Raw genomic sequence first — 57,671 nt, forward strand, 5'->3', positions numbered from 1 at the left:
CGGCGGCGCAGCTGACCTCACCCATGGAGACCAGCCATGTCTGAACCGACGCTGTGGCTCAACCAGACAAGCGTTGCCTGCCCGCCCGGGCTCACGCTCAGCGATCTGCTGCACCGCGAAGGCCTGCCGTCGGAGCGGGTGGCGACCGCCGTCAACGCGCGCCATGTGCCGCGCGAGGCGCGCGAGACCACCTTGCTGAACCCGGGTGACACCGTGCTTACGTTCGAAGCCATTGTGGGAGGCTGATCCATGCAGACACCCGACACACCCCATCGCTGGCAGGTCTACGGCCGATGCCTCGACAGCCGCTTGATGCTGGGCACCGCCGGCTACCCCTCGCCCGCCGTGCTGCGCAGCGCCATCGACGCCAGCGGCGCCGGCGTCGTCACCGTGGGATTGCGACGCACCCTGGCGGCCGCGGGGGACAACGGCTTTCTGAGCGAGCTGCTGGCCGACCTGCGCGCGCGCGGCACGCAACTCCTACCCAACACCGCCGGCTGTCGCAGTGCGCGCGAAGCGATCGCGCTGGCCCACATGGCGCGTGAGCTCTATGGCACGCACTGGATCAAGCTGGAGGTGGTGGGCGACGAGCACACCTTGCAACCCGACCCCTGGGGCACGGTCGAGGCTGCCGCCGAACTCATGCGCGAGGGCTTTGCCGTGTTTCCCTACTGCACCGACGACCTCGTGACCTGCCAGCGTTTGCTCGACGTCGGCTGTGAGGTGCTGATGCCCTGGGGTGCGCCCATCGGCTCGGGACAGGGCCTGCTCAACCCCTGGGCCTTGCGCACGCTGCGCGCGCGCCTGCCCGAGGTGCCGCTGGTGGTGGACGCCGGCATCGGCGCGCCATCGCACGCGGCACAGGCGCTGGAGCTCGGCTTCGACGCCGTGCTGCTCAACTCGGCGGTGGCGCACGCGCGCGAGCCAATCGCCATGGCACGCGCCTTTGGCGACGCGGTGCGCGCCGGCCGCCTGGCCTGGACCGCTGGCGTGATGGCACCGCAGGACATGGCCGTGGCCAGCACGCCGGTAGCCGGGCGCCCCATGCTGATCGGGTGAGCACCATGGCCATCGACACCCTTCGCCTGGACGCCACCGAAGCCGCGCGCCGCCTGCACGTCGCCCCCGGGCACACACCCATCCCCATGCTGGCGCGCGTGCTGCGCGAACGGGGCGTGGGCGCGGTGGTGATCACCGGCGCCCAGCACGACTGGCTGGACACCCCACACGCCCGCGGCTGGCTCACGCGACCGCGCAGCGGACCAACCGATCACGCGCAACGCTTTCAGCAGGCGTTGCGGCAGGGCTGGGTCGCCGCCGACGCTGCCGTGCTGGCGCGACTGCCGGACCGCGCCGATGCCAGCGACCTGCCGGTGCTGTCTTGCGACGAAGTGCCGCTGGAATGGGTGCCGCCTCGCGAGGCCAATGAAGATCTGGGCGTCTATGCCATCGTCGACAGCGTGGCGCGCGTGCAGGCCTGCGCGCAGGCGGGCGCGAGGTTGATCCAGCTGCGCGTCAAACGCCCGACCGACGACCCCACCCTGCGCGACGACATCGCCGAGGCCATTCAAAGTACGCGGGCACAGGGCGCCACTTTGGTGGTCAACGACCACTGGCGCACCGCCCTCGCCCTGGGTGCGCCCGCCCTGCACCTGGGGCAGGAAGACTGGCTCGGGCTCGCCCGCGAGGATCGCGACCGCCTGGCGGTGGCCCAGCAACAAGGGCTGCGGCTGGGCATGAGCTCGCACAGCCTATGGGAGCTGTGCCGCGCCCGCGGCGCCCACGCCGACCTGATTGCCTGTGGTCCGGTGTGGCCCACGCTGACCAAGGCCATGCCCTGGCGAGCGCAAGGTCTCGACAACCTGGCCTGGTGGGTGAAGATGGCCGGACGCCCGGTGGTGGCGATCGGCGGCATCCTTGCGCCTGAGCAGCTCACACAGGCCGCCGCGACGGGAGCGGCAGCGGGTTGTGTCGTGCGCGGCCTGGGCAGCAACCCCGGCCAGACCCTGCCAGCCTGGCAACAGGCGTGGACAACGGGCCGCCTGCTGCCGCGACCTGGCGCCGGACCCGCGCCACACCCCACCCTGGGGTCGACACCCACCTGAGGGCAAGCGGGTTCCTACAATCCGGCGGCCGCGCCAGAGCGGCGCCTCCGTCCTTGCCCTCATGACCGACAACGACCTGCCCGCGTTCGTGCCGACCCCACCCGGGCTGTACCGCCACTACAAAGGCGGCTGGTACGAGGTGCTCGACACCGTGCGCTGCAGCGAGACCTTGCAGGCCATGGTGGTCTACCGCGCGCTGTACGGCGCGTTCGGCACCTGGGTGCGTCCGGCCGCGATGTTCAACGAGCGCGGAACCTTCGAAGGCCAGGACCAGCCGCGCTTTCAGCGCGTGAGCGTGGCCAACGTGACCCCGCGCGATCAGGCCAGCGCACAGGCCCTCATTGCCCATCTGCGCACACGGGCCCGTCAGGTGGGCGTCGACCTCGACAGCGCGTTGCGCGCACCGCCTCCTGAGCCCACCACCTGCTGCGGCCGCGGCTGCAACGGCTGCGTCTGGGAGGGCTACCACCATGCGGTGCGTTACTGGGCCGACGACGCATTGGCCGTCCTGGCGCCCCCATCCGCGCGTCCCTGAGCCATCGGGTGCGCGCAGGTGTGACATTTGGCCGGTGAAGGCACACGTCGCGTCCTTATACTGCTTCCGCATTAGAGGCCAGGGCCGACAACGGCCCATCGTGCCCGGACAAGCCTGGAGGGAACCGGTTTGAGTCAGTCAAGCATTGGCGGATTTCGCATCGCAGGTGTGAGCACCTGCATGCCGCCCACCACCGTGGACAACCTGGATCCCGCCTTGGGATTTGCACCCGAAGACGTGCGCAAGGTGGTCGCCATGGCGGGCGTGCGCGAACGCCGCGTGGTCTCGGACGGCCTGACCTCGGGGGATCTGTGCGAACGCGCTGCTTCGCGGCTCATGCAGGCACTGGGCTGGGCGCCCGACACCATCACCGCCCTGATCTTTGTCACCCAGACGCCGGACCATTTCCTGCCCTCCACCAGTTGCCTGCTGCAGCAACGCCTGGGCCTGAGCGATCAGTGCGCCGCCTTCGACGTGGGACTGGGCTGCTCCGGCTACCCCTACGGCCTGTACCTGGCCGCGACGATGCTGCGCGCCGGTGGGCACCAACGCATCCTGATGCTGCACGGCGAAACCCCCAGCCGCTTTGTCAGCCCGCAAGACCAGGCCACCGTGCTCTTGTTCGGCGACGCCGGCTCGGCCACCGCGCTGGAGCTCGATGACGATCCCGCGGCAGGTGGCCATTTCGTGCTGCACACCGATGGCAGCGGGGCCGACGGCCTGATTCTTCGAGGCGGCGCCTTTCGCGACCGCGAACCCGCCGACCCCCGTCACCGCTACCTTGAGATGGATGGCGCGGCCATCTTCAACTTCACCATCAAGCGCGTGCCGCCGCTCATTGCCGACACGCTGGCACTGGCCGGCAAGGCGGTCGCCGACGTCGACGCCTACGTGCTTCACCAATCGAACCGTTTCATCATGAAGCACCTCATGAAGAAATGCGGCCTGCCGGAAGACCGTGTGCCCATCTGCATCGAAGACAGCGGCAATTGTGGTGGCCCGTCGGTGGCGGTGGCCATGACGCAGCGCCTTGCAACCCCCGCCAAGGGCCAGCGCATGCACTGGATGCTGCTCGGCTACGGCGTCGGCCTGTCCTGGGGATCGGCCCTGGTGCAGATCGACGATCGCACGCTGCTGCTGCACGACAACGGCGACGGACTGTGACCTTCGATGGACCCCCACATGAGCAACCCGCCCAAGACGACCATTTCGACCGACGACGCGATGGCCATGATGGCCCAGTGTTTCAACGTGGCAACGTCGACACTGCACCCGGCGCTGGAACGCGAGGCGATCCCGGACTGGGATTCCATGGGTGCGCTGATGTTGATTGCCGAACTGGACGAGCGCTTCGGCATCGAGCTCACCGCAGACGTTTCGCGCGAGATGAAGCGCATCGGCGATGTGCTGGATTTCCTGCGAGCGCATGGGGCGCTGCGTGACACAGCCTGAGACCGACCCGGCCCCACCCGCGCGAGTACCCGGGTTGGCGGCGCTGGGTCGCCTTGTTGCGCGCAGTCTGGGCATCGACGTATCGACGCTCGAAGCAAGTCTTCAGCCCGTGACCCTGGATGAGCTGCCCGACGTCACCGAGTTTCGGCGCACCCACCTGAGCCTGAGCGACGCCTGGGACGACCCAGGCTATCTGCAATGGCGCTATCGCCTCGGCCGCGACCAGGGCGGCTTTGGTGAGTTGTGGCGCGTTCGAAGCCAGGGGCGCCTGCTCGCCATCCTCGGCCTGGAACAGATGGAGATCATGTTGCAGGGCGAGGTCACGCAGGGCGCGCAGGTGATGGACCTGCTGGTGCATCCCGATGCGCAGGAGTCCGGCCTCGGCGTCTGGATCAATCAGGCCCTGCTCGCGCGCCAGGCGTTCACCCTGGCCGTGGGCGCCAACCAGAATTCGGCCGGAATTGTGCGTCGGCTGTTTCTCCCGTTGGCGCCGCGGCTCACGCTCACCCACCTGCTGGACCTGCGCCCGTTCGTGGAGCGTCGCTGGCCCCGACTGGCGCGGCTGCCTCTGGCGACGAGGCTCGCCAACGTGGGACTGGCGTGTTGGCGGTGGACCCTGCTGCGTCAGGGCGACCGCAACATTGCGCTGCACACGGTGACGCGGCTCGATTCACTGCCTGCAGAGGGCGGACACGGGCCGAACACTGTGCAGCGCCGCCATTCGGCTGACTACCTGCAACGACGCCTGTTCAACAATCCGCGCCGGGCGCTCTCGGTGCGCCTGGCCTCACGTGGCGAAGCCGTGATCGGTCTGATCGCCTGGGCGGTGGAGCACGACGACCTGGGTCGCCCCGAACTGCACATCGTCCACTGGCAACACGACCAGCCCGACACCTTCATCGCGCTGTTGCAGGACGCAGTGCGGCAGGCCAACGCACTTCGCTGCACCTGCGTGCGCGTGCTCCTGCAAGACCAGGCGACACAGGACGCCGCCCTGCGCGTGGGCTTTCTGCACGCAAGACACGACCCGGGCCGCCCGTGCGGGGTTCAAGCCAGCGATGCCGATCTGGCGCAACGCCTGGCCCGCGCAACCTGGTCACTGACCGATCTGACCGATGACAGCGATGGCTACTGAGACCCGCCACAGTGGCGCTGACTGACCATGTGTGGCATTGCCGGTCTCTTCAACCCCGACCAGACGCCCGACACAGGTGATCTGCGCGCCATGATCCGGGCCATCGCCCACCGCGGGCCCGATGGACAGGGCGTGTTCGTGTCGGGACCGGTAGGGCTTGCCCACGCCAGGCTTGCCATCATCGATCCGCAAGGGGGTGCACAGCCCATGGCCAGCGCCGATGGCCAGGTACACCTCGTTTTCAACGGCGAGATCTTCAACTACCTGGAACTGCGCGAGACCTTGCGGGGGATGGGCCACCGCTTCGTCACCGAATCCGACACAGAGGTCTTGCTGCACGCCTACCTGGCCTGGGGAGACGCGTTCCTCACCCGACTCAATGGCCAGTTCGCGATCGGCTTGTGGGACGCGCGCCGACAACGGCTGCTGCTGGCACGCGACGGTGTCGGCATCCGGCCACTGTTCTGGACGCGCATGGGGCGCCGACTGGCCTTCGCATCGGAAGCCAAAGCCCTGTTCGCCCTGCCAGAGGTGCCCCGCCGGCTCGATGCGGCCGGCCTGGCGGGCACCTTTGGATGGTGGGCACCGGTGGCCCCGACCTCTGCCTTTGAGGGCATCCAGGTGCTCCCTCCCGGCCATTGCCTGGTCGTCGACGCGCAGGGCGAATCGCTGCAACGCTGGTGGGACTGGTCGTTTCCGGACGTCGACCCCTTTGCCCCGGTCGATGAAGACGCGCTGGCCGACGAGTTGCACGCCTTGCTGGTCGATGCCGTTCGACTGCAACTGCGCGCCGATGTGCCGGTTGGCGCCTACCTGAGCGGCGGCCTGGACTCCTCGATCATCACGACGGTCATTCGCCGCCACACCCAGACCCCGCTGCGCAGCTTCTCGCTGCGCTTCGACGATGCCGAATTCGACGAGGGCAGCGAGCAGCAGGCCATGGTGGACCACCTAGGCACCACCCATTCCTCGATTGGTTGCAGCCGTCAGGACATCGCCGACGCCTTCGCGCGCACGGTCTGGCACGCCGAAACACCCCTGGTGCGCACCGCGCCGGCGCCCATGCTGCGGCTGGCCGACAGCGTGAGGGCCGCCGGCTACAAGGTCGTGCTCACCGGCGAAGGCGCCGACGAGGTGTTTGGCGGCTACGACCTGTTCAAGGAAGCACACATCCGGCGCTTTGTGGCGCGACAGCCCACATCGTCGCGACGCCGTCGTGCGGTTGAGCGGCTGTACCCCTGGATGAGCACATCGCCCACCGGGGCCAATGCCCTGTCGCAACACGTCTTCACGCACAGCAGCGTGCCCGCCGACGACCCCTGCTTTGCGCACCAGACGAGGCTGACCAGCACCCGCCGCGTTCAAGGCTTCTTCACGCGCGAATGGCAGGCCGCAATGGCACAGCACGACCCGGCCGCGCAGTGGCGACAGCAGGTGCCAGCCGGCTTCGGGCAATGGCAAGCCTTGCAGCGCGACCAGTACGTCGAAGCGCACACCCTGATGAGCGGGTATTTGCTGGCTGCCCAAGGCGACCGGATGGCCATGGCGGCCTCGATCGAAGGGCGCTACCCCTACCTCGACCCACGCGTGCTGGCATTTGCCGCCCGGCTGCCCGTGCGTCTGAAGTTGCGCGGCCTGCGCGAAAAGCTGTTGCTGCGCAAAGCCTTCGCGCACGAATTGCCGGCGCACATCGGCCAACGCGTCAAACAACCCTACCGCTCGCCCGACAGCGCCAGCTTCTTTGCAGAGGGCAAGGCGCTGCCATGGGTGGCCGATCTGCTGAGCGAGGGCAGCCTGCGCGAGGCCTCGCTGTTCGATCCGGTCGCTGTGTCACGTCTGTCCGCCAAATGTGCCGCGGGCCGCGCCATCGGTTTCGCCGACAACATGGCCTTCGTTGGCGTGCTGTCCACCATGCTGCTGCACCGGCAGTTCGTGAGCGCAGATCTGCCGGCACCGGAGTTGGCATGAACGGCACGCAAACCAACGGCCCCCTGATGCACAGCGCGTTCGAGGCCCTCGCCCTGACGCAGCCTGACAAGACCGCGCTGGTAGCGGGCGAGCGCCAGGTGAGCTACGGTGCCTTGGCCCGCCTGGCGCAGGGCATGGCCGACAGCCTGCGCGAAGCCGGTATTGCCCCGGGCGACAGGGTGGTGGTGTTGCTCGACGGTGGCATCGACTACGTGGCCGCTCTCTACGGCGTGCTCGCCCTGGGCGCGGTGGCCGTGCCGTTGGGTCCGCAGACGCGCGCGGCGAAGCTCTCGCATGTCTTGAGCGACACGGGCGCGCGCGCGCTGCTCACCCAGGCCACGCTGGCCAACGTCTGGGCAGGGGCGCTGCCCGAGCAGGGAACGCCACCCATGGTCTGGTGCCTGGGCGAGACTCCCGCACCGGCAAGACCCTGGCCCGCACCGGCCCACACGTTCCAGGGTTTTGACTCGCCGCGCAGCCCCGATGAACTGGCGGTGCTCATCTACACCTCCGGCACCACCGGCAACCCCAAAGGCGTGATGCTGACCCACGCCAACATGCTCGCAGCGTGGCGCGTTGCCCAGTCTTACCTGCAGTTTCGCGACGACGACGTGATCGGCTTGGCCTTGCCGCCCAGCTTCAGCTACGGGCTCTATCACATCGTCATGGGCCTGGGCCTGGGCGCCACAGTGGTGCTGGAAAACACGGCCGCCTTTCCCGTGCGACTGCTGCAGCGACTGGCATCCCAGCGCGTGACCGTGTTCCCCGCGGTACCCATGCTCTGGGCCAGTCTGCTGGCGCAGGACATGGCAGCCCACGACCTGTCGGCGCTGCGCCTGATCACCAATGCCGGCGCCGCCTTGCCACCGGCCCACGCACTAATGCTTCAGCAACGACTGCCGGGCGCACGCCTGTTGCTGATGTACGGCCTGACCGAATGCATGCGCGCGAGCTACCTGCCCCACGATGAGTTGGCGCGCCGCCCCGACAGCGTCGGTCGGGGCCTGCCCTTTCAAGAACACTGGCTGCAGGACGAGCACGGCCAGCGACTGCCACCCGGCAGCACGGGCGAGCTGGTGGTGCAAGGGGCGCACGTGAGCGTGGGCTACTGGAACGCACCGGCCGCGACCGCCGGGCGCATCGGCGCCGGCCCCGACGGCACACGCATCCTGCGCACGGGCGACGTTTTTCGCAGCGACGAAGAGGGCTGGCTGTATTGCGTGGGGCGGGTCGACGACATCTTCAAGTCCCGCGGCGAAAAGGTCAGTCCCCAGGAGGTCGAGCACGCCATCTGCGAGTTGCCGGCCGTGCTCGAAGCCGCCGTCACCAGCATGCCCGACGAGCGTCTGGGCCTGGCCGTGCGCGCCTTCGTGCAATTGCGCCCTGGCGCTGCACTCAGCGAGCGCGAGGTCATCCGCCATTGCCAGGCACGACTGGAGAGCTGGCTGGTTCCCAGGCTGGTCAGCTTCGTGACCGAGCTGCCCCGTACCGAGTCGGGCAAGCTGCGCCGCCGGGACCTGGCCTGACCTTCACCGTCTTCCTCTCACCACTTTCTCACCACTTGTTCACCACAGGCCGACCATGAACACCATCCGACAAGACGTCCGACGCTACATCGAAGAGAACCTGCTGCTTGGCGCGGGCGCCCGTCTGCCAGAAGACGCCGACTCCTTTCTCGAATACCAGATCCTCGACTCCACCGGCTTCCTGGAGCTGGTGGCTCACCTCGAGGAGACCTACGGCATCAAGGTCGGCGACGACGAAATGGTGCCCGAGAACCTCGACTCGCTCGCCGCCATCGAGGCCTTCGTGCTGCGCAAGCAAGAGGCCGCGCAATGAGCCATCAAGCCCTGGGGCCAGCGTGCCTGAGCATCGACTACGAGACCGAACTGCAACGCATCGCGGCCTGGATGCCACAGGTGTTGACGCAGAAGCTGCGCCGCCGTGGGCTCGTGGTGGCCATCAGCGGCGGCATCGACAGCTCGGTGTGCGCCGCACTGGCCGTGCACGCCCTGGGCCCGAAGCGCGTGTTCGGCCTGCTCATGCCCGAGCGCGACTCCAGCGGCACCAGCACGGCGCGCGGGCGGCTGCTGGCGCAGCACCTGGGCATCGAGCACACGGTGCACGACATTGCACCGGCGCTGGAGGCCCTGGGTTGCTACACCCAGCGCGACGAGGCCATTCGGCGTGTGGTGCCCGCGTATGGCGAAGGCTGGAAGAACAAGATCGTGATCGCCGGCGGCGTTGATGGCGGCATCAACTACTTCAAGCTGGTGGTGCGCTCACCCGACGGTGAACAGCAAAGCGTTCGCCTGCCGCTGCGCGAGTACCTGCAGATCGTCGCCGCCACCAACTTCAAGCAGCGCGTGCGCAAGACCCTGGACTATTTCCACGCCGACCGTTTGAACTACGCCGTGGTGGGCACGCCCAACCGGCTCGAGTACGACCAGGGTTTCTTCGTGAAGAACGGTGACGGCGCCGCCGACATCAAGCCGATCGCCCACCTCTACAAGACACAGGTCTATGCGATGGCGCGTCACATGGCATTGCCCGACGAGATCTGCAACGCCGTGCCGACCACCGACACCTACTCGCTTCCACAGGGTCAGGACGAGTTCTACTTTGCGCTGCCCTACGCACAGATGGACCTCGCGCTGTGGGCACTGAACCACCAGCGCAGCGCCGACGAACTGGCAACGGCGCTGGGCATCACCGCGGCGCAGGCAGCACGGGTCTTCGACGACATCCGTGCCAAGCGCCGCGCCACCGAGTACCTGGCCGGTGCGGCCGAGCTGATGCCCGACGCCTGAGGGCGCGCCCCGAGCCAAAACACGGTCAGAGCGCGCGCACTGTCCAGGTGTCGTTGAGCACAGGCAAGTCGCGCAGCTTGGCCACCGCCATGTCGACGAACAGGCGCACCTTGGCAGCGGCTTTGCGGCCTGCCGGGTAGACCAGTTGCACCGGGATGGGCGGCGGCTCGTGATCGACCATCACCAGCCGCAAGCGGCCCGCCATCACGTCGTCGGCAACCTGGTAGGACAGGGCCCGGGTGAGGCCACGTCCGGCCACCGCGGCGGCGATGGCCATTTCGCCGGTGTTGGCCACCAACGGTGTCTGCACCTCGACCGCCGCACGCTCGCCATCCGGAAACAGCGCCCAGGGCGCGCTGGCCGCGCCCATGGGCGTGAACCCGATGCCCACGTGTCCGGCCAGATCAGCCAGGCTACGCGGCTCGCCGTTCGCGGCCAGGTACTCGGGCGAGGCCACCATCACGCGCCGCACCGTGCCCACGCGCACCGCCGTCAGGCCGGAGTCGGGCAGGTGCGCAATGCGCACCGCCACGTCGTAACCCTCGTCAACGAGGTGCACGATGCGATCGACGAACAGGGTGCGCACCTGCACCTTGGCGTGGCTGGCCAGAAAGGCCAGCACCAGCGGCGTGATGTGCAAGCGCCCGAACATCGACGAGGCGGTGACCGACAGCAGCCCCTGGGGTTCGCGAAAGGAGCCGCCGGCCACGGCCTCGGCCTCGTCGAGCTCGGCGAGCAGGCGACGGCAATCGGCCAGAAAGCGCTCGCCCACGTCGGTGAATCGCACCCGGCGCGTGGTGCGCACCAGCAGTTGCGCGCCGATGCGCGCCTCGAGCTGGTCCACCGCCCGCGTGACGGCCGGCGCCGAGTGGCCCAGGCGGCGGGCCGCGCCGGCCAGGTTGCCGGCGTCGGCGACAGCCACCAGCACGCGCATGTGATCGATTCGGTCCATGGTTCTTGCATTCTGTGGAATGCACAAATGTGAATGGCGGGGATTCTGTTCGTGCCGCGGAATTTCTACAGTGCACCCCACCCATGAACCACCCCGACGATGGGGTTTCGCACCGGAGCCGACATGCCACCTCTCGCCACACCCCGCCCCGCACAGCCTCTGCGTCTGCACCGTTTTGCCCTGTCGGGCCACGCCCACCGTGTTGAACTGATGCTCAACCTGCTCGACCTGCCGTACGAATGCGTGGACGTGGACCTGACGCAGGGCGCACACCTGCAGCCCGCATTCCTGCAGCTCAACCCCTTCGCCCAGGTGCCGGTGCTCGAAGACGGCGAGACCGTGCTGCCCGACAGCAACGCCATCCTGCTCTACTTGGTCGAGCGCTACGACCCCGAGGGCCCGTGGTGGCCGAGCGACGTGCAGCAACGCGCGCAGGTGCAGCGTTGGTTCAGCGTCGCCGCCGGCCCCCTGGCCAGCGGCCCCGCGGCCGCCCGCATTGCCCGCCTGTTCGGTCGCCCCGACGACCCGCGCGCCCACGAGATCGCCGCGCTGCTGCTGCAACGCATGCAGGCCCATCTGAGCCAGCGCGACTGGCTGGTGGGCGACGGTCCGACGCTGGCCGATGTGTCGCTGTACACCTACACCGCACACGCGCCCGAAGGGGGCGTGTCGCTCGCGCCTTACCCGGCGGTGCGCGACTGGCTGGCCCGCGTCGAGCGGCTGCCCCGCTTCGTACCCATGGCGCGCAAAGCGGCGTCGGCCTGACAGCGGCGGCAGCATGGCCATCCCCACCTTTCACAGCGGCGAGCGCAGCCTGCAACAGCGCGTGGGTGTCGAAGAGCGGCTGGCCGCCATCGGGCCACAGGTGGTGCGCGACCACATGCCCGATCAGCACCGCGAGCTGTTCGGCAAGCTGCCCACCCTGATCGTGGGCAGCCTGGACGAACGCGGTCAGGCCTGGGCGTCGATGCTGGTCGGCGCGCCGGGGTTTCTGCAGACGCCCGATGCCTGGCACATGCGCGTGCAAGCCAGCGTGTCCGCCGACGACCCCCTGGCGGGCGCGCTGCGGGTCGGCGCGCCGCTCGGCCTGCTGGGCATCGAGCCACACACGCGCCGACGCAACCGCATGAACGGGCAGGTGAGCGCCGTCGAAGACCACGGTTTCAGCCTGCGCGTGGTGCAGAGCTTCGGCAATTGCCCAAAGTACATCCAGGCGCGCTCACCAGACTGGGTGGACCGCACGCCACTGCCCGCACACACACTGGGCAGCACCCTCGCGGGTGAAGCGCGTGAGCTGTTGGCGCGCGCCGACACGGTGTTCATCGCCAGCGCGGCACCGGGCGCCGGCATGGCAGGCACCACGCCCGACCAGGGTGTGGACGTGTCGCACCGGGGTGGTCCACCCGGCTTTTTGCGCCTGCGCGACGACGCAGAGGGCACCACGATCACCCTGCCGGACTACCGGGGCAACTTCTTCTTCAACACGCTGGGCAATCTGCTGGAGCGGCCCGAGGCGGGCCTGCTGTGTGTGGACCCGGACAGCGGCGACGTGCTGCAGATCGCTGTCAGCGCGCGGCTCGACTGGGACGCCGACCTGAGCGACTGGCCTGGCGCAGAGCGCTTGATCCACCTGCGTGTGCGCCAGCACCTGTGGCGCCCTCAGGCGGTGCCGCTGCGCTGGTCGGCGCCCGAGCCGGCGCCGCAGTTCGCCGGCTTCAAAACAGCTGTGCCTGGGCCGACAGTGCCTGCGGGTTGAAGCGGCTGTTGTCCATGGTGCGTCGGGTGGTTTCGTAGCCCAGGCGGGCGCAGGCCTTGGTGAATCGCTGTCGCAGCAGGTCGGCCCAGGGGCCGGTGCCTTTCATGCGGGTACCGAAGTCGCTGTCGTAGTCGCGCCCACCGCGCATGTCCTGGATGCGGGCCATCACCCGGCCGGCGCGGTCCGGGCAATGCTGCATGAGCCACTGCCGGAACATTGGCGCCAGCTCCCAGGGCAGGCGGATCACCTGGTAGAAGGCGCGCGTGGCGCCGGCTTCGCGCGCGGCCTCGAGCACCTGCTCCATGTCTTCATTCAGAAATGGGATCTGCGGCGACACACTCACGCCCACGGGCACACCCGCCTCGGCCAGCGCGCGGATGGTGCGCAGGCGCCGGTGGGGTGCCGCCGCCCGGGGTTCGAGCACGCGCGCCAGCCTGGCGTCCAGCGTGGTGACCGTGACGTACACCGCCGCCAGCCCTTGGGCGCCCATGGGCGCCAGCAGATCGATGTCGCGCTCCACACCACTGCCTTTGGTGACGATGGCCAGCGGGTGCTGGGCGCGGGCCAGCACCGCGATGCAGTCGCGCGTGAGTTTGAGCTCGCGCTCGATGGGTTGGTAGGCGTCGGTCACGGTGCCGATGGCGATGTGCTCGGGCACATAGCCCGGGCGCTGCAGCTCGCGGGCCAGCACCTCCGCCAGACCACGTTTGGCCACCAGGCGGGTCTCGAAATCGAGCCCGGGTGAGAGGTTGAGGTAGCTGTGGCTGGGCCGCGCATAGCAGTAAACGCAGCCGTGCTCGCACCCTCGGTACGGGTTGAGCCCGTGCAGAAAGCCGATGTCGGGTGAGGCGTTGGTGGTGATGGCGCTTCTGGGGTCTTCCCAGCTGACTGTGGTGGCCGGCGCCGGGTGTTCGTCGGCCTGCCCCGCGTCGAGCGTGCCCCAGCCGTCATCGAAGGCCTTGCGCTCGGTCGACTCGAAGCGATGGGGCTGGCGAAAGGAAACGCCGCGCCCCTTGAGGGCCGCGACGGGAATGAGGGTGTCGGTCATGTGAGGCGCCGATTACTGTATGGATGTACAGCATAGCGGCAGCCATCCTCGGCGGCGACCCCGCCCGTCGCCCTCCCCCCAAAGGCGGGCGCTCAGACGATCAGCAGCGCCCGGAAGTCGTTGACGTTGGTGTGCGTGGGCCCGGTTACCACCAGATCGCCAATGGCCGAGAAGTAGCCATAGGCGTCGTTGCGCTCAAGGTGATCGCCCGCCTTCAGGCCCAGCGCAGCGGCGCGCGCCAGTGTGTCGGGTGTGACCACGGCGCCGGCGTTGTCTTCCACGCCATCGATGCCGTCGGTGTCGGCCGCCAGCGCCCACACCCGCGGCTGGCCGCCTAGCGCCTGTGCCAGGCCCAGGCAGAACTCGCCCGCACGACCACCGCGGCCCCTGGGTGCGTCCTCGGGCCGGGGTTTGACGGTCACGGTGGTCTCGCCGCCACTGAGCAACACGCAGGGCGCAATGAAGGTGCTGCGCCCCAGGGCCACCGATCGCGCCAACGCCGCGTGGACCTTGCCCACCTCGCGCGATTCGCCCTCGATCTCGTCGCTGAGGATGTGCGCCGTGAGGCCCAGCGTGCGGGCCGCTTCGGCGGCCGCCTCCAGGCTTTGCTGCGGCGTGGCGATGAGGTGGGTCTGGTGACCCGCCAGACGCGCATCGCCGGGTTTGGGGGTTTCAAGTTCGCCACGCTCGAGCGACGCGCGCACCGAGGCAGGCACGGCAATGCGGTAGCGGTCCAGGATGGCCAGCGCATCGGCACAGCTGCTGACGTCGGCCACGGTGGGGCCACTGGCGATCACGCTCACGTCGTCGCCAGGCACGTCGCTGATGGTGAGTGTGACCACCTGGGCCGGCGCGCAGGCCGCGGCCAGGCGACCGCCCTTGATGCGCGAGAGGTGCTTGCGCACGGTGTTCATCTCGCCGATGTGTGCGCCACTGAGCAACAGCTCGCGGTTGATGCGCTGCTTGTCTTCGAGCGTGAGGCCCTCGGCCGGCAAGGTCAGCAATGCAGACCCGCCGCCCGAGATCAGGCACAGCACGAGATCGTCCGCGCCCAAACCTTGCACGAGCCCGAGGATGCGCTGTGCTGCGGCCAGCCCCGCCGCATCGGGCACCGGGTGCGCGGCCTCCACCACCTCGATGCGCTCGGGCAGGCCCGCAGCCCGAGGCGGCGTGTGGTGATAGCGCGTCACCACCAGGCCCGACAAAGGCGCGTCAGCGGGCCACAGGGCTTCGACGGCCTGCGCCATCGCGCCACCCGCTTTGCCGGCACCAATGACCACGGTGCGCCCCTTGGGTGGCGGTGGCAGAAACGTCGCCGTGTTGTGCAACGGCAGGGCGCGGCGCACCGCAGCGTCGTACAGGTGGCGCAGCAGCGCGCGCGGATCGTTCATCACAGGCGGCCCCCGTCCGGGCGGCGCCCGTGCGCGCCCAGCCAGCGCAGCCCGGTCTCGGTGCCGCGGGGGCCTTTGTCGAAGGGGAAGTATTCCAGGCCCACCCAGCCGCCGTAACCGCTCGATTCAATGGCGTCGAACACCACCCGCCAGTTCACCTCGCCCGTGCCCGGTTCGCCCCGACCGGGGTTATCGGCGATCTGGATATGCCCGATGCGCGGCAGCAGCGCGCGCAAGGTACCGATGAGCTCGCCCTGGGTGCGCTGCGCGTGGTACAGGTCGTACTGCAATTTGAGGTGCGAGGCACCCACTGCGCTGAAAAGCACCAGCGCCTCGTTGATGGAGGCAATGCTGTAGCCCGGCACGTCGCGCGCATTGAGCGGCTCGAGCATCAGCACCAGGTCTTCGCGCGCGGTGCGCTCGGCCGCGTGGCGCAGGTTGGCCACCAGCGTGGCGTGCGCCTGCTCGCGCGGGATGCCGCTTGGCCATAAGCCGGTCATGGCGTGCAGCCGTGGCACGCCCAGCGCCTTGGCGTAGGTGATGGCTTGTTCAAGCCCGGCGCGGAAATCGTCAGTACGGCGCGGGTCGCAGGCAGTGCCGCGATCACCGGCCGCCCAGTCGCCCGGTGGCAGGTTGTGCAACTGCAGCGTGAGCTGGTTGTCCTGCAAGGCGCGCGCGATGTCGTCGGGCGACTCGGCGTAGGGGAACTGCAGTTCAACCGCCTTGAAGCCGGCCTCGCGCGCCGCGGCAAAGCGCTGCAACAAGGGGCGATCGGTGAACAGGGTGCTGAGGTTGGCACAGAATCGGAGCATCCCGGCATTGTCCACGCCCCGACCTCACTTTCGCATGGCCACCCTGCTGATCCACCGCGCCCGCTGCATCGCCACCTTCGACCACGACGACCCCACCCGGTGCACCGAGTGGACCGACGCCAGCCTGTTCGCGCGCGACGGCGTGATCGAATGGCTGGGACCATCGGCGCAGTTGCCGCCCGGGCTGCAGGCGGCCGACGAGGTCATTCACGCGCAACACCTGCTGGTGGTGCCCGGCCTGGTGAACACCCACCACCACATGTTCCAGAGCCTCACGCGCGCCATTCCCGGTGTGCAGGACGCGGAGCTCTTCACCTGGCTGCGTGGCCTCTACCCGATCTGGCAGCGCCTGACCCCCGACATGATTCGCGTGTCCACCCAGCTGGCCATGGCCGAGTTGCTGCTGTCGGGCTGCACCACCTCAAGCGACCACCTCTACCTGTTTCCCAATGGCGCGCGCCTGGACGACAGCATCGAGGCCGCGCAAACCATGGGCATGCGCTTTGTGGCCACGCGCGGCAGCATGAGCGTGGGCGAGAGCCAGGGCGGCCTGCCACCCGATGCGCTGGTCGAGAACGAGGCGCACATCCTCAAAGACAGCCAGCGCCTCATCGAGACCTGGCATGGCCCGGCGCACGGCGCCATGCTGCAGATCGCGCTGGCCCCGTGTTCGCCCTTTTCGGTCAGCCCCGAGCTGATGCGCGAGAGCGCGGCGCTGGCGCGCTCGTTCAAGGGCCAGAGCGTGCGGCTGCACACGCACCTGGCCGAAAACGACCACGACCTGGCCTACAGCCGCGAGAAGTTCCAGCGCACGCCCACGCAATACGCGCAAGACCTGGGCTGGCTCGGCGACGACGTCTGGCACGCCCACTGCGTGAAGCTCGACGACGAGGGCATCTCGCTCTTCGCAGCCACCCGCACCGGCGTGGCGCATTGCCCCTGCAGCAACATGCGCCTGGCCTCGGGCATTGCGCCGGTGCGCCGCATGCGCAACGCCGGTGTGCCGGTGGGCCTGGGGGTGGACGGCAGCGCCAGCAACGACGCCGCACACCTGGTGAACGAAGCCCGTCAGGCCCTGCTGCTGGCGCGCGTGGGCCGCGCCATGCAGCCTCCCGAGCAGCGCGGGGGCAAGACCTTCTTCGGCTGCGACCTCGGGCCTGCCGAGATGACCGCGCGCGACGCGCTGTGGCTGGCCACGCGCGGCGGCGCGCAGGTGCTGGGTCGGCGCGACATCGGCGCGCTCGAAGTCGGCCGCTGTGCCGATCTGGCGCTGTTCGACCTCGACTCCCTCGCCATGGCCGGCGGCGCCGTGCACGACCCGCTGGCCGCGCTGCTGCTGTGTGCCAGCCCGAGCGCACAGCACGTGGTGGTGCACGGCCGGGTGCTGGTGCGCGACGGACAGCTCACCATGCTCGACAGCACGCAGTTGGTGGCGCAGCACAACGCCAGCGCACGCGCCCTGATGGCGGGCGCTTGAGCAACGGTGGCCGAGCGTCGAACCCGCAAGGGGCGAAGTCCGAGGGCATACGGGCGCCGCGAGTGCTCGCTCAGGCGAGCACGCTCAACAGCCAGCGGTTGATGTCGGCCACTTCCTCGGGGCTGACGCTGTGCCCCATGGAATAGTCGTGCCACTCGACCGGATGACCCAGCGCCAGCAAGGCGTCGCGCGCGGCCTCACCGCGCGCCGGCACCACGATGTCGTCTTCTCGCCCATGCCCCATGAACACCGGCAAGCCGTAGCTGGCTTCGCTGCGCTCGGCCGGCATCGTATCGGCCAGTGGCAGGTAACCCGACAGCGCCACCAGCCCCGCCAGACGCACTGGTGAGCGCAGGCCGGTGAGCAGGGTCATCGCACAGCCCTGCGAGAAACCCATCAGCACGATGCGTTCTGCTGACACCCCGCGCGCCACCTCGCGCGCAATCAGTGCCTGCACCTGCTGCTGCGACGCGCGCAGGCCGGCTTCGTCTTCGACGCGCGGCAACGCCGGGTCGGCGCTCGGCGGGAAGATGTCGTACCAGGCGCGCATCGCATAGCCACCATTGATGGTGACCGGGCGCACGGGCGCACTGGGAAATACGAAGCGCAACGGGCCGATCGCCGACAGGTCGAGCATCTGTGCCACCGGCACGAAGTCGTTGCCATCGGCCCCCAGGCCGTGCAACACGATGACGCTGGCCACGGGCACCGCATCGGGTCCGCCACTCACGCCTTCCAACAACTCAAGTTCGGTGTCCTGCATGGGCTGGCAGCATACGCGCGCCTCGACCACAATGCGCCGCATGACCCCTGACCAACTGCTGCAACACGCCGACCAGGGACTGCCCTGGACCGAACGCCAGAGCGACCTGGCCGACTACAGCCTGGACGCCGCCTACCGCGACGCGCTCACGGTGCGCTCACTGCGCATCGCGCGCGGCGAGCGCCCGGTGGGCTTCAAGGTCGGCTTCACCAACCGCGGCATCTGGCCGGTGTACCAGGTGTACGCGCCCATCTGGGGCACCGTCTGGGCGCACAGCGTCGCCTTCTGCGATGGCGAAGGCACGCTCGACCTGCGCAACACCTGCGAGCCGCGCATCGAACCCGAGGCGGTGTTCGGCTTTCGCGCCTCGCCTCCCAACGATCCGACCATGGCGGATCTGTTTGACGCGCTGGAATGGGTGGCCCCGGGTTTCGAGATCGTGCAATCGCACCTGCCCGGCTGGAAGTTCGCCGCGCCCGACACGGTGGCCGACGGCGGGCTGCATGCGCGGCTGCTGGTGGGCGCGCGCCGGTCGGTGCGCGAAATCGCCGACAGCGCGGTCAACCTCGACGCCCAGTTGGCCGGCGCGGGCGTGGTGCTGGCGCGCGACGGCGCCGCGGTGGAGCAGGGTCGGGGCCTCAACGTGCTCGATGGCCCCATGCAGGCGCTGTGGCACTTCGTGAAGGAGCTGCAGCGCTGCCCCGGCGCGCCCAGCCTGCAACCCGGCGATCTGGTCACCACCGGCACCTGGACCGATGCCTGGCCAGTGACGCCTGGCCAGACCTGGCACGCGGCCTTCGATGCGCCGCTGACGCCGCTCACCCTGCGGCTGGAGTGAGCTCTCCAATCGCGCCGCAGCACGGGGAAAACCCACGGTGGTCATTGCGCCGGATTCGGTAGCCTCGGCAGGTTCGAAGCCCAGGAGACCCGCTCAATGACCGCCAAGATCGCCGACGACCTGCTCGCCCTGCAACGCCTGTACCACTGGGAGCGCAGCGCCCCTTCGCGCATTGCGCTCACCCAGCCCATGGGGGGCGGTGCCGTGCAGGACTTCACCTGGGTCCAGGTGGGTGATCAGGTGCGGCGCATGGCGGCCCACCTGAAGGCCCAGGGCTGGGCGCCGGGCAGCAAGGTGGCCATCCTGTCCAAGAACTGCGCCTGGTGGATGATGAGCGACCTGGCGATCTGGATGGCCGGCTACGTGTCGGTGCCGCTGTACCCGACACTGGCGGCCGACACCGTGCGCCAGATCCTGACCCACAGCGAGGCCAGGGCCCTGTTCGTGGGCAAGCTCGACGGCTGGGAGGGCATGAAGCCCGGCGTGCCGGAGGGCCTGCCCTGCATCAGCTACCCGCTGTCGCCCGTCGACGCGATTCAGGCCTACGACGGCTGGGACGCGATCTGCGCACGCACCGAGCCACTCCAGGGCGAGCCCGTGCGTGCCGAGGACGAGCTGGCAACCCTGATCTACACCTCGGGCACCACCGGCATGCCCAAGGGGGTGATGCACACCTTCGGCAACTTCGCCTGGGCGCTCGACCGCGGCATTCGCCGCATTCCGCTGACGCAGGCCGACCGCATGCTCAGCTACCTGCCGCTGGCGCACGTGGTCGAACGCATGCTGGTCGAGCACGGCTGGTTGCGCACCGGCATGCACGTGTTCTTTGCCGAAGCACTGGACACCTTCGCCGCCGATCTGCAGCGCGCCCGACCCACGGTGTTCTTCTCGGTGCCGCGTCTGTGGGTGAAGTTCCAGCAAGGCATCCACCACAAGATGCCGCCCGCCAAACTCGACCGCCTGCTGGGCATCCCGCTGGTGGGTGGCCTGGTACGCCGCAAGATCCGCAAGGCACTCGGGCTCGATCAGTGCACCTTTGCCGCTGGCGGGGCCGCGCCCATGCCGCCTGCGCTGCTGCAGTGGTACGCAAAGCTGGGCATCCCGATCAACGAGGGCTACGGCATGACCGAAAACCTCGCGCTCTCGCACATCACCGAGCCGGGCAAGAACCAGCAGGGCACGGTGGGCCCGGCCTACGCCGATGTGCAGCACCGCATCGATGCGCAGACCGGTGAAGTGCAGATGCGCAGCCAGGCGCTGATGCTGGGCTACTACAAAGAGCCCGAGAAATCGCGCGAAGCCTTCACCGACGACGGCTGGCTGCGCACCGGCGACAAGGGCGAGATCGACGCGGGTGGGCTGCTGCGCATCACCGGCCGCGTCAAGGACCTGTTCAAGACCGGCAAGGGCAAATACGTCGCGCCCGCGCCCATCGAAGACAAGCTGGTCATGCACGAGGCCGTCGAAGCCTGCGTCGTCACCGGGGCCAACCTGGGACAGCCACTGGGCATCGTGATGCTCAGCCCCGAAGCCAACGCCGGGCTGAACAACGCCGACGCCCGCACCGCGCTGGAGGCATCGCTCGAAGCGCACCGCCGCCAAATCAACGCCACGCTCGACCCCCACGAGCAGATGCAATGCCTGGTGGTGGTCCGCACGCCATGGACGGTGGACAACGACATGATCACGCCCACCTTCAAGGTCAAGCGCAACCGCATCGAAGACGTGTATGCCCGCAGCTACGACACCTGGGAGAACAGCGGCAAGACCGTCATCTGGGCAGACTGACGCTGCCGCTACCATCGCGGCATGCACATACTGCTTACCGGCGCCGCCGGCTTCATCGGCATGCACACCGCGCAGCGATTGCTGGCGCGCGGTGACACCGTCACCGGCATCGACAACCTCAACACCTACTACGACCCGGCCCTCAAGCAGGCGCGGCTTGACGCCCTGCAAGGCGCGCCGGGTTTTCGCTTCGAGCGGCTCGATGTGGCCGACCGCAGCGGCATGGAGGCGTTGTTCTCGCGCCAGCCTTTCGACGCGGTGGTGCACCTGGCGGCGCAAGCGGGCGTGCGCTACTCCATCACCCATCCGCACGCCTACCTCGAGAGCAACCTCACCGGCTTTGGCCATGTGCTCGAAGGCTGCCGTGCCCAGGGCGTGAAGCACCTGGTCTACGCGTCAAGCTCCAGCGTGTACGGGGGCAACACCAAAATGCCGTTCGAGGAGAGCGACCCGGTCGATCACCCGGTGAGCCTGTACGCCGCCACCAAGAAGGCCAATGAGCTGATGGCGCACACCTACAGCCACCTCTACCGGCTGCCCGCCACGGGTTTGCGCTTCTTCACCGTGTACGGCCCGTGGGGCCGGCCCGACATGGCGTATTTCTCGTTCACCAAGGCGGTGCTCGAAGGCCGCACCATCGACGTCTTCAACCACGGCGACATGAAGCGCGACTTCACCTACATCGACGACATCGTCGAAGGCGTGGTGCGCGTGCTCGACAAACCCGCCACACCCTCTACGCCAGAGGGCGCACCCCATCGGGTGTTCAACATCGGCAACCACGACCCGGTCCAGCTGATGGATTTCATCGCTTGCATCGAAAAAGCCACCGGCCGCGAAGCGACCAAACGCCTGCTGCCCATGCAACCCGGCGACGTACCTGCCACCTACGCCAGCACCCGCGCGTTGCACGACTGGGTGGGCTTTGCGCCCGCCACGCCCCTGGCCGAGGGCATTGACCGTTTTGTGGCCTGGTACCGCGCCTACTACGGCGTCTGAGGCGCAGCACCCAGCAAGCGGTCGAGCACCGGGCCGCTGGCTTGCTCGCACAGGCCCAGCACCAGTTCGAACCCCTCGATCGGCCCGTAGTAAGGGTCCGGCACTTCGCGTTCACCCAGGCCTGCGTACTGCAGGTACAGGTGCACCTTGCCAACATGCGCGGGCGGGCAGCGACGCTGCAGATGGCGCAGGTTGCTCTTGTCCATGGCCAGGATCAGATCGAAGCGCTCGAAATCCGCATCGGTGATGCCGCGCGCTCGCTCTGCCGCAATGGCGCCGTACCCACGCGCCTGGGCCAGGCGTTGTGCGCGCCGGTCAGCGGCTTCACCTTCGTGACCGTCGTACACGCCGGCGGAATCCACCGACACATCGGCCTGGCGCCCGCGCCGCGCCACTTCCGACTGCAACACCGCGCTCGCCATTGGCGAGCGGCAGATGTTGCCCATGCAAACCATCAGTACCTGAACCATGCGGCGAGCATAACGGCGGGCAACAGGCACAAAAAAGCCCGCACGCGGCGGGCTCGGATGAAGGCGGTGAACCTCAGATGCGGAAAGCGTCCAGGCTCTTGCCAGCCGCCAGCACGTCGCGCACCCATTGCGGCTTGCGCCCCGGGCCACCGGCCCAGAGTTCGCCGTTGGGGCCACGGTACTTGGGCGCCGCCGCCGGCTTGGCCGCGCGTTTGGTGCTGGTGCCACCCAAATCGGCCACGGTGATGCCGTATTGCTTCATCTTGGCCTTGATATCAGTAATCACGCCAGCCAACTCGTCTTTGCGAGCTTGCTCGGCCTGCGCCATCAGCGATTGCGCCTGGGCCATCAACTCGGAATACGTTGCCATTGATTGTTCCTTTTCGCCTTATGGAATGTTGACCAACCGGGGCACTGGTCACGTGCCAGCGCGCATTGTATTGGCGAATTCAGCGGCCAGCGATGAAATTTTGCAATTCGGGCGGCAATTCGGTCTGCAATTGCAAGCTCTGTTGCGAAACCGGGTGCGTCAGCCGCAATCGCCAGGCGTGCAGAAACATGCGCTTGAGGCCCGCCCGCGCCAATTGCCGGTTGCGCTCGAAATCGCCGTATTTGTCGTCACCCGCAATCGGGTGACCCGCGCTGGCCAGATGCACCCGGATCTGGTGCGTACGCCCGGTCTTGATGGTGACTTCGAGCAGACTCAGCGCTGGCAGGCCGTCAGCACCTGCTGGCCACACCTGCGAGACCTTGACGAGTGTGATCGCTCGCATGCCGTCAGGGTCGTCGCTCGAGGTCACCCGCACCCGGCGTTCGCCGTCGGCGAGCAAGAACTTGTGCAGCGGCTGGTCAATCACCTTTTGATTGGCTGGCCACTCCCCCAACACCAGCGCCAGATAAGTCTTTCCGGTCTCGCGTTCGCGAAATTGGTCCTGCAGCGCCTTGAGGGCACTCTTTTTCTTGGCCACCAGCAGCAGGCCGCTGGTTTCGCGATCGAGGCGGTGCACCAATTCGAGCAGACGGGCGGTGGGCCGGGCCCGGCGCAATTGTTCGATCACTCCGAAGCTCACGCCGCTGCCGCCATGCACGGCCACGCCAGCGGGCTTGTCAATCGCCAGCAAGACCTCGTCCTCGAAAACAACAGGAAATTCGCGCGGCGGGGCGGGGTTGTCGGCCTTTTCTTCGGCGCGGGCCGACAGGCGAATCGGCGGAATGCGCAACACATCGCCGGTATTGACGCGGTCATCGGCCGCCACCCGCCCCTTGTTTCGACGGACTTCGCCCGAGCGAATGATGCGGTAGATGTGCGTCTTGGGCACGCCCTTGAGGTGGCGCACCAGGAAGTTGTCGAGGCGCTGGCCGTCGGATTCCTCATCGACAGTGAGGTGGCGGACGGCAGGCGGGTCGGAAGGGCTCATTGGCACACCACGACAAGGAACGACGTGTCTATAATGCGCGACGCCCGTTGTGTGCTGTAAGTGGTTGATTTGCCTCGGAGTTTAAGGCAGCACCCACCACAGTGGCTGGCCCGGAGATGCCGGGGGCCCAGCGGGCAAAGGTGGCCAGCCCTGGCACCCGGCTCGAACGAGCGATCACAACGCAGCAATCCACGCGAGGTGATCGGCCCTCAGCGCCGGCGGACGCCAGGGTGGAATCCGCAGACCCACAGCGAACAAACAACGGAATACCCCATCGCTCAGGCGCCGACCAAGTGCCGCCTGAGCGAGGACGAAGAGACACAGCGAAGCCCGCGGCCAGATCCATGTCCACGACACACATCCAGCCCGCTTTGCCCTGCATCCGACTCCACGCGCCCATGCCCGACCCGGCGCGGCGTCGCAGCGCCTGACGCGCGACGCCCCTCCAACGCCCGGTCACGGCTCTCCGGCAATTCCTCCTGCGTTCGTTGCGTGTGCGGCTTCCCGGCCTGACGGGTGGCCCGGGCACGTGTGCCCTCTGCCACCGTGTGTGCACGCAAGGAAACGCAACATGAAACGCATGCTGATCAATGCCACGCAGGCCGAAGAGCGCCGCCTGGCCATCGTCGACGGGCAGAAACTGCTCGACTACGAGATCGAAATCGAGGGGCGCGAACAGCGCAAGGGCAACATCTACAAGGCCGTCGTCACCCGCGTCGAGCCCTCGCTGGAAGCCTGCTTCGTCGACTACGGCGAAGACCGCCACGGCTTCCTGCCCTTCAAGGAAATCGCCCGCCAGTTCTTCCAGGGCAATGTGTCGCCGTCGCAGGCGCGCATCCAGGACGTCATCAAGGAAGGCCAGGAACTGATCGTTCAGGTCGAAAAGGAAGAGCGCGGCAACAAGGGCGCGGCGCTGACCACCTTCATCAGCCTGGCCGGGCGCTATGTGGTGCTGATGCCCAACAACCCGCGCGGCGGTGGCGTGAGCCGGCGCATCGAAGGCGATGAACGCGCAGAACTCAAGGCCGCCCTCGACCAGCTCGAGTACCCCAACGGCATGAGCATCATTGCCCGCACCGCGGGCATCGGCCGCGAGGCGCCCGAGCTGCAGTGGGACCTGAACTACTTGCTCAAACTCTGGAGCGCCATCGACGGCGCCGCCAAAGAGGGCAAAGGCGCCTTCCTGATCTACCAGGAGTCGAGCCTGGTGATCCGCGCCATCCGCGACTACTTCAACAGCGACATCGGCGAGATCCTCATCGACACCGATGACATCTACGAGCAGGCGCACCAGTTCATGAGCCACGTGATGCCCGAGCACGGGCACCGCGTGAAACGCTATCGCGACGACGCACCGCTGTTCAGCCGCTTCCAGATCGAGCACCAGATCGAGACCGCCTACAGCCGCATCGTGCAGCTGCCCAGTGGCGGCGCGATCGTGATCGACCAGACCGAAGCGCTGGTGGCGGTGGACGTGAACTCGGCGCGCGCCATCAAGGGGGGCGACATCGAAGAAACCGCCACGCGCACCAACCTGGAAGCCGCCGACGAAGTGGCCCGCCAGGCCCGCCTGCGCGACCTGGGTGGCCTGATCGTTATCGACTTCATCGACATGGAGGAGAGCAAGAACCGCCGCGAGGTCGAGAACCGCCTGCGCGATGCGCTGCGCCAGGACCGCGCCCGCGTGCAGTTCGCCTCCATCAGCAAGTTCGGCCTGCTGGAGATGAGCCGCCAGCGCTTGAAGCCCATGCTCAGCGAAGGCGCGTCCATCCCCTGCCCGCGCTGTGGTGGCTCCGGCCACATCCGCGACACCGAGTCGTCTGCGCTGCAGATCCTGCGCGTCATCCAGGAGGAATCGCTCAAGGACAGCACGGCCGCTGTGCTGGTGCAGGTGCCGGTCGAGGTCGCCAGCTTCCTGCTCAACGAAAAGCGCACCGAGATCACCAAGATCGAACTCAAGCAGCGCATCAGCGTGCTGCTGGTGCCCAACAAGTCGCTCGACACCCCCAACTACAAGCTCGAGCGCCTCAAGCACGACGATCCGCGTCTGGACAATCTGGACTCCAGCTACAAGCTGGCCGAAGAAGTCGACGACGTCGCCAGCTTCACGCGCCGCAGCCAAGAGCGCACCAACAAGCAAGAACCGGTCATCAAAGGCGTGCTGCCGGATGCGCCGGCCCCCGTGGCCGTGCCCAAGGCCGAGCAACCCGCTGTGGCCCCGGCGGCACCCGTCGCATCGGCGCCGGTGGCCGCTGCGCCGGCCGAATCCGGCTTCTTCGGCTGGCTCAAAGGCCTGTTCGGCGGCGCCGCTGCGCCGGCACCTGCCGCGCCGGCGGCCGCTTCGGCTCAACCCGCTGCCCGCGAAGCGGCCAAAGGCGACGGCCGACGTGACGGGCGCGATGGCGGCCGTGGTCGCCGTGGCGGACGCACCGGCGAAGCGCGTCAGGGAGGTCGCGACGGCCAGCGCGAAGGCGCGGCAGACGCACAGGCCCGCGGTGGACGTGGCGACAACCGGCGCGGCGAAGCCAAGGGCGAAGGCCGCCAGGACAACCGTGGTGAAGGTCAACGCGGTGAGGGCCAACGCAATGACGGTCAACGCGGTGAAGGCCGCCGCCCGGATCGCCGCAACGAGCGCCGCGACAACGCGCCCGCCGACACCACGGCCAGCGCCGCGCCAGCCACCGAAGGCCAGGACAACGCCACCGAGCAGGCACCGCGACGCGAGCGCGGTGAGCGCGGAGGTCGAGGGCGCGAGCGCGGCGGTGACCGCGATCGCCGCCGCCAGGACGACGCCGACAACGCCCGCGTGGCCGACGCCAGCGCAACGGCCGACACCGCAGCCACCGCAGTGACGGGCGACGCCCCCGCTGACGCCGCCGGCAGCGAAGCGCCCCGCGAACGCCGCAGCCGCGACCGCTATGGCCGCGACCGCCGCGATCGCCGTGACCGTCCCGCGCGCGAAGGCGCCGAGGTCAGCGCAGAGGCCGGCGATACGCAACCCATGGCTTACGACGGTGAACCGGCCGCTGAAACCGTGGTGGCGGACGACACCCCGCCGGTGCGCAGCTACTTCACCATGCCGGCCGCTGCCGCCCCGGTGACACCTGCTTCACCCGCCGCTGACGCCGCCGCAGAACCGGTGGTGACCGAGGCCGCTGCGCGCACGTTGGCTGCTCCGGCCGCTCCGGTCGCTCCGGTCGCTGCAGCGTCCTCCGCTGCCCCTGCCCTGACAGCCCTGCCAAAGGTTCAGCCCTTCAGCCTCAGCGTGGCGGACCTGCAAGCTGTGGCCGCATCGAGCGGTCTGGAGTGGGTCAACTCCGACGCCGAGAAAGTGGCCCAGGTGCAAGCCGCCATCGCGGCCGAACCCAAGCCGGTGCACGTGCCCCGTGAGCCGCGCCCGCCAGTGGTGGTGGACGAAGGCCCGCTGGTGCTGGTCGAAACGCGAAAGGACCTGCGCGACATGGCGCTGCCGTTCGAGCAGAACTGAGCCCGCTGTCGCAATCGCACTGAGGCCGGCGCAAGCCGGCCTTTTTCATGGGTGATCGCGTTGATCGTGGGTGGCGGGTGATGGATGGCCCGCCAGTCTGGTCGCTCACGCGATCGCGCAGGCGTGCCAAAAGCGTCGCATGGGAAGTCAGTCGATCGACGCCGCCTGCCGCCAGGCGTCAAGGGCTGCGCTCACATCGCCCCGCTCTTCGGCAAGCGCCGCCAGGGCTCGCCATGTGCGTCGACGCAGCACCGGGTGCGTCAGGTCGTGGCGGGCTTGCCCCAACAACTGAGCGGCCTTGCCCCACAGCTGCCGTTGCCGGCAGGCCTGGCCTGCCAGGTACTTCAGATGGGCGTTCTGCGGCCACTGGCGTTGCAGTTGCTCCAGAGCGGCCAGGTCGGCCGCATCGATGTCGGTCAGCGTCGGCTCCATCGCCAGCGTCAGACGCGCCTGTTGCGAGGGTTCGAGAGCGGCGAACGCCTGCATCAGGGGGGCCAACCAAGTCTGCACCGGCAATCGGGTACGTGGCAAGGCGCTGGTGCTGTCAGCAAACCCAGCGGATGCCGCCGGTGCATCGGCTTGCTCCTCATCGGCGAGCCGCTGCGCCCGTTCGGCTGCGGCCAAGGCCACGTCGGGGCTTGCTCGCTCGGCAGGGTCCAGGGCATTCCACACGCGCTGCAGTTGCGCCACGTCGTGCGCTTCGCGCAACGCGTCCAGGGCCAGGCCCTGCACGATGCTGCGCGCCGCTTCGGGCGAGAACGCGCGGTGCTTGGCCAGCAGCCTGGCGGTTTCCAGGGCCTCGCTGGTGGCGTCACCCAGGCGGGCCACCCGCAGCTTCAGGCGCAGCGCCTGCACCCGGCGGGCCGCGCCCTGGGGCAACTCGGCCAGGCGCGTGCGCGCGGCCAGCGGATCGCGGTCTTCCACTGCCCAACGCACGGCACGCAACAGCGCGCCCTCGATCACTTCGGGCGCGGCCTGCTGCACGCTCGGTGCCAACGCGGCTTGCAGATGTTCGTCGCGGCGCTGCCGGTTCTGCAAGGCGTGAGCACTTTCGGCCAGCAGCAGATTCGCCAGCGCCTGCAACTGCTCGCGCCGCGGCCAGTCTTCGCCCGCACGGCCCTTGAGGTGATCCAGGGCATTCTGTGCCGCGGTCTGCGCACGCACGAAACGGCCGGCGAGTTGGTTGGACAGCGCGTCAAGCACCCAACCAACGACGGCGCGCTCGAGCTGATGGCTGCGCCAGCGCCTGGCCTGCAGCGGCAGTTCGCGCAGCAGCGACAGCCCCCGAAGCGCCGCGTGCAGCACCACGAAGCCTGCCACCAAGGCAAAGAGCACGAAATTGAAGGAGACGTCAAAGCGCCAGGGCGGCCAGAACAGCGTGACGGTTGCGCGGTTGTCGCCCACCAACAGCGCCAGCGCCACCGCCACCGCGGCCAGCCCCAGCAGCCAGAACACACTGCGCATGGCACCCCGTTGCCGCTGCCGCATCAGCGACCTCCTGCGGCGGCAGCCAGCGCGGCCAGGGTTTCGTCGGGGCGAGGCAGGTCCTGGGCGACCAGATCGCGCCGCAGGCGCTCCAGACTGGCTGTAGCACCAATCACCGCGGGCGACTTGCCGTCGAAATAGCGCTTGAGCCGGGCCTCGGCCGCCGCCACGTCCGACTGACTGGCGGGCATTTGCCGGGCCAGCAAGGCCAGGCGCGCATTGAGCAATTGCAGCTTGAGGTTCTCGCGCAGGAAGAAGGCCTGCTCGGGCGCCAGCAAGGCCGCGTCGGGCTGGTCGATGCGGCTCACCCGCACCAGGTCGCGCGCGGCGAGCAAGGTGTCATCGACCGCGCCCGACCACCAACGCCGCCATTGCGACAGGGTCTGGCGCCAATCGGCGGGGCCGTCTTGCGCCTGGGGCGAGGCAGGCGCCGCCTCGGTGGCGGGCATGGCCTGAGCCGGTTCGACAGGCGCATCGTGCCCCACCGCGTTGGCCACCGGCCAGGTATCCACCTGGCGAATCAATTCGTCGATCTGCTGGGCCAGCGCAGGTATGTCGGCCAGCGCGGTGGCGCGGATGCGGTCGATGTCGCGCGCAATCGCGCGCTGGATTGGGTTGAGCCGGGGCTGTGCTGCACGCGCAATGCGCTGATCGGCCGCCTGCAACGCCGCTACCAGCGGCTGTGCGCTGCCGGTGAGCTGAGCGTGTTGAAGCGCCACACGCAAGGTGGCCTCCAGGTCTTGCACCAGGTGGTCATCGCGGGTGCGGGACAGCGACAGCATCAGCTCCTCGAGCTGGCTGCGCTGAAGACTGACCTCGGACAGCCGAACCTCGGCCACGCCCAGGCGTGCCTGAAGCTCCTGCGCCGTGGCTTCGGCCTGTGAGGCCAGGGTGCGCGCCTCAACCGCCTGCGACTGCGCCTCACGGCTTTGTCGCGCCAGCTCTTCCTGGGTGAAGGACAGTCGCTGCCAGATCAGGGCACTGACGGCCAGGGCGCCCAAGCCGAACAGCACACCCAGCCACCCCACCCAGGACACGCCCCCACGCGTCGGCGTGGGCGCAATCGGGGAGGGCATGGGTGGAGCGCTGGCAACGGCGGGCGCCTGCGTTGCGGGCGCACTGCCCGGGGTCGAATCTGGGGTGGTGTCGTTCATGGTGGGCAGGCCAGCGATTCTAGGGCGCGCACGACATCGGCGAGGACGGCGCGCGCCTGAATCACCCGCGCGAATCCCAGCTCGCGCGCCGCCTGTGCAATGCGTGGGTGCGTGGCCAGCGCAGTGGCACGGGCACCCTCCGGCCACACCCCCCGCAATGCCCGCAACGATTCGCTGCTGCTGAGCAGCCAGACGTTGCCATCGCCGCTGAACGACTGCACGCGCTCACGTTCTGCCATGTCCAGCGCGACCACCGTGCGCTGGTAGGCGACGCAGGCGTTGATCTCAGCACCCGCCGCGCGGCATTGCTCGACCAGCCATTCGCGGCCATTGCCGGCCAACCGACCTTCATTGGGCTCATCGGTTGCGCCGCGCACCACCAGCACGCGGCTGTCGGGCGCCAGCTGCGACCGCACCACCGGCCACAGGTGCTCGGAGTCAAACTGCGCAGCGTCCGCTGGCGGCATGTCGATGCGATCGTCGCCGATGCCCAGCGGCCACAAGGCCTGCGACAGTGCTCTCGCGGTGCCGGGCCCGGGTGCCCAGAAGCGCGCATGGCCCGGCCCGGGCGCCACGGCATCGGCGAAGAAATGCTGAACAGCGGCGGCACTCACAAACATGAGCGCGTCCTGAGACGTCCAGGCGCGGCGCCAGTGCGTCAGTTGCTCGCGGTCTTGCGGCGCTTGTGGCTCGTCAATGCGCAACAGGGGTAGCGCTTCGACCGACCAACCCCGTTCGCGCAGCGATTTCACCCAGCGTGTCGCGTCGGGCTCGGGCCGCGTGACGATCACGCGCGGCAAGCGCGCGTTGGCGGCGGGTTCCGGCGCCGCACTCACCGCTCAGGCTCCCGACGCCACGCGCGCTCCACCGGCCTGCAGGGCGGCAGCCACGCGCGCACCCAGTGCCTCGGCGGCGCCGAGGTCGGCCACGGCGTCCTGGCACTCGGCCCGCACCAGCGCGCCGGCGCTGTCGGCGTCTCCCCAAGCCGCGCGCAGGCGCAAATGCTCGCCCTGCCAATCGGCATGCGCCGCCAGCGGCATGGAGCAACTGCCGCCCATGGCGCGCGAGACGGTGCGCTCGGCGGCCACGCGCAGCCAGGTGCCCATGTGCGCCAGAGGCCGCAGGGCGTCGACGAGGTCGTGGCGATCGGCCCGCACCTCGATACCCAGCGCGCCCTGACCGGCCGCCGGCAAGGATTGCTCGGGCTCGAAGATCGCGCGGATGCGCTCGCCCAGGCCGAGGCGCTTGAGGCCCGCGGCGGCCAGCACGATGGCGTGGTACTGCCCGTCATCGAGCTTGCGCAAACGCGTATCCAGGTTGCCCCGCAGCGGTTCGATGCGCACATCCGTGCGCCCCAGCTGCGACAGCGCATCGCGCAGCAGCACCATGCGCCGCAGGCTGGAGGTGCCAACCACCGCATTGGGTGGCAGGCTTTGCAGATCGGCGCACACCGGGGACACCCAGGCGTCGCGCGGGTCTTCGCGCTCCATCACGCAGGCCAGCGCAAACCCGGGCGGCAGCTCCATGGGCACGTCCTTGAGCGAGTGCACGGCGATGTCGGCACGGCCGTCCTCCAGGGCGAGCTCGAGCTCCTTGACGAACAGGCCCTTGCCGCCCACCTTGGACAGCGTGCGGTCCAGGATCTGATCGCCCAGCGTGGTCATGCCCAGCAGGTTCACCCGGTGGCCCTGCGCCTCGAGCAAGGCCTTGACGTGCTCGGCCTGCCACAAGGCCAGGCGGCTTTCACGGGTGGCAATGGTGATGGCCTGGGGCGGGGAGGAAGGCATGGGGAAGTCGCTTTCGCGTGGACTGACGCCCGTCTGACGCGGGCCTGCAAGGCGTACCCCGTTGGTAACCAACAGAGGCGCGAGCGATGCTAGCATGGCCCTCGCCTGCAACGCCTCCTGCGCGACCGCGCGATCCCCCATGAGCCGAACCCCACCGCGCACCCCGCGCAGCGACGACAAGGACCGCCCTCTCATCGACGACATCCGCCTGCTCGGACGCATCCTGGGGGACGTGATCCGCGAGCAGGAAGGCGAAGCCGCCTTCGACCTGATCGAGCGCATCCGCCAGCTGTCGGTGGCCTTTCGGCGCAACGCCGATCGCGAGGCCGACAAGGCCCTCAAGAAGCTGCTCAAGGGACTCAGCGCCGACCAGACGGTGAGCGTGATCCGCGCCTTCACCTACTTCAGCCATTTGGCCAACCTGGCCGAGGACCGCCACCACATCCGCCGCCGCGCCGTGCACGAACGCGCGGGCGGGCTGCAGACGGGCAGCCTGGCGCTGGCGCTGCAACGCCTGCAGGCGGCCGACATCACCCCCGACGCGGTGGCCTTCACGCTGGCCCATTCACACCTGTCACCGGTGCTCACGGCGCACCCCACCGAGGTGCAACGCAAAAGCATCCTCGATGCCGAGCGCGCCATTGCGCGCCTGCTGGCCGAGCGCGACGATGCGGTACCGCGCGAGCAGGCCGCCATCGAGTTGCAGATGCGTGCCCGCGTCACGCAGCTGTGGCAGACCCGGCTGCTGCGCTTCACCAAGCTCAGCGTGGCCGACGAAATCGAAAACGCGCTGAGCTACTACGAGAGCACCTTCCTTACCCAGATTCCGCGCCTGTACGCCGAGCTCGAGGCCGGCCTGGGCCTGCCGGTGGCGCCCTTCCTGCGCATGGGCCAGTGGATTGGCGGCGACCGCGACGGCAACCCCAATGTGACGGCCGCCACGCTCGAACTCGCGCTGCAGCGCCAGGCCGAACTCGCCCTGCGCCACCACCTCACGCAGGTGCACATGCTCGGCGGCGAGCTGTCGATGTCGGGCATGCTGGTCGGCGCCAGCCCCGCCATGCAGGCCCTGGCCAAGCGCTCCCCCGACACCAATGCGCACCGCCAGGACGAGCCCTACCGACGCGCACTGACCGGCATGTACGCGCGCCTGGCGGCCACGCTCACCGCCCTCACCGGGGGTGAAGCGGCGCGCCACGCGGTTGCGCCGCAAGACCCCTACCCCGACGCCCAGGCCTTTCTGAGCGATCTGCGCACCATCGAGTCGTCGCTGCTGGCGCACCACGGCGGCGCCCTGGTCGACGCCCGCCTGCGCCCGCTGATCCGGGCGGTCGAGGTGTTCGGCTTTCACCTGGCCACCGTCGACCTGCGGCAAAGCTCCGACCAGCACGAACGCGTGATCGCCGAGCTGCTGTCGGTGGCCCACATCGAGCCCGGCTACAGCGCCCTGGACGAAACCGCCAAGCGCGAGGTGCTGCTGCGCGTGCTCGACGACGTGCGCCCGCTGCGCGTGCCCGCACACGCCTACAGCGAGCACACGGTGGGCGAGCTGGCCATCTTCGACGCCGCCCGCATCGGGCGCGAGCGCTTCGGCACCCTGGCCATCCGTCACGCCATCATCAGCCACACCGAAACGGTGAGTGATCTGCTCGAGGTGCTGGTGCTGCAGAAAGAGGCCGGCCTGATGCGCGGGACACTCGGCGCTGACGCGCTGACCGACCTCATCGTCGTGCCGCTGTTCGAGACCATTGAAGACCTGCGCAACGCCGCACCCATCCTGCGCGAGTACTACGCCCTGCCCGGTGTGCGCGCCATGGTGCAACGCGGCGCCAGCGATGGCTACGGCGAGCAGGACGTCATGCTCGGCTACTCCGACAGCAACAAGGACGGCGGCATCTTCACCAGCAACTGGGAGCTGTACCGCGCAGAGACCGCCCTGGTGGCGCTGTTCGACGACATGAACAGTGACCACGAGTCGCCCATTCGCCTGCGCATGTTCCACGGCCGCGGCGGCACCGTCGGCCGCGGTGGCGGCCCCAGCTACCAGGCCATCCTGGCGCAGCCACCGGGCACCGTGCGCGGGCAGATCCGCCTCACCGAACAGGGCGAGGTGATCGGCGCCAAGTACGCCAACCCCGAAATCGGCCGCCGCAACCTGGAAACCCTGGTCGCCGCCGCCCTCGAAGCCACGCTGCTGCAACCCACCAAGGAGGCGCCGTCAGCCTTCCTCAAGGCCGCCGAGTCGCTGTCGCAGGCCAGCATGGCCGCCTACCGTGCGCTGGTCTACGACACGCCGCGCTTCGCTGAGTATTTCTTCAGCGCCACGCCGATCCGCGAGATCGCCGAACTCAACATCGGCTCGCGCCCGGCCTCGCGCAAGGCCACCGGCCGCATCGAAGACCTGCGCGCCATTCCCTGGGGATTCAGCTGGGGCCAGTGCCGGCTCACCCTGCCCGGTTGGTACGGCTTTGGTTCGGCGGTCGCCGCCTTCGTCGCCGAGGACCCGAAGCACGCCGCCCTGCTCAAGCGCATGCAGCGCGACTGGCCCTTCTTCAACACGCTGCTGTCCAACATGGACATGGTGGTGGCCAAGAGCGACATGGCCCTGGCCTCGCTCTACACCGAAATGGTCGACGACAAGCCGCTGCGCAAGCGCATCTTTGCGGCCATCGAGGCCGAATGGCAACGCACACTGGACGCGCTGACGCTGATCACCGGCGACAGTGAGCGCCTGGCCGGCAACGCCGCGCTGCGCCGCTCCATCGAGCACCGCTTTCCGTACATCGACCCGCTGCATCACCTGCAGGTCGAGCTGATCCGCCGCCACCGCGCCGGCGCACTCGCGCAGGACGTCGACGGCAAGTTGCGCCGCGGCATCCACATCGCCATCAACGGCATCGCGGCGGGTCTGCGCAATACCGGCTGAGCGGGCACCGGGCGCCGACCGTGGTGACAGCGGGGATACACCCCGCGGCCTAGAATCGTCGCCGTGAATCCTTTGCTCAACGCCGATCTGCACTGCCACTCCACCGTCTCCGACGGCACGCTCGAGCCGGAGGTGCTGGCCGCGCGCGCCAAGGCCAACGGCGTGCAGTTGTGGGCCTTGACCGATCACGACGAAATGGGCGGTCAGCATCGCGCCATGGCGGCGGCCAACGCCCTGGGCCTGCCCTACCTCACCGGCGTCGAGATCTCGGTGACCTTCGCGGGCACCACGGTGCACATCGTGGGCCTGGGCATGGACCCCGACGACGCCACCCTGCTCAACGGCCTGCGAGCCACCCGCGGCGGGCGCGAGCAGCGTGCGCGCGAAATGGCCGACGACCTCGCGCGCGTCGGCATCAAGGACGCCTACGACGGCGCGTTGCGCTACGTGGGCAACCCCGACCTCATTTCGCGCTCGCACTTTGCCCGCCACCTCGTTGACAGCGGTGTCTGCAAGGACGTGCCCGAGGTGTTTCGCAAGTACCTCACCGAAGGCAAGCCCGGCTTCGTGCCGCACCGCTGGGCGGCCCTGGGCGACGCGGTGCGCTGGATCACCGGCGCGGGCGGTGTGGCGGTGATCGCCCACCCCGGTCGCTACAAGTTCACCCCGACCGAGGAATACGCGCTGTTCACCGAGTTCAAGCAGCACGGTGGCCAGGGCGTCGAGGTGGTCACCGGCGCGCACAGCCAGAGCGAGTACGCCAAATACGCCGGCTTCTGCAAGGAATTCGATCTGGCGGCCTCGCGCGGCAGTGACTTCCACAGCCCGGACGAAAGCCACACCGACCTGGGACAGTTGCCCGACCTGCCGGGCGCCGTCACGCCCGTGTGGGATCTGCTGGTCGAGCGGGTCCACTGATGGCGCCGCCGCGCAACGCGCCGACGGCCAAGGTGATGGCCGGCATCGGCCTGATGGTCACGGCCACCGCCTGCTTCGCCATTCTCGACACCACCGTCAAGGTGGTGGGCGCCGTGGTGTCGGTGCTGGTGGCGGTGTGGTTTCGCTATGTGTTTCATGCCCTGGCGGTCTCGGCCATCATGCTGCCGCTGCGCGGTCGCTCACTGCTGCGGACCGAGCACCCGCGCTTTCAGGTGCTGCGCGGCGCCCTGCTGCTGTCGGTAAGCCTGATGTCCTTCGTCGCGGTGCAGTTCATGCCCGTGGGCGAATTCACCGCCATCGTCATGGTCACGCCGCTGGCCGTCACGCTGGTGGCAGCGGCAGTGCTGCGCGAGCGCGTGTCGGCGCTGCGCTGGGTGCTGGTGGTGGGCGGCTTTGCCGGTGCGCTCATGGTGGTGCGCCCGGGCGGCGGCGTGGTGGGCTGGGCCAGCCTGTTTCCGTTGGTGATGGTGTTCGCCTACGCCTGGTTCCAGCTGCTCACCGCGCGCATGGCGCGCACCGAAGACCCCATGACCATGCACTTCTACACCGGCTGGGTGGGTGCACTCGTGGCCAGTCTGCTGCTGCCCTTCGTGTGGACGGCAATCCCCGACGGCCGCACGCTGCTGCAGCTGTGCCTGATCGGTCTGATGGGCACGGTGGGCCACTTCCTGCTGATCCTGGCGTTCCAGCGCGCGCCTGCGTCCACCCTGTCACCCTACCTCTACACGCAGATCGCCTTCGCCATGTTCTGTGGCTGGGTGGTCTATGGCCATGTGCCCGGTGGCATCGAGCTCGGTGGCATCGCGCTCATCGTGCTGTGCGGCGCCAGCGCCAGCTGGCTCACCGCGCGCGAGAAACTCCCGGTGGAACCACCCGAGGCCTGAGACCGCCATGTCGCAGCTGTTCAGCGTTCACCCCGACAACCCGCAACCGCGGCTGCTCAAACAGGCGGCCAGCCTGTTGCAACGCGGTGCGGTGATCGCCGTACCCACCGATTCCAGCTACGCGCTGGCCTGCCACCTCGATGACAAGGACGCCGCCGACCGCCTGCGTCGCATCCGCCAGGTTGACGACAAACACCACCTCACGCTGTTGTGTCGCGACCTGAGCGAGTTGGCCAGCTACGCCAAGGTGGACAACCGCCAGTACCGGCTGCTCAAGCTGGCCACGCCCGGGCCCTACACCTTCATCCTCGAAGCGAGCAAAGAGGTGCCGCGCCGCGTGAGCCATCCCTCGCGCAAGACCATCGGCCTGCGCGTGCCCGAGCACCGCGCACTGCTCGAGCTGCTCGACCTGCACGGCGCCGCCCTGCTGGCCACCACGCTCATCCTGCCCGGTCAGGACCACCCCCTGAACGACCCCGAGACCATCCGCGAGCGGCTGCAGCACGAGGTGGATGCGGTGATCGACGCCGGCGCCTGCGCGCTCGAACCCACCACCGTGCTCGACCTCGTGCCCATGGGCACCGGCGGCGAGCCCGAGGTGGTGCGACAGGGTCAGGGCGCACTCGCCGCACTCGGCCTCTGAGGGCCCCCGGCCAGTCTGGGACAATCCGCCGATGGATTTCGCCCTCATCATCCAGACGATCACCCTCTACGCCATCCCGGTGCTGTTCGCCATCACGCTGCACGAAGCCGCACACGGCTACGTGGCGCGCCACTACGGCGACCCGACGGCCTGGCAACTCGGTCGCGTCACGCTCAACCCGGTCAAGCACATCGACCCGGTGGGCACCATTGCGATGCCGCTGCTGCTGTACTTCGCCACCGCTGGCAGCTTTCTCTTCGGCTATGCCAAGCCGGTGCCGGTCGACTTCGGCCGCCTGCGCAATCCCAAGCGCGACATGGTGTGGGTGGCCCTGGCCGGCCCGGCGTCCAACCTGTTGCAGGCCATCGTCTGGTTGTTGCTGCTCTACCTGCTGCTGGCCACCGGCGTGGGCGAGCGCTTCTGGCTGGAGATGGCGCGCGCCGGGGTCACTGTGAACCTGGTCATGTTTGCCTTCAACCTGTTTCCCCTGCCCCCGCTCGATGGCGGGCGCATTCTGGTGGGGTTGCTGCCCTGGAAGCAGGCCGCGGCCGTCTCGCGCGTCGAACCCTACGGTTTCTTCATCGTGATGGCACTGGTCATCACCGGCATCGTCGGCAACCTCTGGCTGCGCCCCCTCATGGCGGGGACACTGGCCCTGCTCGAATGGCTGCTCACCCCGATCCGACTGCTCCTGCTCTGACCCTGCTTCGCATGAAAACGCAACGCGTCCTCACCGGCATCACCACCTCCGGCACGCCCCACCTGGGCAACTACGTCGGCGCCATCCGCCCCACCGTGCGCGCCAGCCGACTGGCCAACGTCGAGAGCTTTTACTTTCTGGCCGACTACCACGCGCTGATCAAGACCGGTGGCGACCCGGCGCGCGTGCAACGCTCCACGCTGGAGATCGCGGCCACCTGGCTGGCCTGCGGCCTCGACCCCGAGAAGGTCACGTTCTATCGGCAGTCCGACATCCCGGAGATTCCCGAGCTCACCTGGATGCTCACCTGCGTGACCGGCAAGGGCCTGCTCAACCGCGCCCACGCCTACAAGGCGGCCGTGGACAAGAACACCGAGGCGGGCACCGAGCCCGACGACGGCGTGAGCGCCGGCCTGTTCATGTACCCCGTGCTCATGGGGGCAGACATCCTCATGTTCAACGCCCACCAGGTGCCGGTGGGGCGCGATCAGATCCAGCACATCGAGATGGCGCGCGACATGGCGTCCAGCTTCAATCACCTCTACGGCGAGCATTTCACGCTGCCCGAGGCCGCCATCGAGGACCATGTGGCCACGCTGCCCGGCCTGGACGGGCGCAAGATGAGCAAGAGCTACGACAACACCATTCCGTTGTTCGTGCCGAAGGAGCAGCTGCGCAAGCTCATCATGGGCATCGTGACCGATTCGCGCGCGCCGGGCGAGCCCAAATCCACCGAGGGATCGGCGCTGTTCCAGCTGTACCAGGCCTTTGCCAGCACCGAGGAAACCGCCGACCTGGCCAAGGCCTATGCCAACGGCATTGCCTGGGGCGAGGCCAAGCAGATGCTCTTCGAACGCCTCGACCGCGAAATCGCGCCCATGCGCGAGGTCTACGACGAGCTCATCAAAGACCCTGCGCGCATCGAAAAGACCCTGAAGATGGGCGCCGCCAAAGCCCGCGCCATCGCCACCCCCTTCACCCAACGCCTGCGTCAGGCCGTGGGCTTGCGTCCGCTGGACATGGAGGCTGGCAACGCCAAACCGACCGCCAAAGCGGCCAAGGCCAGCCTGCCCGTGTTCAAGCAGTACCGCGAAGCCGATGGCCTGTTCTATTTCAAGCTGACCGATTCCAAGGGGGCAGTGTTGCTGCAAAGCAAAGGTTTTGCGGTGCCGCGCGAGGCGGCTCAGGCCATGGCGCGGCTGCAACAGGAGGGGTCGATTGCGCTCGATGACCTTGCGCCCCAATTGATTGCGCCCAAGGATGTGCAAGGCGTCACGCAAGCGCTGGCCCAGTTGCGCCAGGCAGCGGCCTGAACCGGGCGAAAATCGCGCGTTTGCCCGCCCGCCCCGGAAGTACGGGGCATGTCTGCCCCTTTTCGGGGCATGGCGCTATCGCCAAATGACAGCAATGCCGATATGCTTTGCTGTCAAACCAAATCATGAACGACGCCCTGCGACATGAGTATTTTTGTCATTGACGATCACCCGCTGATGCGCGAAGCCGTGGTCATGTTGCTGCGTCGTCTGCGCGCGTCTACTCAGGTGGTGGAGCTCGAGCGACTGGCCTCGGTCAGCAAGGCCATCGCGGAACACGGCGAACCCGAGCTGGTGTGCCTGGACCTGAAACTGCCCGACACGAATGGCGTGTCCGGTGTGCGCGAAATCCGGCAAATGCTGCCCGACACCTCGCTCATCGTGCTGTCGGCCTCCCCATCGTCCGACTATGAGGACCTGGCCCGGGAGGCCGGGGCCGACGCCTACGTCGAGAAATCGGCCGGTGCGGCCCAGATTGCCAAAGTGCTGCGCGAATTCCTCGCCGACGAGATCGAAGACGAGAACGCGCCGACGATTCCCGAGAAGCTGTCCAAGCGACAAAAGCAACTGCTGGTGATGCTCGACCGCGGCCTGTCCAACCGGGACATCGCCGAGCAACTCCAGATCAGCGAGCACACCGTCAAGGTGCATTTGTGGCGACTGTTCCGTCGCCTCAACGTCAAGAGCCGCTCGCAGGCCAGCCACCTGGCGCGCACCGCAGGTCTGCTCGACCTCTGATCGCGCCCGCCGCGCGCCGGGCGAACTCAGCCCGCGGCTGAGGGCGGCTGCACCAGCGTGGGTTGGGGTCGCTCACCCGAACCCTGCTGGGTGAACGCCGGCAGGATCACCCGGAAGACACTGCCACGGTTCGCCTCCGACTGGAGCGCCAGCTGGTAGCCCATGAGCGCCGCCAGCTTGGACACGATCGTCAGACCCAACCCCAGGCTGTCTTCGGTGCCCTGGTGCTGCGACACGCGGAAAAACTCCTGAAAGATGGCTTGCTGGTGCTCGCGCGCGATGCCGACGCCGGTGTCCCATACCTCGAACACGATCATGCCCTCGCGCAAGCGCTGCGCCACCAGCACACCACCGCGCTGCGTGTGGCGCAAGGCGTTGGACACCAGGTTGCCCAGGATGCGGCGCAGCACGACGGGGTCGGACCAGATCACCAGATCGTGCGCCCGGGTGCGCAGCTTGAGCTGCTTGCCCGCGGCGACTGGCTCGAACTGCAACACGAGGTCCGCGAGCAACTGGGTCACGTTCACCTGCTGCAGCTTGACCTTGTAGTTGCCCGCGTCGATGCGGGTCAGGTCAAACAGGGAGTCGAACAACTCGTTGATCGCCCTCGTGGACTGCAGGATGCGCGGCGCAATGTCGCGCGCCATCTCGGGTTCGCTGGCCAGCCAGTCGGCGTACAGGCTCAACGCATGCACCGGTTGGCGCAGATCGTGCGCCGCTGACGCCAGGAACCGGTTCTTGGTGGACACGGCGCGCAGCGAGGCGCGCGTCTGCAGCGTCAGCGAATCAATGAGCTCCTGGTTTGAAAACTGCAGCTCGAAACTCGACCGGTGCACCATGTTGAGCCGGGAGCCCGTGATGAGCAGCAAGCCCCAGAAAACGAGCAACAGAACACCCAGGATGACCGTGGATCGCACCACACCCGGTTCGTGCAGGTGCGCCAGTGCGCCCCAGACCAGGCCGATCAGCACGGCGCCCGTAAGCGCGTGCGTGTACGCGCGGTAGGCTGGCGCGTAGGCGCTGTAGGCGTTCAAAGTGAACAGGCCCTGGCCAAGGATCATCAGTCCACACACCGACTGCGTGACGAAGCCCGCCTGCAGAAAACACAGACTGACCGGCGCGCCCCAGAGCGCGGCCACCGTGGGCCAGGTCCAAAGGTACTTGTCGATGAACGCCTTGCGCTGTGGTCCCTCGACACTGTCGTGGCGCAAGCGGTAGACCCCCACCAGCCGGTAGCGGTACACCAGCATGGCGGACAGCACCACCACCCAGGCAACCAGACCGGGCATCCAGACCTCGCCGGCCATGAGCACGGCCATCACCGGCAGCATCATGGCCGCCGCGAGCACCGTCGGCCCCATGTGGTCCATCAGCACCCCGATCAGCTGCGCGTCAACCCAGGCATCGCGCACCTCGGGCGCGGCTGGCGCGTGCTGGTGCGTGGCGGGTTGCGTGTCTACGAGCATGGGTGGAAATGGCTGGCGCGCATTGTCGCACCGCCCCGGCCGGCTTGGTCGGCCCGAAATGAGGCCCGGCCCTCCTGCTAGAATCGCGGGCTTCGACACGGAGAGATGGCAGAGTGGTCGAATGCACCGGATTCGAAATCCGGCGTACAGGTTCTCCTGTACCGAGGGTTCGAATCCCTCTCTCTCCGCCAGCGAGTCTGAGGCCCCTGCAGTGCAGGGGCTTTTTTGTTGGGCGAACGCGAGGCGGGGCGGGGGTTCGCGGGGGGATTGGGTTTGTCTCTCGGCTCTCAAAAGTACCGGAAACGGCACTCGTGGACGAGCTGGGGGAGGTTTTCTCTCAAACCTCGGATTTAGCCGATCCCGATAGGGCCGAATCGCCACATATGCCCGCGATGTGGTCAATCGCTTGAGTCGCGGCTGGTTCGACTCAACAGCCGAGTACCGGTCAGCCCAGTGAATCGGTTGTCTTTGACCTCAGGACGCGCCAGGACGCTGAAGCCAAGGCAGTGCGCCAAAGTCCGTACTGCAGCGAGAGCTGTCGTAGACGAGTGAACCTGCCAGCGACCGCTTGGTGGCACGTAACAGTCAGCGGTCGACCGTGGGATTGCGAGTCCCTCAGTAGAGCGCCATATCCTTCCAAAAACCCAGCATTTATACGGGTTATCGGCCTCTCCTTACACACGGGATTTCGTGCACATGCGCCAAATGAGGCGCCTCGCGTGCACATGAGGCCGTAACCCCGCAATCCTTCGCAAGCCCAGCATTCATGCGGCTGGGCGAGGCATGATTGCGCACGGAAGTCCTCGATCCGCCCAATCGGCCTCTCGGTGCATGTGCACCCGGCGCCGGGCGAGATATGAGGCCGACGCACGAACAGCTTTTGTCGAGGGCTCATCTGGTCTACGAAGTCGAGTCCGCGTCCGGCAGAATTCGCGCCTAGACCTAGGCGGAACGACACTGGTCGTTTGACGAAATCCAGGCAACGTACAAGGAGGCTATGAAACAGGCCGGCGCATCCAACTTCAGGCATTTGCAGGCGCACGGAGAACAGCTCGTGCGCCTAGGCCTGTTGGCGGAGCGTTACTTTCCAGAAGATCCAAACACCTGCCTGCTAAAGCTCCGACAACTGGCCGAGGCTCTGGCCCAACTGGCCGCTTCCCGTGTCGGCCTCTTCACGAGCGCCGACGAGAAGCAAGCCGACCTTCTGCGCCGGCTCCAGGATCACGGCATCTTGCCTCGCGAGGTGAGTTCGCTGTTCCACGAAGTGCGCAAGGCTGGCAACAACGCCAACCACAAGTTGGCCGGCGATCACCGCGTCGCGCTCTTGGCGCTGCGGCTGACTTGGCAGTTGAGTGTCTGGTTTCACCGCACTTTCAATAACCCTGAGTTCAAGTCTGGCCCATTCCTGCCGCCAACCGCACCCGCCGACCAAGGCGCAGAACTGAAGGCTGAACTCGATACACTGCGGGCCGAATTGGCGACCTTCAGGGCCGCGCACCAAGACGCCGCCCAGGCCTTACAGGCCACCCAAGCTCAAGTCCAGCAGACGGAAGAAGAGCGCGCCCTCTGGGAGTCCATGGCTTCAGAGGCCGAGGCAGCGAAGGCGGAGCTTGCTGCCCGCGTTCAAGCGCTGCAGGCGCAGGCACTCACCCAACCGGCTCAGGCAGTCACAAAACTGGTCGCTGCGGCCAACACGGCAGCTGCCACGCTGCAGCTCAGCGAGGCCGATACCCGCAAGCTGATTGACGAACAACTTGTCGCCGCTGGGTGGGCCGCGGACACCGCATCACAGACCTACGCGAAGGGCGCTCGACCGCAAAAGGGGAAGAACCTCGCCATCGCCGAGTGGCCTACGCAAAGCGGCCCAGCGGACTACGTGCTCTTCGTCGGCCTGACCCCGGTGGCAGTGGTGGAGGCCAAGCGGAAGAACGTAGATGTCTCAGGCTCCTTGCAGCAAGCCAAGCGCTACAGCCGCGACTTTGGTGCCATTGCTGACCTCGAGATGCCATCCGTCATCGGCCAGGGAGCCGAGGCGATCAAGATTCCGTTCGCGTTCTCGTCCAACGGCCGACCCTTCCTCCGCCAGCTGGCCACCAAGAGCGGCGTTTGGTTCTGCGACCTGCGGCGCACCGACAACCTGAGCCAGCCTCTGGACGGCTGGTACACGCCCGAAGGGCTGGTCGCGCTGCTAAAGCGTGACGAATCCAAGGCGCACGAGAAGCTGGCGAACGAACCTTTCAACTATGGCTTCGCCTTGCGTCACTACCAGCAGGCCGCCATCAAGGCGGCGGAGTCGGCCATCCAGGGCGGGCAACGCGAGTTGCTGCTGGCCATGGCCACCGGCACCGGCAAGACCAAGACCTGCATCGCGCTCATCTACCGCTTGCTCAAGGCCGAGCGCTTTCGGCGAATCCTGTTCCTGGTGGACCGTTCCGCCCTGGGCGAGCAGGCCACCAACGCATTCAAGGACACGCGGATGGAGAACCTCCAGACCTTTGCCGACACCTTCGGCATCAAGGAACTGGACGACATCTCGCCGGACAGCGACACCTCGGTGCACATCGCCACCGTGCAGGGTATGGTGGCGCGGGTGCTGTACCCGTCGGAGGACGTCGGCCCGCCGAGCGTGGACCAATATGACTGCATCGTGGTTGACGAATGCCACCGCGGCTACCTGCTTGACCGCGAGCTGTCCGACACCGAACTCACGTTCCGCGGCTACGAGGACTACATCTCCAAGTACCGGCGAGTGCTTGACTACTTCGACGCAGTCAAGATCGGCCTCACCGCCACACCGGCCCTGCATACCTCGCAGATCTTCGGCGCACCGGTGTACACGTACAGCTACCGCGAGGCCGTCATCGACGGCTACTTGGTCGACTACGAGCCTCCGATCCAGATCACCACAGAACTGTCGGCCAGCGGAATCCAGTGGAAGGCCGGCGAGGAGCTCAAGGTCTACGACGTTCAGCGCAACCAGATCGAGCTGTTCAAAGCACCGGACGAAATCAAGCTGGAGGTCGATGCCTTCAACCGCAGGGTCATCACCGAGAGCTTCAACCGCGTCGTGTGCGAGTACCTTGCTGGCGAGCTGGACCCAGCAAGCCGGCGAAAGACGCTGATCTTCTGCGTCAACGACGCCCATGCCGATCTGGTGGTGCACCTGATGAAGGCGGCATTCACGCAGGCCTATGGCGCGGTTGAAGACGACTCCGTCATCAAGATCACTGGCGCCGCTGACAAGCCGCTGTCGCTGATCCGCCGTTACAAGAACGAGAAGCTACCCAATGTGGCGGTGACCGTGGACCTGCTGACCACGGGTGTCGACGTGCCTGAAATCTGCAATCTGGTCTTTCTGCGGCGCGTGAACAGCCGCATCTTGTTCGACCAGATGCTCGGTCGCGCCACCCGCCTGTGCCCGAACATCGATGGTGACGGCGACAAGGAGGCGTTCCGGGTCTTCGACGCTGTGCAGATCTTCGAAGCGCTGCAGGGCATGACGGCCATGCAACCCGTGGTCGTCAACCCCGGCATCAGCTTCACCCAGCTCACCAGAGAGATGGTCACCGTCTCCGACGACGATGCCCGCGCGCTGGCTCGCGACCAGTTCCTCGCCAAGCTGCAGCGCAAGAAGCGCCATTTGGGCGACGAGGCGGCCAAAGACTTCGAAGCCCTCGCCGGCATGCGCCCTGACGCATTCATCCAGAAGCTGCGCACGATGACACTCACCGACGTGGCTGCTTGGTTCACCCAGAACCCGGACCTAGGCGAGATCCTGGACCGCAAGGGCAACGGGCCTCGCGACCCCGTGTTCGTGTCTGACCATGATGACCAGCTCAAGGATGTGACCCGCGGCTACGGCAAGGCCAAGAAGCCCGAGGACTACCTCCACGAGTTCACCGCCTTCATCCAGAGCCACAGCAACACCATCCCGGCCCTTGTGACAGTGCTGACCAGGCCGCGCGAACTGACCCGCAAACAGCTGCGCGAGCTGGTGATGGAGTTGGATACGGCCGGCTTCACCGAGACAGGCCTGGCGACCGCTTGGCGCGAGATGACCAACCAGGAAATCGCCGCGCGCATCGTGGGCTACATCCGCCAAGCAGCGATCGGTGATGCCTTGGTACCGTACGCTGAACGCGTGGACCGAGCGCTCAACCACCTGTTGGCTCACCCACCCGCTGGCAAGCCCTGGACCACGCCGCAGCGCGACTGGCTGAAGAAGATCGCCGCCCAGACCAAGGCTAACACTTTGGTCGACCGCGACGCTCTCGACGACCCGGATCTGCTGTTCAAGACACAAGGCGGCGGCTTTCAGCGACTCGACAAGATCTTCGGCGGTCAGTTGCTGCAAACGCTACACGCCTTTAACGACTCCATCTGGACGAAGCCCGCCGCTTGACGGCAAGGCGCTGTCCACCACGAACGAAACCAATGACCACTCAAGACATCGTCGGCAAACTCTGGAATCTGTGCAATGTCCTCAAGGATGACGGCGTCACCTACCACCAGTACGTCACCGAGTTGACCTATCTGCTGTTCCTAAAGATGGCTGAGGAGACCGGCCAGCACGACCAGCTGCCAGTGGGGTATCGCTGGGCCGACCTCACCGCGCAAAGCGCGCCCGAGCGGCTGGAGTACTACAAGAAGACTCTCATCCACTTGGGCAGTCATGGCTCCATGCTGGTGAAGGAGATCTTTGCTAACGCCAGCAGCTTCATCAAGAAGCCCGCCACGCTCTCCACCCTAGTCACCGAGATTGACAAGATCGACTGGTACAGCGCGCGCCAGGAGGGCCTAGGAGACCTTTACGAAGGGCTACTGGAGAAGAACGCCAACGAGAAGAAGAGCGGCGCCGGCCAGTACTTCACGCCGCGCCCACTGATCGACAGCATGGTGGCGGTGATGAAGCCGACGCTGGACGACGTCATTCAGGATCCGGCCGCCGGCACCGGCGGCTTCCTCATTGCCGCACACCACTACCTGCGCGAACACCACGACTTCGATTCGCTCACCGAGAAGCAGCAACGCAAGCTGCGCCGCAGCACCTTCTTCGGCATGGAGCATGTGCAGGACACGCACCGGCTCGCGCTGATGAATCTGATGCTGCACGGCATCGACAGCGACCCCGAGGCCGGCGGCGTCCGCTATGGCGACACGCTGGGGCCCGACGGGCAGGCGCTGGGCCAGCTCGGCGCGACGCTGATCCTCACGAACCCGCCCTTCGGCACGAAGAAGGGCGGTGGCCTGCCGACGCGCGACGACTTCACTTTCCCGACCAGTAACAAGCAGTTCTGCTTCCTGCAGCACATCTACCGGGCACTGAAGCCCGGCGGACGCGCGGCCGTGGTGCTGCCCGACAACGTGCTGTTCGAGAGCAACGTCGGCACCGAGATTCGGCGCGACCTGATGGACAAGTGCAACCTGCACACCATCCTCCGCCTGCCCACCGGCATCTTCTACGCACAGGGCGTGAAGACCAACGTGCTGTTTTTCACTCGAGGCGAGAAGGACAAGAGCAATACCAAGGAGGTGTGGGTCTACGACCTGCGCGCCAACATGCCGGCGTTCGGCAAGCGGACGATGCTCGGGCGCGAGCACTTCGCAGCGTTTGAGGCAGCGTATGGCGACGACCCGCTTGGCTCACCGGCCAGTTTGAAGAGGCGCAAGGACGAAGGCGAGCAGGGGCGCTGGCGGAGGTTCACGCGCGAGGCGATCGCGGAGAGGAGCGACAACCTGGATGTTGCGTGGCTGAAGGACGAGAGTGATGGGGACGGTGAGGAACTGCTTGAACCCGCTTCGCTAGCGCGCGAGGCCATGGAAGAGCTCGGGGCGGCGTTGGGCGACTTGCGGGCCATGCTCGAGGAGCTTGGCGAAGTCGAAAATGAGGCCGCGGCGTGAGCGCAGTTCCCACGAACTGGACCGTCGCGCGACTTGGCGATGTCAGCGATGTCATTCGTGGCATCACGTTCCCGGCGACAGCCAAGCAACTCTCAAAGACGGCCAACAATGTCTGCTGCTTGCGCACAGCAAATGTGCAACGCGAGGTTAATTGGGCGGACGTTTACTTCGTTCCTCGTGAATTTGTCAAACGACAAGATCAACTCGTCCGCCCAGGCGACATCTTGATGTCTTTGGCGAACAGCTACGAGCTGGTCGGAAAAGTCGCTCTAGCAAAGCATGTGCCGCACGAGACGGCCTTCGGCGCGTTTCTTGGCGCGGTCAGGCCTAGGACCTCGATCGAGGGCCAGTACCTGTTTCACTTCCTTCGCACGCCCTTCGCACAGAGTGCACTGCGCGACGGATCGAGCCAGACGACGAACATTGCAAACATCTCCGTCGGGCGGCTCGGAGAGCTGCGCGTTCCTCTTGCGCCGCGCCCGGAGCAGAAGCGCATTGCCGACAAGCTCGATGCCCTCCTCGCCCGCGTGGACGCCTGCCGCGACCGGCTAGAACGCGTACCGACAATCCTGAAGCGCTTTCGGCAAGCCGTCCTTTCTTCAGCCATGGTGGGTACGCTAACTGAGACCTGGCGAGTTTCCCAAGCCGAAGACAGCGCCGGAGTGAACCTGGCCGAGCGACTTGTGGCTCAACACCTTGCCGCTGGAGGCCACAGAGTTGGAAATGCCGCTGACCCCACGGAAGGCGTCCACGACCTGTCAGCGGAGAGTCTGCCTGCCGGCTGGGGACTGACCACTCTTCGTGATGCCGTCGATCCACAGCGACCTGTTACCTACGGGATCCTGAAGCCCGGCCCCGAGTTGTCAGGGGGGATTCCTTACGTTCGGGTCGCCGACTTCCCGAATGACCGGCTTGCTCTCGGCGGGATCCGCCGGACCTCGCCCGCCATCGACGCAGAGTTCAAACGATCACGGCTTCGCGCCGGCGACTTGCTGCTTTCCATTCGCGGCACAGTCGGGCGACTGGTAGAGATTCCCCAAGAGTTGGAAGGAGCGAACATCACGCAGGATACGGCGAGGCTGGCGATCCAGCCAATGCTGAACAGATCGTTCGTTCTCTGGTACCTGCGGTCCGAACACGCGCAGTCAAGGATGCGGCGAGCTGTGAAGGGCGTCGCCGTTCGGGGAATCAACATTGGCGACGTCCGTGCTCTTCAGCTTCCCGTGCCATCCAGAGCCGAGCAGGACGAGATCGTCAGGTGCATCGAATCTCTATTCGACTTGGCAGATTCCATGGAGGTCCGATTCCAGACTGCCAGGTCCTGCGTCGAGCGACTGACTCCAGCACTGCTCGAGAAAGCCTTCCGTGGAGGGCTAGTGCCACAGGATCCAAGTGACGAACCCGCATCGAAGTTGCTGGAGCGCATCGGTTTGGAAACACCCGCACGCGTCCCGGGACGTAGACGCATGCCCCCGTCGAGGAGTACCGACTTGAAGCCCGCTATCGAAGGCAACCTGTTGGACATCATCAGCCACCTACCAAAGGCCGGCTTCACGTTTGACGAGCTTCGACAGGCCTCTTCCGCTGACTACGAGTCGCTGAAGGAAAGGCTCTTTGCCTTGCTCGCTGATGCGGACTCTGGCGTCGAGCAGTTCTTCGACACAGACGCGAAGTCGATGAAGCTCAGGCGGGTCCGCAAGTGAAGCTGCTACGCGTTCACATCATCTCGGCGCGGTCCTGCGGTGGCCTATTGGACGGCCTGGATGTCCGTCTTCGCGACTTGGGGAAGAGCGATTCATCCTTCGAGCCACTTTGCTTGATCGGCCCCAACGGTGCTGGAAAGTCGCAGTTCATCCAAGTCGTCGCAGAGGCGTTCCAGTCGATCTTGCACGCCGTTGTCCCGACTGAGGAACGTGCCGAGGGAAATCCTGACCTGCAGTTCGAGATTGAGTACGTCACGTCGCTGCTCGGCCAAGCGGAGCCCGTCCACGTAAGGGCACACCGGCTGGCCGAAGGGCGTCGACGGCCCGTTGTCAGGCTGGCAATCAAGGCGGGCGATGAGTGGGTCGAGTGTGATTTGAAGGCTCCGACGACGGCAGCACTGCTGCCGGCCAAGGTCATCGGCTACACGTCCGGCGCCAATGAAACCTTGAGCCTGCCCTTCTTGGTGTCCCGCAGTGGATACGCGGAAGAAGTCGGTCGCCGCGCGCTGCGTGAGCCCGAGGAACAGGATGCGGTGCCTGACACCCGCCTGATGCTCATCGACTACGGCACGCACCTAGAGGTACTGGTGGCCAACCTTCTCTTTGGGTCGAAGCAGCAAAGAGCCGCGCTGCTGGGCGAAGCCAGAGTTCAAGATCTGCATTCGTTCCGCTGCGTTGTTCAGCTTGCGCACTCGGCGGCGCCGAAGGCGCAACCACGACGCGGTGATTCGAGCCGGCGCAAGGGGATCCAGCTGACGGCAGAACTTGAGTCGTACCTGGACTGTTTGCGGCGCTGCGCTACCAGCTACCGCCACGACATCGACGATGACAGCTATACGTTCGACTTCCTTGTAAATAGAGAGTCTCGCAAAGCGTTCGCGTCGTTCTGGTCGAGCACGTTGGACCTCTATGCGGCCATCCACAAGCTGGCCATGCTGAATGACTTGGCCATCCCGAAGACCACAAGGGAACGGTTCCGCCGCGATACCCAGTTGCGAACGTTTGCCTCTCGGCTCCCCGAGCCCCAGGATGAGGACAAGGTGTTTCGCTTTGAGCGGGTCGTGTTCGATGCGGGGGGCCCGAAAGGGACGGTCGACTACGTCTCACTCTCCGACGGCGAGCACCAGATGGCTCAGCTTCTGGGGACCATGTGCATGGTCTCCTTCCCCAACGCGCTCTTCCTGCTCGATGAGCCCGAGTCCCACTTCAATCCGCAGTGGCGAGTGAAGCTCCTGTCGAAGGTTCTGTCTCTTCCGACGTCGATCGGGAGCCGCGGCGAGGGTGGTCCGGCTGCGCTGCAGGACGGCCTCCTGACGACACACTCGCCCTTCGTCGCTTCCGATCTTCCGAAGGAACGAGTCTTCATTTTCAACAAGAACATGGAAACAGGCCGGATAGATGTACGGCACCCGGAAATCGAGACCTTCGGAACAACCTTCGACGCCATCCTCGCGGAGTGCTTCGCCATTCGCCCTCCGATCGCCGAGGTCTCAATGGCACGAATTGAGGAACTCAAGTCGTCCGATGATCCGGCTGTGATTCAGAGAGGGATGAACGAGTTGGGCGATTCGGTTGAGAAGATCATGCTTGCTGATCGCGTTCGTCAGCTGCAACGACAAGCCAAGCAATAGCATGCTCTTTGCCTACCCGGTTGTCGCCACGCAGGAGAACTGGCTTCACGACTGCTTGGTCGAGTCTGTGAAGACGGTGCACGGCCTCGTTGATGCAGGCAAGCGATTGCCGGCCTGGCCCAATATTCTTCCTCAAGAGCATCGCGAGAAGCTCGCCAACCGAACTGGTCTTCGCGATCGGCTCAGGGCCTATGCCCGGGCCGTCAAGTCCCTAAGTGGGGTCGAGCGCGATGCTGTACTGTCGGCCCTAGGCTCACAGAACCGGATCGCCGACCTTCTTTCACGCCAATGCGACTGTCCAAGATTGGCTGAGCTGCCGGAGCCGATACGTGAGCCTGCGAAGGCGCTGTTTACCTACGGATTTGAACTGCTAACGCCGCTGCAGCTTCGTCAACAGCAATACGACGCCGTTTGCCATGGCATTCCGTGTCGTGTCTGCCCGTTCTGTGGTTGCGAGAACCTCGACGCGCCCGGCGCACCGCAGGAGGACCTAGACCACTACCTCCCCCGATCGCTGTACCCCTTCGCGGCGGCGAACTTGCGCAATCTTGCACCGATGGGTGGGCGATGCAACGCGGCCTACAAGAAGACCCAGGATCCGCTCCGGCGCGACACAGGTGAGCGCCGCTTGGCGCTAGATCCGTACGGTCAGTCCGTCATCTCCGTTTCGCTGGACAACAGCGTGGTCGACGAAGTCACGGCGGGGCCAGCAATCGCGAACTGGGTGATTGATCTCCAACCGGGAGGCGAGGCGGTCGACACCTGGGACGCGGTGTTTCACGTCAAAGAGCGTTGGAAGCGTGACGTGCTAGACGAAGCAACGTTCCACCAGTGGCTCGGCGACTTTCGCAACTACTGCATCTCTGCAGCGTTGCAGATTGCGGGAGACGCGGACGTGGTAGCCGCAGTGCAGAGGTACGAGGAGTACTTGAGAGGATGTGGCTTCCGGGATCGCGCCTTCCTCAAGGCTGCCGTCTTTCGGTTTCTTGTCCGCCGGTGCGCACAGGGCTGTGAGCGGTTGCTGCCGATACTTCGTGATCTGGCTCGCACACCAGTGCAGGCTGTCGCAGTACCGATAGAAGGCTGAGCGAGTAGGACCCCATATGGCAAGAGTGACGCCTGATCGCGATGTGTCCCAGACACTTGGTGCTGCCCGCACTTGGATCGACAGAAGCTTAGTGGGCGACGGTTCACTCTTTACAGGTACCGACGGACTCTGGACCCTGGCGAACGCTGATTCACTGAAGACCTTCTTTGTCGACCACCCGGACGACAGCGAAGATGACTTCATGACCAAGCTCGAACGACAGTTGGCGAATGCCGGTGCGTCGGCTCAACAGCTGGCCGCGGAGATGATGTGGGCCCTACTGCTATTCCCTTCGAACGTCGGTGTGGAGGTCAAAAGGGCTCACGTGCAACGAATCTGGTCGTGGTCTGGACAGGCCATAGCAGCGCCTCCTTCTCTGCTTCTTGATGCCGTACTTCAGGGTGTGGGCTCGGCCGGAACCGCGTACAACAACCTGCGCTGGAAGGAACTGGCTTACCTGATCGCCCTGGTGCGCTCCATCAAGGCGATGGCCGTGGACGCACGGCGCGCGGTGCTGAGCGATTACGACCGCTTCATGGACTGGATTGACACGGTACCTCGCGACGGTGACCGTCAGTTCCGCCACATGCTTCGCTACTTTGCGTTCCCGGATCGGGTGGAGCGCATGTCTTCCAATCGTGACCGCATTTCAGTGCTTGAAGGTTTCCAGGTCGCACCTCGGGCCCAGCTGAAGCGCTGGAGCGACAGGCAACTTGACGAGGCATTGCTCACGCTCCGCCAGCGCGAAGAGAGCCAGCGCCCCGGCGCAGTGCTGGACTTCTATGACGATACGCTTGGGCCTCGCTGGCGCAAGCCCGAGGCTGACCCATCGGAATCGGCGGAGACACTCACTTCGACCAACATCCTGCCTGCGATTAAGCCTGCTCACGCGGCCGAGCCCGTGCCGTCAGCGATAACGGCTGCCGCGCGCTCCCCAGTCAACCTGATCTTGTACGGCCCTCCGGGCACCGGCAAAACGCACTGGCTGCGACAGAAGTTCTCCGAATACACGGACGCCCCCAGTCAAGTCGACGCGGCCACCTGGCTGAACGAGACGCTGACGAACTACGGTTGGCGCAGCGTCATCGCTGCCGCCTTGGCCGATCTGGGCCGGCCGGCGCGTGTGCCGGAGATCCGCGCGCACCGCTGGGTTCAGGCCAAGGCACAGCAACGCGGGCGGGCCCCGGCTGGAGTTCAAGCCACCCTGTGGGGCTACCTGCAGGAGCACACGCCGCAGACCAGCACCACGGTAAACATCAGCGTGCGTCGGCCTCCATTCCTGTTCGACAAGCGCGAAGCCGGCGACTGGCAGCTGCTTTCAGGCTGGCAAGAGCAGGACGATGAATCCGCCGAACTGTGGCGTTTGCTCAAGGCAGGCCCTCAGGCAGCGACCGAAGCCGTGCACCGCTACAAGGTGGTCACGTTCCATCCGTCCTTCAGCTACGAAGACTTCGTTCGCGGCATACGGCCGGTGTCCACCGCAGAGGACGGGACGACACAGTTCCAACTGGTCGACGGCAAGTTCAAGCAGATCTGCGACGAGGCCCATGCAAACCTTGGCAAGCGCTACGCCCTCTTCATCGACGAGATCAATCGGGCCAACATCGCAAAGGTGTTTGGGGAACTGATCACGCTGATCGAGCCTGATAAGCGCGCGGTGTTCGACGCGAGCGGACGCGTGGTCGAGGGCATGGCTGTGCAGCTTCCGGGCGGAGGCGACGGGGACGTAGCTGAGCGGCCGTTCGGGGTGCCGAAGAACCTGGACATCTACGGCACGATGAACACCGCGGATCGCTCTATCGCTTTGCTCGACGTGGCACTGCGCAGACGCTTCCAGTTCGAAGAGCGTGCACCCGACTACACGACGCTGCCTGCCACCGTCGATGGCCTTGACCTCGGCCGCTTGCTGCGGCGGATCAATGACCGGTTGGAGTACCTACTGGATCGCGACCATCGCATCGGCCATGCGTACCTGATGCGGGCCAGAACCCTTGCTGACGTGCAGGAGGCCTTTGCCCGGCAGATCATCCCGTTGTTGCAGGAGTACTTCTTCGACGACTTTTCGCGCGTGGCGTTGGTGTTGTCCACAACGGCCGAGCAGCCATTTCTTCAGGAGGAGACGCTTCACTTTGGGCGCCTCTTTGTCGGCCAGCGGCTCGACGGCGTGCCGAGCGATCGCGCAAGGTTTGTCATCACGCCGCCCGGCAGCTGGACATCCGAGAGCTTTCAGGGGATCTACGACAGCGCCGGCGACGTGGGCGTGATGGGCTGATTTCCAGGCCGCAAAGCGTGGCTTCGACTCGCTTCCTCACTGCGCTGGAACACCAGCCCGTACCTGTCTCCACCGATGGCAGCGGATGGAGCCTCACGCCGGCAGAAGCCGAGCGGCTGGCCCAGATCGGGGAGCAACGGCCAGGCTTCTGTGAGGTGGGTCACCGCCAGGTGAAGCTGGCTCAATTCTGTGGTGTGGTCGGCTTGGGCGAGCGCGTCCTCGAGATCTTGCCGAAGACTCAAGATGGCGCGTCGTCGGCAGACGAATGCCGTGGTGTGCTGTTGCGGCTGCTTCAGCTGACCGGGCGATTCCCGCAGTTTCAGCATCAAGCCGTCGGCCAGCACCTGCGCAGCGCGCCCTTGCTTGAGGCATTCATCGCGGCTTACTTCGACTCCGTGAGTCTGCTCACGCGCGGTGGGTTGCTAAAGCAATACCTGGAGCATGAGGACGACCTGACCGTCGTGCGCGGGCGAATCGCCGTTGCACGCCAGCTCGGGGTTCACTCGAACCGACCCGACTTGGTGGCTTGCGCGTTCGACGAGTTGACCATCGACAACGTGTGGAATCGCGTCCTCAAGAAGGCGATCCGTTGTACGCGCCCCTGGATTCGCAGTGTCGAACTCAACCGGCAATGGGTCGAGCTGATGGGCGTGATGCACGACGTGGACGACGTCCGGTTGAGCGGCCCGGATGTTGAGCGGCTGGCATTCAACCGCCAGGCCGAACGCTACCGTGTGGCCATCGACTGGGCGCGCTGGATCTTGGCCTTGCTGGCGCCCGCTCTACGCGCCGGCCGCACCGAAGCGCCGGCACTGCTGTTCAACATGAACCGGCTGTTCGAGTCGGCGGTTGCCACCGTGGCCCGCCGGCGAGTCTATGGAGAGTCAGGTTTGACCGTGGAGGTCCAGGATACGTCTCAGGCGCTGGTGACGATGGTCAGTCAGGATCGTGTGGAACTGGGATTCCAACTGCGCCCCGACCTGGTGTTTCGTCGTGCAGACGCCGTCGTTGCGATCGCGGACACCAAGTGGAAGCTCATCGCCCGGGACAGCAAGCGGCGGCTGATGCCGAGTGAAGCCGACATGTACCAAATGCATGCCTATGCCACTGCATTTCAATGCCGCGAGCTCGCGATCATCTATCCATGGCGAAGCGAGTTGGCAGAAGCAGCAAGTGCCGAGTTTCGGCTACCGCCGGTGAATGGGCACTCTCCGGTCGTGACTGTGCTTTGTCTTGATGTGCATGACGATGCGTTGCCTCTGCGCGCCGGTCGCTGGCCAGGATCGAGTGTCTACGCGCGCAACTGAAGATATGAGCGAGGCAGCGGAGTCTCCCAGCAGGCAGAACTACTACGACGGCCTGTTCGATCGATTGTCCCAAGCCGGTCTGTCACCCGACCTCGCAACGCTCGAAGCGGCCGAAGCCTACCTGGATGGCCGGCCAGCGACTGTGGGAAAGCATAAGACGACCCGCAAGGAACGAGATCTTTGGTTCTGGACAAGCAGGGCGGTCAACGGGTGCCCGCACGACATCTGGCAGTCCGAACCCATGGTTTTGGCACTGGCTCGATACCTGGGTCAGGAACCCGTGGCTATCGATGGCTTGTTGGCACGGGTTGCCGATATCGCACCTGAGACATTGGCGCGCGCTGTGCGGTACTCCGGCTTTGTGTTGACTCAGCATTCACCGCGCAGCACAGAGCTGCGCAACGCTGCCGTCGGACGCGACATCTTGATGGAACTGTGCAAGGTCCTCGACATCTTCGATGGTGCGTACCGCGAGCGTGTGGCGCTGGTCGAGATGCTGAAGGCATCGCTGGCTAGTCTGTCGACGTTCGACCTGCTTCTATATGCCAGCTTGTACGCTTTCGAACGCCTTGTACCGAACGACTTCCACCGTCCTCCTGGTCCATCTGTCGACGTCGAACAACAGATCGCCTGGGACGCCATCGGTGACCTTCTAACTTGGAAGTTGCGCACCACGCCAGAGGCCGCACTGGCGCTGAGCGACGATGCCGTCGGCGCTTCGATCGCGCAGAACCTCAGGACGATCCTCTTCAACGAAGGCGGCTTGAGGTACAGCCAGGCGCTTGAGACATTGGCTAACGTCGGCCAGTTGATTGATGCACAAATCGAACTGAACGAATTCATCGGTCGTTCTGCAGACGCCTTCAGCTACGACAACGGCATTCGGTTTGAACGCCGCGGCCAACGGCTGGAGATCGTCGAAGTTGACCTCAGCTCGCGGTCGTCGTGGCAGCGTGAGGGTCGAAAGCTCGAGTGCTTGCACGGCTACTGGTTCTATCGCGCCCTGGACGACTTTCTCAAGTCGGACGCTGCACGCGAGCGTATGGGTCGCCCTGAGAACGAGGACGCCAACCGACTTGCCTGGATACACGCGACGCAGGGGAAGCTACGGCTGAAGGAGGTCTACGGCATCGACGAGGTGGTGACAACGGAGTCGGGCGAGAGCGCTCCTCTGTTTGAGGCGCTGCTGGCGTTGAACCTCATGTCCGCACATTTCCTGCGTGACTTTCTCTGGGCATTCTCAGAGCGAAACCGTGCGTTGGGCGACTGGCTTGCTGGGCTGCGCAACCTGGCCTTGGATGGGCTTCGCGACGGGTACCAGAATCGTTTGCCTCTGACGTGGTCAGATCGCGAGGAGAAGATCCGCAACATCACAGGATGGACCGTCACGCGGGAATCTCCCCAGGGCAGTCCACGAGTGGCGGCGGCCATACTCGACTTCTGGACCTATGACCTCGCCGCCATGGTGAGGCGACTGCAGAGCCAGCCGACGGCGCTGGAGCCGCACCTGTTCGAGCGTCCCGTCTTGAAGTTCGGCAGCCACCTGGTTCAACTGCCTTGGATCGTCGGCATGCAGAACAACAGCACGGCAGCCATCAACAACCTGAGACGGTTGGGTGCACGGAGAGGCCAAGCCCGCGCGGAGACCCAAAGGATCGAAAGCAATCTGAGCGAGTTGTTTCGCAAACGAGGGTTCAAGGTGCTGCCGAACTGGCAGCCACCAGTTGAGCACCGTGAGGCAGGAGAAGTCGATCTGATTGCAGCACGCGATGGGCATCTCTTCGTACTGGAGGTCAAGTCCACGTTCATCAGGCGATCGCAGCGCGATGCGTGGCTGCATGCCTCGACGACGCTACGCAAGGCTGGGCGTCAGCTGGCGCGAAAGGTCGATGTCATCACCAAGGCTGTGGTTCAGGACGTTTCACTCCAGACCGACCTGGGCATAGAACCTGATGGGCGGCTAGCTGGTTGCCATGGCTGGATCGCCGATACCTCCATCGAGCGAGATCATCTGCGCTTCAGTGGTTTCCTAAAGATCTCGGTCGAGGAGCTTTTGATCGCACTGCGCGACGATGCAGATTTGCTGGGTGATCCAGATGAGCTGCTGCTGTCGGGTCTAACAGAGATGGACGAAGTTTCTGTTAACGGTCCGCGGTGCCGTCGATCTACCTTGTATCCGCAGGGGTTCAGTGCAAATCAGTTTGTTGAGGTCATTGAGACCGAGAAAGTCTGGCGCGCAGTTTAAACACTGGAGGCTGGGTTCGCATGCGCGCCAACAGGGACGCCTCATGATCACGTCACGTAGGCCGGCGGTGACGAAACTCGGGCACACCGGGAAGGAGACAAGAAAATGAAGAGTCGTAGTGTGGACATGTATGCCTTGAACGTGTCGCTTGATGCGATCAAGAAGCTCACCGACGAGCAACGATTTGCGTATTACCTTCTGGGACATATCTTCAACGAACTGATGTGCCTACAGAAGATCGTTGGCTTCTCGCTTCCGAAACACGATGACCGGCGGCCGGCACGAG

General features: G+C 66.5%; 48 protein-coding genes, 1 tRNA gene and 1 pseudogene (2 of these 50 only partly in view). 37 read left to right on the forward strand and 13 right to left on the reverse strand.

All coding sequences use genetic code 11. From position 1 onward, the window contains the following. The 13 genes and pseudogenes from KF871_RS01405 to nadE all read left to right on the forward strand — a co-directional run. A protein-coding gene (locus KF871_RS01405) for an FAD-dependent oxidoreductase (RefSeq protein WP_291137211.1) crosses the window boundary here: on the forward strand, positions 1-44 show its final stretch. It extends 1,042 nt beyond the left edge of the window; 44 of the gene's 1,086 nt are visible here — the last part of the coding sequence; the start codon falls outside the window, past its left edge; the stop codon is at positions 42-44. After that, on the forward strand, positions 37-246 hold the full coding sequence (thiS, locus tag KF871_RS01410) for a sulfur carrier protein ThiS (protein WP_291137214.1): 210 nt from the start codon (positions 37-39) through the stop codon (positions 244-246). The genes KF871_RS01405 and thiS overlap by 8 nt, the downstream gene beginning before the upstream one ends. A gap of 3 nt (positions 247-249) precedes the next feature. After that, positions 250-1,059: a thiazole synthase gene (locus KF871_RS01415; RefSeq protein WP_291137217.1), complete on the forward strand. Its 810-nt coding sequence runs from the start codon at positions 250-252 to the stop codon at positions 1,057-1,059. A 5-nt stretch (positions 1,060-1,064) separates the two neighbouring features. Further along, positions 1,065-2,105: a thiamine phosphate synthase gene (locus KF871_RS01420; RefSeq protein ID WP_291137220.1), complete on the forward strand. Its 1,041-nt coding sequence runs from the start codon at positions 1,065-1,067 to the stop codon at positions 2,103-2,105. A 61-nt stretch (positions 2,106-2,166) separates the two neighbouring features. Continuing rightward, positions 2,167-2,394 (forward strand): annotated as a pseudogene (locus KF871_RS01425) (DUF1653 domain-containing protein); the annotation flags it as partial. 81 nt (positions 2,395-2,475) lie between these two features. Continuing rightward, on the forward strand, positions 2,476-2,640 hold the full coding sequence (locus KF871_RS01430) for an oxidoreductase-like domain-containing protein (protein WP_367171991.1): 165 nt from the start codon (positions 2,476-2,478) through the stop codon (positions 2,638-2,640). A gap of 180 nt (positions 2,641-2,820) precedes the next feature. Further along, a complete protein-coding gene (locus KF871_RS01435; RefSeq protein WP_291137223.1) occupies positions 2,821-3,804 on the forward strand; it encodes a 3-oxoacyl-ACP synthase III family protein in 984 nt (327 codons plus the stop codon). An 18-nt stretch (positions 3,805-3,822) separates the two neighbouring features. Continuing rightward, positions 3,823-4,092 (forward strand): acyl carrier protein, encoded by a 270-nt coding sequence (locus tag KF871_RS01440; protein WP_291137225.1) that lies wholly within the window; start codon positions 3,823-3,825, stop codon positions 4,090-4,092. Then, complete coding sequence (locus KF871_RS01445) at positions 4,079-5,227, forward strand: hypothetical protein (RefSeq protein ID WP_291137228.1); 1,149 nt, start codon at positions 4,079-4,081, stop codon at positions 5,225-5,227. The genes KF871_RS01440 and KF871_RS01445 overlap by 14 nt, the downstream gene beginning before the upstream one ends. A gap of 27 nt (positions 5,228-5,254) precedes the next feature. Then, positions 5,255-7,195: an asparagine synthase (glutamine-hydrolyzing) gene (gene asnB / locus KF871_RS01450; protein ID WP_291137231.1), complete on the forward strand. Its 1,941-nt coding sequence runs from the start codon at positions 5,255-5,257 to the stop codon at positions 7,193-7,195. After that, the gene (locus tag KF871_RS01455) at positions 7,192-8,721 is read left to right on the forward strand and encodes a class I adenylate-forming enzyme family protein (protein ID WP_291137233.1); all 1,530 of its coding nucleotides are present in this window, start codon (positions 7,192-7,194) and stop codon (positions 8,719-8,721) included. Before asnB ends, KF871_RS01455 begins: the two co-directional genes overlap by 4 nt. Positions 8,722-8,776: 55 nt before the next feature. After that, positions 8,777-9,034, forward strand: a complete 258-nt coding sequence (locus KF871_RS01460) for an acyl carrier protein (RefSeq protein ID WP_291137236.1) — start codon at positions 8,777-8,779, stop codon at positions 9,032-9,034. Next, the gene (gene nadE / locus KF871_RS01465; RefSeq protein ID WP_291137239.1) at positions 9,031-10,005 is read left to right on the forward strand and encodes an NAD(+) synthase; all 975 of its coding nucleotides are present in this window, start codon (positions 9,031-9,033) and stop codon (positions 10,003-10,005) included. Before KF871_RS01460 ends, nadE begins: the two co-directional genes overlap by 4 nt. A 25-nt stretch (positions 10,006-10,030) precedes the next feature. On the opposite strand, the gene KF871_RS01470 is transcribed toward nadE, so the two are convergent. Then, positions 10,031-10,957: a LysR family transcriptional regulator gene (locus KF871_RS01470; protein ID WP_291137242.1), complete on the reverse strand. Its 927-nt coding sequence runs from the start codon at positions 10,955-10,957 to the stop codon at positions 10,031-10,033. Between the two features lie 123 nt (positions 10,958-11,080). Here KF871_RS01470 and KF871_RS01475 point away from each other — a divergent pair, with 123 nt between their 5' ends. Beyond that, positions 11,081-11,722 carry a glutathione S-transferase family protein gene (locus tag KF871_RS01475; RefSeq protein ID WP_291137245.1) on the forward strand — a complete coding sequence of 214 codons (642 nt, stop codon included), beginning with the start codon at positions 11,081-11,083 and terminating at the stop codon, positions 11,720-11,722. Between the two features lie 13 nt (positions 11,723-11,735). Beyond that, positions 11,736-12,713 carry a pyridoxamine 5'-phosphate oxidase family protein gene (locus KF871_RS01480; protein WP_291137248.1) on the forward strand — a complete coding sequence of 326 codons (978 nt, stop codon included), beginning with the start codon at positions 11,736-11,738 and terminating at the stop codon, positions 12,711-12,713. On the opposite strand, the gene KF871_RS01485 is transcribed toward KF871_RS01480, so the two are convergent. From KF871_RS01485 to KF871_RS01495, 3 genes are all read right to left on the reverse strand, one after another. Then, on the reverse strand, positions 12,673-13,761 hold the full coding sequence (locus tag KF871_RS01485) for a PA0069 family radical SAM protein (RefSeq protein WP_291137251.1): 1,089 nt from the start codon (positions 13,759-13,761) through the stop codon (positions 12,673-12,675). The genes KF871_RS01480 and KF871_RS01485 overlap by 41 nt on opposite strands. 92 nt (positions 13,762-13,853) lie before the next feature. Next, entirely contained in the window at positions 13,854-15,152 is a 1,299-nt protein-coding gene (locus tag KF871_RS01490) for a glycerate kinase (protein WP_291137253.1), read from the reverse strand. After that, positions 15,152-15,964: a hydroxypyruvate isomerase family protein gene (locus KF871_RS01495; RefSeq protein ID WP_291137256.1), complete on the reverse strand. Its 813-nt coding sequence runs from the start codon at positions 15,962-15,964 to the stop codon at positions 15,152-15,154. Before KF871_RS01495 ends, KF871_RS01490 begins: the two co-directional genes overlap by 1 nt. A 34-nt stretch (positions 15,965-15,998) precedes the next feature. Between KF871_RS01495 and KF871_RS01500 the strand changes: the two genes are divergently transcribed. Further along, positions 15,999-17,441 carry an 8-oxoguanine deaminase gene (locus tag KF871_RS01500; RefSeq protein WP_291137259.1) on the forward strand — a complete coding sequence of 481 codons (1,443 nt, stop codon included), beginning with the start codon at positions 15,999-16,001 and terminating at the stop codon, positions 17,439-17,441. Between the two features lie 70 nt (positions 17,442-17,511). On the opposite strand, the gene KF871_RS01505 is transcribed toward KF871_RS01500, so the two are convergent. Then, positions 17,512-18,204, reverse strand: a complete 693-nt coding sequence (locus KF871_RS01505; RefSeq protein WP_291137401.1) for an alpha/beta hydrolase — start codon at positions 18,202-18,204, stop codon at positions 17,512-17,514. Between the two features lie 40 nt (positions 18,205-18,244). Between KF871_RS01505 and KF871_RS01510 the strand changes: the two genes are divergently transcribed. From KF871_RS01510 to KF871_RS01520, 3 genes are all read left to right on the forward strand, one after another. Next, a complete protein-coding gene (locus KF871_RS01510) occupies positions 18,245-19,042 on the forward strand; it encodes a hydratase (RefSeq protein ID WP_291137262.1) in 798 nt (265 codons plus the stop codon). Between the two features lie 96 nt (positions 19,043-19,138). After that, entirely contained in the window at positions 19,139-20,830 is a 1,692-nt protein-coding gene (locus KF871_RS01515; RefSeq protein WP_291137265.1) for an AMP-binding protein, read from the forward strand. A gap of 21 nt (positions 20,831-20,851) precedes the next feature. Then, positions 20,852-21,829, forward strand: a complete 978-nt coding sequence (locus KF871_RS01520; RefSeq protein ID WP_291137268.1) for an NAD-dependent epimerase — start codon at positions 20,852-20,854, stop codon at positions 21,827-21,829. Here KF871_RS01520 and KF871_RS01525 read toward each other — a convergent pair. The 3 genes from KF871_RS01525 to KF871_RS01535 all read right to left on the reverse strand — a co-directional run bounded on the left by KF871_RS01525 (position 21,817) and on the right by KF871_RS01535 (position 23,717). Next, entirely contained in the window at positions 21,817-22,299 is a 483-nt protein-coding gene (locus tag KF871_RS01525) for a low molecular weight protein-tyrosine-phosphatase (RefSeq protein WP_291137270.1), read from the reverse strand. The genes KF871_RS01520 and KF871_RS01525 overlap by 13 nt on opposite strands. A gap of 73 nt (positions 22,300-22,372) precedes the next feature. Next, positions 22,373-22,669 carry an H-NS histone family protein gene (locus KF871_RS01530; protein WP_291137272.1) on the reverse strand — a complete coding sequence of 99 codons (297 nt, stop codon included), beginning with the start codon at positions 22,667-22,669 and terminating at the stop codon, positions 22,373-22,375. Positions 22,670-22,748: 79 nt separating this feature from the next. Continuing rightward, positions 22,749-23,717: an RluA family pseudouridine synthase gene (locus KF871_RS01535; protein WP_291137274.1), complete on the reverse strand. Its 969-nt coding sequence runs from the start codon at positions 23,715-23,717 to the stop codon at positions 22,749-22,751. Positions 23,718-24,288: 571 nt separating this feature from the next. Here KF871_RS01535 and KF871_RS01540 point away from each other — a divergent pair. Beyond that, entirely contained in the window at positions 24,289-27,204 is a 2,916-nt protein-coding gene (locus KF871_RS01540; protein ID WP_291137277.1) for an Rne/Rng family ribonuclease, read from the forward strand. Between the two features lie 147 nt (positions 27,205-27,351). Here KF871_RS01540 and KF871_RS01545 read toward each other — a convergent pair whose 3' ends face one another. The 4 genes from KF871_RS01545 to hemC are packed head-to-tail and all read right to left on the reverse strand — an operon-like array spanning position 27,352 to position 31,630. Then, positions 27,352-28,692, reverse strand: coding sequence for a heme biosynthesis HemY N-terminal domain-containing protein (locus KF871_RS01545; RefSeq protein ID WP_367171985.1), 1,341 nt, complete (start codon positions 28,690-28,692; stop codon positions 27,352-27,354). Further along, a complete protein-coding gene (locus KF871_RS01550) occupies positions 28,692-29,843 on the reverse strand; it encodes a uroporphyrinogen-III C-methyltransferase (protein WP_291137280.1) in 1,152 nt (383 codons plus the stop codon). The genes KF871_RS01545 and KF871_RS01550 overlap by 1 nt, the downstream gene beginning before the upstream one ends. Continuing rightward, entirely contained in the window at positions 29,840-30,679 is an 840-nt protein-coding gene (locus KF871_RS01555; protein ID WP_291137283.1) for a uroporphyrinogen-III synthase, read from the reverse strand. Before KF871_RS01555 ends, KF871_RS01550 begins: the two co-directional genes overlap by 4 nt. Positions 30,680-30,682: 3 nt before the next feature. Then, positions 30,683-31,630 carry a hydroxymethylbilane synthase gene (hemC, locus tag KF871_RS01560; protein ID WP_291137286.1) on the reverse strand — a complete coding sequence of 316 codons (948 nt, stop codon included), beginning with the start codon at positions 31,628-31,630 and terminating at the stop codon, positions 30,683-30,685. Positions 31,631-31,769: 139 nt separating this feature from the next. Between hemC and ppc the strand changes: the two genes are divergently transcribed. From ppc to KF871_RS01595, 7 genes are all read left to right on the forward strand, one after another. Continuing rightward, a complete protein-coding gene (gene ppc, locus KF871_RS01565; RefSeq protein WP_291137288.1) occupies positions 31,770-34,556 on the forward strand; it encodes a phosphoenolpyruvate carboxylase in 2,787 nt (928 codons plus the stop codon). Between the two features lie 63 nt (positions 34,557-34,619). Then, positions 34,620-35,474, forward strand: a complete 855-nt coding sequence (locus tag KF871_RS01570) for a 3',5'-nucleoside bisphosphate phosphatase (protein WP_291137291.1) — start codon at positions 34,620-34,622, stop codon at positions 35,472-35,474. Further along, a complete protein-coding gene (locus tag KF871_RS01575) occupies positions 35,474-36,379 on the forward strand; it encodes a DMT family transporter (RefSeq protein WP_291137294.1) in 906 nt (301 codons plus the stop codon). The genes KF871_RS01570 and KF871_RS01575 overlap by 1 nt, the downstream gene beginning before the upstream one ends. 7 nt (positions 36,380-36,386) lie before the next feature. Further along, on the forward strand, positions 36,387-37,022 hold the full coding sequence (locus KF871_RS01580; protein ID WP_291137297.1) for an L-threonylcarbamoyladenylate synthase: 636 nt from the start codon (positions 36,387-36,389) through the stop codon (positions 37,020-37,022). Positions 37,023-37,053: 31 nt separating this feature from the next. Then, positions 37,054-37,722: a site-2 protease family protein gene (locus KF871_RS01585; RefSeq protein ID WP_291137300.1), complete on the forward strand. Its 669-nt coding sequence runs from the start codon at positions 37,054-37,056 to the stop codon at positions 37,720-37,722. 11 nt (positions 37,723-37,733) lie between these two features. Further along, complete coding sequence (locus KF871_RS01590; RefSeq protein WP_291137303.1) at positions 37,734-39,035, forward strand: tryptophan--tRNA ligase; 1,302 nt, start codon at positions 37,734-37,736, stop codon at positions 39,033-39,035. A 144-nt stretch (positions 39,036-39,179) separates the two neighbouring features. Next, complete coding sequence (locus KF871_RS01595) at positions 39,180-39,773, forward strand: response regulator transcription factor (protein ID WP_291137306.1); 594 nt, start codon at positions 39,180-39,182, stop codon at positions 39,771-39,773. A 26-nt stretch (positions 39,774-39,799) separates the two neighbouring features. Here KF871_RS01595 and KF871_RS01600 read toward each other — a convergent pair whose 3' ends face one another. Then, positions 39,800-41,239: a HAMP domain-containing sensor histidine kinase gene (locus tag KF871_RS01600; protein WP_291137309.1), complete on the reverse strand. Its 1,440-nt coding sequence runs from the start codon at positions 41,237-41,239 to the stop codon at positions 39,800-39,802. 99 nt (positions 41,240-41,338) lie between these two features. Here KF871_RS01600 and KF871_RS01605 point away from each other — a divergent pair. From KF871_RS01605 to KF871_RS01650, 10 genes are all read left to right on the forward strand, one after another. Then, positions 41,339-41,430: transfer RNA gene (locus KF871_RS01605), tRNA-Ser, on the forward strand. Between the two features lie 806 nt (positions 41,431-42,236). Beyond that, the gene (gene hsdR, locus KF871_RS01610) at positions 42,237-45,641 is read left to right on the forward strand and encodes a type I restriction-modification system endonuclease (protein WP_291137312.1); all 3,405 of its coding nucleotides are present in this window, start codon (positions 42,237-42,239) and stop codon (positions 45,639-45,641) included. A 32-nt stretch (positions 45,642-45,673) separates the two neighbouring features. Beyond that, the gene (locus KF871_RS01615; RefSeq protein ID WP_291137315.1) at positions 45,674-47,140 is read left to right on the forward strand and encodes an N-6 DNA methylase; all 1,467 of its coding nucleotides are present in this window, start codon (positions 45,674-45,676) and stop codon (positions 47,138-47,140) included. Beyond that, complete coding sequence (locus tag KF871_RS01620; RefSeq protein ID WP_291137318.1) at positions 47,137-48,843, forward strand: restriction endonuclease subunit S; 1,707 nt, start codon at positions 47,137-47,139, stop codon at positions 48,841-48,843. Before KF871_RS01615 ends, KF871_RS01620 begins: the two co-directional genes overlap by 4 nt. Then, on the forward strand, positions 48,840-50,474 hold the full coding sequence (locus tag KF871_RS01625) for a restriction system-associated AAA family ATPase (protein WP_291137320.1): 1,635 nt from the start codon (positions 48,840-48,842) through the stop codon (positions 50,472-50,474). Before KF871_RS01620 ends, KF871_RS01625 begins: the two co-directional genes overlap by 4 nt. Beyond that, positions 50,431-51,561, forward strand: coding sequence for a hypothetical protein (locus tag KF871_RS01630; RefSeq protein ID WP_291137323.1), 1,131 nt, complete (start codon positions 50,431-50,433; stop codon positions 51,559-51,561). Before KF871_RS01625 ends, KF871_RS01630 begins: the two co-directional genes overlap by 44 nt. Before the next feature lie 43 nt (positions 51,562-51,604). After that, entirely contained in the window at positions 51,605-53,833 is a 2,229-nt protein-coding gene (locus KF871_RS01635; protein WP_291137326.1) for an AAA family ATPase, read from the forward strand. A gap of 17 nt (positions 53,834-53,850) precedes the next feature. Further along, positions 53,851-55,140: a hypothetical protein gene (locus tag KF871_RS01640; protein ID WP_291137329.1), complete on the forward strand. Its 1,290-nt coding sequence runs from the start codon at positions 53,851-53,853 to the stop codon at positions 55,138-55,140. Between the two features lie 4 nt (positions 55,141-55,144). Then, on the forward strand, positions 55,145-57,385 hold the full coding sequence (locus KF871_RS01645; protein WP_291137332.1) for a hypothetical protein: 2,241 nt from the start codon (positions 55,145-55,147) through the stop codon (positions 57,383-57,385). Positions 57,386-57,490: 105 nt separating this feature from the next. Next, positions 57,491-57,671 carry the 5' portion of a hypothetical protein gene (locus KF871_RS01650; protein WP_291137335.1) on the forward strand. The gene runs 587 nt beyond the window's last position, so the window shows 181 of its 768 coding nt (coding positions 1-181); the start codon lies at positions 57,491-57,493; its stop codon lies off the right edge, out of view.

Origin of the sequence: Hydrogenophaga sp., from assembly GCF_019635465.1 — a bacterium.
Classification (GTDB): domain Bacteria; phylum Pseudomonadota; class Gammaproteobacteria; order Burkholderiales; family Burkholderiaceae_C; genus Hydrogenophaga.

Coding starts and splice junctions, on each gene's coding strand:
- thiS (WP_291137214.1), top strand. CDS start 37: ATGTCTGAACCGACGCTGTGGCTCAACCAGACAAGCGTTGCCTGCCCG.
- KF871_RS01415 (WP_291137217.1), top strand. CDS start 250: ATGCAGACACCCGACACACCCCATCGCTGGCAGGTCTACGGCCGATGC.
- KF871_RS01420 (WP_291137220.1), top strand. CDS start 1,065: ATGGCCATCGACACCCTTCGCCTGGACGCCACCGAAGCCGCGCGCCGC.
- KF871_RS01435 (WP_291137223.1), top strand. CDS start 2,821: ATGCCGCCCACCACCGTGGACAACCTGGATCCCGCCTTGGGATTTGCA.
- KF871_RS01440 (WP_291137225.1), top strand. CDS start 3,823: ATGAGCAACCCGCCCAAGACGACCATTTCGACCGACGACGCGATGGCC.
- asnB (WP_291137231.1), top strand. CDS start 5,255: ATGTGTGGCATTGCCGGTCTCTTCAACCCCGACCAGACGCCCGACACA.
- KF871_RS01455 (WP_291137233.1), top strand. CDS start 7,192: ATGAACGGCACGCAAACCAACGGCCCCCTGATGCACAGCGCGTTCGAG.
- KF871_RS01460 (WP_291137236.1), top strand. CDS start 8,777: ATGAACACCATCCGACAAGACGTCCGACGCTACATCGAAGAGAACCTG.
- nadE (WP_291137239.1), top strand. CDS start 9,031: ATGAGCCATCAAGCCCTGGGGCCAGCGTGCCTGAGCATCGACTACGAG.
- KF871_RS01470 (WP_291137242.1), bottom strand. CDS start 10,957: ATGGACCGAATCGATCACATGCGCGTGCTGGTGGCTGTCGCCGACGCC.
- KF871_RS01475 (WP_291137245.1), top strand. CDS start 11,081: ATGCCACCTCTCGCCACACCCCGCCCCGCACAGCCTCTGCGTCTGCAC.
- KF871_RS01480 (WP_291137248.1), top strand. CDS start 11,736: ATGGCCATCCCCACCTTTCACAGCGGCGAGCGCAGCCTGCAACAGCGC.
- KF871_RS01485 (WP_291137251.1), bottom strand. CDS start 13,761: ATGACCGACACCCTCATTCCCGTCGCGGCCCTCAAGGGGCGCGGCGTT.
- KF871_RS01490 (WP_291137253.1), bottom strand. CDS start 15,152: ATGAACGATCCGCGCGCGCTGCTGCGCCACCTGTACGACGCTGCGGTG.
- KF871_RS01495 (WP_291137256.1), bottom strand. CDS start 15,964: ATGCTCCGATTCTGTGCCAACCTCAGCACCCTGTTCACCGATCGCCCC.
- KF871_RS01500 (WP_291137259.1), top strand. CDS start 15,999: ATGGCCACCCTGCTGATCCACCGCGCCCGCTGCATCGCCACCTTCGAC.
- KF871_RS01505 (WP_291137401.1), bottom strand. CDS start 18,204: ATGCAGGACACCGAACTTGAGTTGTTGGAAGGCGTGAGTGGCGGACCC.
- KF871_RS01510 (WP_291137262.1), top strand. CDS start 18,245: ATGACCCCTGACCAACTGCTGCAACACGCCGACCAGGGACTGCCCTGG.
- KF871_RS01515 (WP_291137265.1), top strand. CDS start 19,139: ATGACCGCCAAGATCGCCGACGACCTGCTCGCCCTGCAACGCCTGTAC.
- KF871_RS01520 (WP_291137268.1), top strand. CDS start 20,852: ATGCACATACTGCTTACCGGCGCCGCCGGCTTCATCGGCATGCACACC.
- KF871_RS01525 (WP_291137270.1), bottom strand. CDS start 22,299: ATGGTTCAGGTACTGATGGTTTGCATGGGCAACATCTGCCGCTCGCCA.
- KF871_RS01530 (WP_291137272.1), bottom strand. CDS start 22,669: ATGGCAACGTATTCCGAGTTGATGGCCCAGGCGCAATCGCTGATGGCG.
- KF871_RS01535 (WP_291137274.1), bottom strand. CDS start 23,717: ATGAGCCCTTCCGACCCGCCTGCCGTCCGCCACCTCACTGTCGATGAG.
- KF871_RS01540 (WP_291137277.1), top strand. CDS start 24,289: ATGAAACGCATGCTGATCAATGCCACGCAGGCCGAAGAGCGCCGCCTG.
- KF871_RS01545 (WP_367171985.1), bottom strand. CDS start 28,692: ATGCGGCAGCGGCAACGGGGTGCCATGCGCAGTGTGTTCTGGCTGCTG.
- KF871_RS01550 (WP_291137280.1), bottom strand. CDS start 29,843: ATGAACGACACCACCCCAGATTCGACCCCGGGCAGTGCGCCCGCAACG.
- hemC (WP_291137286.1), bottom strand. CDS start 31,630: ATGCCTTCCTCCCCGCCCCAGGCCATCACCATTGCCACCCGTGAAAGC.
- ppc (WP_291137288.1), top strand. CDS start 31,770: ATGAGCCGAACCCCACCGCGCACCCCGCGCAGCGACGACAAGGACCGC.
- KF871_RS01575 (WP_291137294.1), top strand. CDS start 35,474: ATGGCGCCGCCGCGCAACGCGCCGACGGCCAAGGTGATGGCCGGCATC.
- KF871_RS01580 (WP_291137297.1), top strand. CDS start 36,387: ATGTCGCAGCTGTTCAGCGTTCACCCCGACAACCCGCAACCGCGGCTG.
- KF871_RS01585 (WP_291137300.1), top strand. CDS start 37,054: ATGGATTTCGCCCTCATCATCCAGACGATCACCCTCTACGCCATCCCG.
- KF871_RS01590 (WP_291137303.1), top strand. CDS start 37,734: ATGAAAACGCAACGCGTCCTCACCGGCATCACCACCTCCGGCACGCCC.
- KF871_RS01595 (WP_291137306.1), top strand. CDS start 39,180: ATGAGTATTTTTGTCATTGACGATCACCCGCTGATGCGCGAAGCCGTG.
- KF871_RS01600 (WP_291137309.1), bottom strand. CDS start 41,239: ATGCTCGTAGACACGCAACCCGCCACGCACCAGCACGCGCCAGCCGCG.
- hsdR (WP_291137312.1), top strand. CDS start 42,237: ATGAAACAGGCCGGCGCATCCAACTTCAGGCATTTGCAGGCGCACGGA.
- KF871_RS01615 (WP_291137315.1), top strand. CDS start 45,674: ATGACCACTCAAGACATCGTCGGCAAACTCTGGAATCTGTGCAATGTC.
- KF871_RS01645 (WP_291137332.1), top strand. CDS start 55,145: ATGAGCGAGGCAGCGGAGTCTCCCAGCAGGCAGAACTACTACGACGGC.